The organism is Mesorhizobium waimense (assembly GCF_003601975.1).
In the GTDB taxonomy this organism is placed as follows: Bacteria; Pseudomonadota; Alphaproteobacteria; order Rhizobiales; family Rhizobiaceae; genus Mesorhizobium; species Mesorhizobium waimense.
Genome location: NZ_QZWZ01000012.1, coordinates 1 through 55,001, shown reverse-complemented (window position 1 = coordinate 55,001; position 55,001 = coordinate 1). Strand labels below are relative to the sequence as shown.

At 62.0% G+C, this 55,001-nt stretch carries 60 protein-coding genes and 1 tRNA gene (1 of these 61 running past the window's edge); 29 read left to right on the top strand and 32 right to left on the bottom strand.

Annotated elements, in window-relative coordinates:
- Positions 1–100 carry the 3' end of an HTH-type transcriptional regulator BhcR gene (bhcR, locus tag D3227_RS16765; RefSeq protein WP_120015346.1) on the top strand. 785 nt of this gene lie to the left of the window's left edge, so the window shows 100 of its 885 coding nt (coding positions 786–885); its start codon lies beyond the left edge, outside the window; it ends in the stop codon at positions 98–100.
- 65 nt (positions 101–165) lie between these two features.
- Positions 166–651, top strand: coding sequence for a YbaK/EbsC family protein (locus D3227_RS16760; protein ID WP_120015210.1), 486 nt, complete (start codon positions 166–168; stop codon positions 649–651).
- On the opposite strand, the gene D3227_RS16755 is transcribed toward D3227_RS16760, so the two are convergent.
- From D3227_RS16755 to D3227_RS16745, 3 genes are all read right to left on the bottom strand, one after another.
- On the bottom strand, positions 648–1,004 hold the full coding sequence (locus tag D3227_RS16755) for a hypothetical protein (RefSeq protein WP_120015209.1): 357 nt from the start codon (positions 1,002–1,004) through the stop codon (positions 648–650). The two genes, D3227_RS16760 and D3227_RS16755, sit on opposite strands and share 4 nt — an antisense overlap.
- A 189-nt stretch (positions 1,005–1,193) precedes the next feature.
- The gene (locus tag D3227_RS16750) at positions 1,194–1,532 is read right to left on the bottom strand and encodes a BA14K family protein (RefSeq protein ID WP_245451785.1); all 339 of its coding nucleotides are present in this window, start codon (positions 1,530–1,532) and stop codon (positions 1,194–1,196) included.
- Between the two features lie 173 nt (positions 1,533–1,705).
- Positions 1,706–1,873: a hypothetical protein gene (locus D3227_RS16745; RefSeq protein ID WP_120015208.1), complete on the bottom strand. Its 168-nt coding sequence runs from the start codon at positions 1,871–1,873 to the stop codon at positions 1,706–1,708.
- Between the two features lie 157 nt (positions 1,874–2,030).
- Between D3227_RS16745 and D3227_RS16740 the strand changes: the two genes are divergently transcribed.
- From D3227_RS16740 to D3227_RS41130, 3 genes are all read left to right on the top strand, one after another.
- A tRNA-Thr gene (locus D3227_RS16740) sits at positions 2,031–2,106 on the top strand.
- A 97-nt stretch (positions 2,107–2,203) separates the two neighbouring features.
- Positions 2,204–2,803: a cupin domain-containing protein gene (locus D3227_RS16735; RefSeq protein WP_245451779.1), complete on the top strand. Its 600-nt coding sequence runs from the start codon at positions 2,204–2,206 to the stop codon at positions 2,801–2,803.
- Positions 2,804–2,845: 42 nt separating this feature from the next.
- Positions 2,846–3,130 (top strand): hypothetical protein, encoded by a 285-nt coding sequence (locus tag D3227_RS41130; protein WP_147377614.1) that lies wholly within the window; start codon positions 2,846–2,848, stop codon positions 3,128–3,130.
- 522 nt (positions 3,131–3,652) lie between these two features.
- Here the strand turns inward: D3227_RS41130 and D3227_RS16730 are convergent.
- Positions 3,653–4,267 (bottom strand): TetR/AcrR family transcriptional regulator, encoded by a 615-nt coding sequence (locus D3227_RS16730; protein ID WP_120015206.1) that lies wholly within the window; start codon positions 4,265–4,267, stop codon positions 3,653–3,655.
- A 91-nt stretch (positions 4,268–4,358) separates the two neighbouring features.
- Between D3227_RS16730 and D3227_RS16725 the strand changes: the two genes are divergently transcribed.
- Genes D3227_RS16725 through D3227_RS16705 form a run of 5 tightly spaced genes read left to right on the top strand, consistent with a single transcriptional unit; the run spans position 4,359 to position 8,931 of the window.
- Positions 4,359–5,441, top strand: a complete 1,083-nt coding sequence (locus D3227_RS16725; RefSeq protein ID WP_120015205.1) for a polyamine ABC transporter substrate-binding protein — start codon at positions 4,359–4,361, stop codon at positions 5,439–5,441.
- Positions 5,442–5,454: 13 nt separating this feature from the next.
- Positions 5,455–6,321: an ABC transporter permease gene (locus tag D3227_RS16720; protein ID WP_120015204.1), complete on the top strand. Its 867-nt coding sequence runs from the start codon at positions 5,455–5,457 to the stop codon at positions 6,319–6,321.
- A 1-nt stretch (position 6,322) separates the two neighbouring features.
- Positions 6,323–7,105: an ABC transporter permease gene (locus D3227_RS16715; protein WP_120015203.1), complete on the top strand. Its 783-nt coding sequence runs from the start codon at positions 6,323–6,325 to the stop codon at positions 7,103–7,105.
- Entirely contained in the window at positions 7,102–8,166 is a 1,065-nt protein-coding gene (locus D3227_RS16710) for an ABC transporter ATP-binding protein (protein ID WP_120015202.1), read from the top strand. The genes D3227_RS16715 and D3227_RS16710 overlap by 4 nt, the downstream gene beginning before the upstream one ends.
- A gap of 3 nt (positions 8,167–8,169) precedes the next feature.
- Positions 8,170–8,931: an MBL fold metallo-hydrolase gene (locus tag D3227_RS16705; protein WP_120015345.1), complete on the top strand. Its 762-nt coding sequence runs from the start codon at positions 8,170–8,172 to the stop codon at positions 8,929–8,931.
- A gap of 19 nt (positions 8,932–8,950) precedes the next feature.
- On the opposite strand, the gene D3227_RS16700 is transcribed toward D3227_RS16705, so the two are convergent.
- The 6 genes from D3227_RS16700 to D3227_RS16675 form a co-directional block, all read right to left on the bottom strand.
- Positions 8,951–9,643 carry a TetR/AcrR family transcriptional regulator gene (locus tag D3227_RS16700; protein ID WP_120015343.1) on the bottom strand — a complete coding sequence of 231 codons (693 nt, stop codon included), beginning with the start codon at positions 9,641–9,643 and terminating at the stop codon, positions 8,951–8,953.
- A 41-nt stretch (positions 9,644–9,684) separates the two neighbouring features.
- Complete coding sequence (locus D3227_RS16695) at positions 9,685–11,112, bottom strand: amidase (protein WP_120015201.1); 1,428 nt, start codon at positions 11,110–11,112, stop codon at positions 9,685–9,687.
- Positions 11,113–11,206: 94 nt separating this feature from the next.
- On the bottom strand, positions 11,207–12,241 hold the full coding sequence (locus D3227_RS16690; protein ID WP_120015200.1) for an ABC transporter substrate-binding protein: 1,035 nt from the start codon (positions 12,239–12,241) through the stop codon (positions 11,207–11,209).
- Positions 12,242–12,281: 40 nt separating this feature from the next.
- Entirely contained in the window at positions 12,282–13,082 is an 801-nt protein-coding gene (locus tag D3227_RS16685) for an ABC transporter permease (RefSeq protein ID WP_120015342.1), read from the bottom strand.
- The gene (locus D3227_RS16680; protein WP_120015199.1) at positions 13,075–13,995 is read right to left on the bottom strand and encodes an ABC transporter permease; all 921 of its coding nucleotides are present in this window, start codon (positions 13,993–13,995) and stop codon (positions 13,075–13,077) included. The genes D3227_RS16685 and D3227_RS16680 overlap by 8 nt, the downstream gene beginning before the upstream one ends.
- Before the next feature lie 5 nt (positions 13,996–14,000).
- Complete coding sequence (locus D3227_RS16675; RefSeq protein WP_167480729.1) at positions 14,001–15,092, bottom strand: ABC transporter ATP-binding protein; 1,092 nt, start codon at positions 15,090–15,092, stop codon at positions 14,001–14,003.
- Positions 15,093–15,412: 320 nt separating this feature from the next.
- Between D3227_RS16675 and D3227_RS16670 the strand changes: the two genes are divergently transcribed.
- A complete protein-coding gene (locus tag D3227_RS16670; protein WP_120015197.1) occupies positions 15,413–16,351 on the top strand; it encodes a hypothetical protein in 939 nt (312 codons plus the stop codon).
- 74 nt (positions 16,352–16,425) lie between these two features.
- Entirely contained in the window at positions 16,426–17,160 is a 735-nt protein-coding gene (locus D3227_RS16665) for a glycosyltransferase family 25 protein (protein ID WP_120015196.1), read from the top strand.
- Between the two features lie 10 nt (positions 17,161–17,170).
- Here D3227_RS16665 and D3227_RS16660 read toward each other — a convergent pair whose 3' ends face one another.
- The 4 genes from D3227_RS16660 to D3227_RS41605 all read right to left on the bottom strand — a co-directional run bounded on the left by D3227_RS16660 (position 17,171) and on the right by D3227_RS41605 (position 20,137).
- Positions 17,171–17,917 carry a hypothetical protein gene (locus D3227_RS16660; RefSeq protein WP_208646382.1) on the bottom strand — a complete coding sequence of 249 codons (747 nt, stop codon included), beginning with the start codon at positions 17,915–17,917 and terminating at the stop codon, positions 17,171–17,173.
- Between the two features lie 44 nt (positions 17,918–17,961).
- Positions 17,962–18,693, bottom strand: coding sequence for an O-methyltransferase (locus tag D3227_RS16655; RefSeq protein ID WP_120015194.1), 732 nt, complete (start codon positions 18,691–18,693; stop codon positions 17,962–17,964).
- A gap of 4 nt (positions 18,694–18,697) precedes the next feature.
- Complete coding sequence (locus D3227_RS16650; protein ID WP_147377613.1) at positions 18,698–19,774, bottom strand: class I SAM-dependent methyltransferase; 1,077 nt, start codon at positions 19,772–19,774, stop codon at positions 18,698–18,700.
- Between the two features lie 213 nt (positions 19,775–19,987).
- Positions 19,988–20,137, bottom strand: coding sequence for a hypothetical protein (locus D3227_RS41605; RefSeq protein ID WP_167480724.1), 150 nt, complete (start codon positions 20,135–20,137; stop codon positions 19,988–19,990).
- A 270-nt stretch (positions 20,138–20,407) separates the two neighbouring features.
- On the opposite strand from D3227_RS41605, the gene D3227_RS16645 reads away from it, so the two are divergent.
- Both D3227_RS16645 and D3227_RS16640 read left to right on the top strand, forming a co-directional pair.
- Entirely contained in the window at positions 20,408–21,181 is a 774-nt protein-coding gene (locus D3227_RS16645) for an NAD kinase (RefSeq protein WP_120015192.1), read from the top strand.
- Positions 21,182–21,373: 192 nt separating this feature from the next.
- Positions 21,374–22,951 (top strand): DEAD/DEAH box helicase, encoded by a 1,578-nt coding sequence (locus D3227_RS16640; protein ID WP_167480728.1) that lies wholly within the window; start codon positions 21,374–21,376, stop codon positions 22,949–22,951.
- A 90-nt stretch (positions 22,952–23,041) separates the two neighbouring features.
- Here the strand turns inward: D3227_RS16640 and D3227_RS16635 are convergent, their stop codons facing one another.
- From D3227_RS16635 to D3227_RS16605, 7 genes are all read right to left on the bottom strand, one after another.
- The gene (locus tag D3227_RS16635) at positions 23,042–23,692 is read right to left on the bottom strand and encodes a YiaD family glycine zipper/OmpA-like lipoprotein (RefSeq protein WP_120015341.1); all 651 of its coding nucleotides are present in this window, start codon (positions 23,690–23,692) and stop codon (positions 23,042–23,044) included.
- Between the two features lie 160 nt (positions 23,693–23,852).
- Positions 23,853–24,221, bottom strand: a complete 369-nt coding sequence (locus D3227_RS16630; RefSeq protein ID WP_120015190.1) for a GFA family protein — start codon at positions 24,219–24,221, stop codon at positions 23,853–23,855.
- Positions 24,222–24,371: 150 nt separating this feature from the next.
- The gene (locus D3227_RS16625; protein WP_120015189.1) at positions 24,372–24,749 is read right to left on the bottom strand and encodes a hypothetical protein; all 378 of its coding nucleotides are present in this window, start codon (positions 24,747–24,749) and stop codon (positions 24,372–24,374) included.
- Positions 24,750–25,125: 376 nt separating this feature from the next.
- Positions 25,126–25,536 carry a GFA family protein gene (locus tag D3227_RS16620; protein ID WP_245451778.1) on the bottom strand — a complete coding sequence of 137 codons (411 nt, stop codon included), beginning with the start codon at positions 25,534–25,536 and terminating at the stop codon, positions 25,126–25,128.
- Positions 25,537–25,721: 185 nt separating this feature from the next.
- A protein-coding gene (gene prfB, locus D3227_RS16615) for a peptide chain release factor 2 (protein ID WP_120015187.1) occupies positions 25,722–26,853 on the bottom strand; the annotation gives its coding sequence in 2 pieces (ribosomal slippage) (positions 25,722–26,786 and positions 26,788–26,853; 1,131 coding nt in all).
- A gap of 123 nt (positions 26,854–26,976) precedes the next feature.
- Complete coding sequence (locus D3227_RS16610) at positions 26,977–29,433, bottom strand: penicillin-binding protein 1A (protein ID WP_120015186.1); 2,457 nt, start codon at positions 29,431–29,433, stop codon at positions 26,977–26,979.
- Between the two features lie 214 nt (positions 29,434–29,647).
- Positions 29,648–30,907: an N-acetylmuramoyl-L-alanine amidase gene (locus tag D3227_RS16605; RefSeq protein ID WP_120015185.1), complete on the bottom strand. Its 1,260-nt coding sequence runs from the start codon at positions 30,905–30,907 to the stop codon at positions 29,648–29,650.
- Between the two features lie 650 nt (positions 30,908–31,557).
- On the opposite strand from D3227_RS16605, the gene D3227_RS16600 reads away from it, so the two are divergent.
- Positions 31,558–34,488, top strand: a complete 2,931-nt coding sequence (locus tag D3227_RS16600) for an Rne/Rng family ribonuclease (protein WP_120015184.1) — start codon at positions 31,558–31,560, stop codon at positions 34,486–34,488.
- Positions 34,489–34,720: 232 nt separating this feature from the next.
- Here the strand turns inward: D3227_RS16600 and D3227_RS16595 are convergent, their stop codons facing one another.
- Entirely contained in the window at positions 34,721–35,650 is a 930-nt protein-coding gene (locus D3227_RS16595; RefSeq protein WP_120015183.1) for a glutaminase, read from the bottom strand.
- 10 nt (positions 35,651–35,660) lie between these two features.
- Complete coding sequence (locus tag D3227_RS16590; protein WP_120015339.1) at positions 35,661–36,809, bottom strand: pyridoxal phosphate-dependent aminotransferase; 1,149 nt, start codon at positions 36,807–36,809, stop codon at positions 35,661–35,663.
- A 151-nt stretch (positions 36,810–36,960) separates the two neighbouring features.
- On the opposite strand from D3227_RS16590, the gene D3227_RS16585 reads away from it, so the two are divergent.
- From D3227_RS16585 to aat, 6 genes are all read left to right on the top strand, one after another.
- Positions 36,961–38,373, top strand: coding sequence for a M48 family metalloprotease (locus D3227_RS16585; protein WP_120015182.1), 1,413 nt, complete (start codon positions 36,961–36,963; stop codon positions 38,371–38,373).
- Positions 38,374–38,432: 59 nt separating this feature from the next.
- Positions 38,433–39,236, top strand: coding sequence for a DsbA family protein (locus D3227_RS16580; RefSeq protein WP_120015338.1), 804 nt, complete (start codon positions 38,433–38,435; stop codon positions 39,234–39,236).
- Positions 39,237–39,371: 135 nt separating this feature from the next.
- Positions 39,372–39,806: a type II 3-dehydroquinate dehydratase gene (aroQ, locus tag D3227_RS16575; protein ID WP_120015181.1), complete on the top strand. Its 435-nt coding sequence runs from the start codon at positions 39,372–39,374 to the stop codon at positions 39,804–39,806.
- A gap of 26 nt (positions 39,807–39,832) precedes the next feature.
- Positions 39,833–40,294, top strand: a complete 462-nt coding sequence (accB, locus tag D3227_RS16570) for an acetyl-CoA carboxylase biotin carboxyl carrier protein (protein WP_120015336.1) — start codon at positions 39,833–39,835, stop codon at positions 40,292–40,294.
- Positions 40,295–40,312: 18 nt separating this feature from the next.
- On the top strand, positions 40,313–41,671 hold the full coding sequence (gene accC / locus D3227_RS16565; protein ID WP_120015180.1) for an acetyl-CoA carboxylase biotin carboxylase subunit: 1,359 nt from the start codon (positions 40,313–40,315) through the stop codon (positions 41,669–41,671).
- 14 nt (positions 41,672–41,685) lie between these two features.
- The gene (gene aat / locus D3227_RS16560; RefSeq protein ID WP_120015179.1) at positions 41,686–42,303 is read left to right on the top strand and encodes a leucyl/phenylalanyl-tRNA--protein transferase; all 618 of its coding nucleotides are present in this window, start codon (positions 41,686–41,688) and stop codon (positions 42,301–42,303) included.
- Positions 42,304–42,314: 11 nt separating this feature from the next.
- Here aat and D3227_RS16555 read toward each other — a convergent pair whose 3' ends face one another.
- The 3 genes from D3227_RS16555 to D3227_RS16545 form a co-directional block, all read right to left on the bottom strand.
- Positions 42,315–42,713: a hypothetical protein gene (locus tag D3227_RS16555; RefSeq protein ID WP_425374514.1), complete on the bottom strand. Its 399-nt coding sequence runs from the start codon at positions 42,711–42,713 to the stop codon at positions 42,315–42,317.
- 75 nt (positions 42,714–42,788) lie between these two features.
- A complete protein-coding gene (locus D3227_RS16550) occupies positions 42,789–43,328 on the bottom strand; it encodes a DUF2155 domain-containing protein (protein ID WP_120015178.1) in 540 nt (179 codons plus the stop codon).
- 127 nt (positions 43,329–43,455) lie between these two features.
- A complete protein-coding gene (locus tag D3227_RS16545) occupies positions 43,456–43,854 on the bottom strand; it encodes an NADH:ubiquinone oxidoreductase subunit NDUFA12 (RefSeq protein WP_120015177.1) in 399 nt (132 codons plus the stop codon).
- Positions 43,855–44,092: 238 nt separating this feature from the next.
- On the opposite strand from D3227_RS16545, the gene panB reads away from it, so the two are divergent.
- Together panB and panC are read left to right on the top strand one after the other, a co-directional pair.
- The gene (gene panB, locus D3227_RS16540) at positions 44,093–44,920 is read left to right on the top strand and encodes a 3-methyl-2-oxobutanoate hydroxymethyltransferase (protein WP_245451777.1); all 828 of its coding nucleotides are present in this window, start codon (positions 44,093–44,095) and stop codon (positions 44,918–44,920) included.
- Positions 44,917–45,768, top strand: coding sequence for a pantoate--beta-alanine ligase (gene panC, locus D3227_RS16535; RefSeq protein WP_120015175.1), 852 nt, complete (start codon positions 44,917–44,919; stop codon positions 45,766–45,768). The genes panB and panC overlap by 4 nt, the downstream gene beginning before the upstream one ends.
- Positions 45,769–45,807: 39 nt before the next feature.
- Here the strand turns inward: panC and D3227_RS16530 are convergent, their stop codons facing one another.
- Both D3227_RS16530 and gatB read right to left on the bottom strand, forming a co-directional pair.
- Positions 45,808–46,296, bottom strand: coding sequence for a GNAT family N-acetyltransferase (locus D3227_RS16530; protein ID WP_120015174.1), 489 nt, complete (start codon positions 46,294–46,296; stop codon positions 45,808–45,810).
- Between the two features lie 4 nt (positions 46,297–46,300).
- Positions 46,301–47,800, bottom strand: coding sequence for an Asp-tRNA(Asn)/Glu-tRNA(Gln) amidotransferase subunit GatB (gatB, locus tag D3227_RS16525; protein WP_120015173.1), 1,500 nt, complete (start codon positions 47,798–47,800; stop codon positions 46,301–46,303).
- 301 nt (positions 47,801–48,101) lie between these two features.
- Between gatB and D3227_RS16520 the strand changes: the two genes are divergently transcribed.
- Positions 48,102–48,350 carry a YjhX family toxin gene (locus tag D3227_RS16520; RefSeq protein ID WP_120015334.1) on the top strand — a complete coding sequence of 83 codons (249 nt, stop codon included), beginning with the start codon at positions 48,102–48,104 and terminating at the stop codon, positions 48,348–48,350.
- Between the two features lie 50 nt (positions 48,351–48,400).
- On the opposite strand, the gene D3227_RS16515 is transcribed toward D3227_RS16520, so the two are convergent.
- The 4 genes from D3227_RS16515 to D3227_RS16500 all read right to left on the bottom strand — a co-directional run bounded on the left by D3227_RS16515 (position 48,401) and on the right by D3227_RS16500 (position 51,801).
- Positions 48,401–48,832 (bottom strand): CBS domain-containing protein, encoded by a 432-nt coding sequence (locus tag D3227_RS16515; protein WP_006200834.1) that lies wholly within the window; start codon positions 48,830–48,832, stop codon positions 48,401–48,403.
- An 88-nt stretch (positions 48,833–48,920) separates the two neighbouring features.
- A complete protein-coding gene (locus D3227_RS16510; protein ID WP_120015172.1) occupies positions 48,921–49,679 on the bottom strand; it encodes a rhomboid family intramembrane serine protease in 759 nt (252 codons plus the stop codon).
- A gap of 195 nt (positions 49,680–49,874) precedes the next feature.
- Positions 49,875–50,225 carry a hypothetical protein gene (locus D3227_RS16505; RefSeq protein WP_147377612.1) on the bottom strand — a complete coding sequence of 117 codons (351 nt, stop codon included), beginning with the start codon at positions 50,223–50,225 and terminating at the stop codon, positions 49,875–49,877.
- Between the two features lie 172 nt (positions 50,226–50,397).
- Positions 50,398–51,801: a S8 family peptidase gene (locus D3227_RS16500; protein ID WP_120015170.1), complete on the bottom strand. Its 1,404-nt coding sequence runs from the start codon at positions 51,799–51,801 to the stop codon at positions 50,398–50,400.
- A gap of 58 nt (positions 51,802–51,859) precedes the next feature.
- On the opposite strand from D3227_RS16500, the gene D3227_RS41125 reads away from it, so the two are divergent.
- From D3227_RS41125 to D3227_RS16480, 5 genes are all read left to right on the top strand, one after another.
- Positions 51,860–52,069, top strand: a complete 210-nt coding sequence (locus D3227_RS41125) for a hypothetical protein (protein ID WP_147377611.1) — start codon at positions 51,860–51,862, stop codon at positions 52,067–52,069.
- A gap of 31 nt (positions 52,070–52,100) precedes the next feature.
- Positions 52,101–52,340 carry a copper chaperone gene (locus tag D3227_RS44300; protein ID WP_167480726.1) on the top strand — a complete coding sequence of 80 codons (240 nt, stop codon included), beginning with the start codon at positions 52,101–52,103 and terminating at the stop codon, positions 52,338–52,340.
- A gap of 359 nt (positions 52,341–52,699) precedes the next feature.
- Positions 52,700–53,338 carry a PAS domain-containing protein gene (locus D3227_RS16490; protein ID WP_120015168.1) on the top strand — a complete coding sequence of 213 codons (639 nt, stop codon included), beginning with the start codon at positions 52,700–52,702 and terminating at the stop codon, positions 53,336–53,338.
- 127 nt (positions 53,339–53,465) lie between these two features.
- A complete protein-coding gene (locus D3227_RS16485) occupies positions 53,466–54,083 on the top strand; it encodes a PilZ domain-containing protein (RefSeq protein WP_120015167.1) in 618 nt (205 codons plus the stop codon).
- 280 nt (positions 54,084–54,363) lie between these two features.
- On the top strand, positions 54,364–54,969 hold the full coding sequence (locus D3227_RS16480; protein ID WP_120015166.1) for a transglutaminase-like cysteine peptidase: 606 nt from the start codon (positions 54,364–54,366) through the stop codon (positions 54,967–54,969).
- The last annotated feature ends 32 nt before the right edge of the window (positions 54,970–55,001 follow it).

Here is a 55,001-nt window from a genome sequence, read left to right as displayed (position 1 = left end):
AATCACCAGGATGATCGGCGGCCTTTCGAACCCTTCTTCGCAAGGCAGCGCCGATGCATCGGGATCACTCTTTGACATCACCGCCGCGCGCTCGCCTTGACACGCGGCCGGTGACGGCCAAGTCTGCACCAACCTTCCAAAATCTACAGTCCCCGCCTGAAGAGAATGAGCCTCCAGTCCGTCAAAGCCTTCTTCGCCGAACATGCCCCCGACATCGAGGTCATCGAAACGCCGACAAGCTCGGCGACCGTGGCCCTCGCGGCCGAGGCGCATGGCGTCGAGCCGGGGCAAATCGCCAAGACCATCTGCATGCGCGTCGGCGACCGGGTTCTGCTGGTCATCGCGCGCGGTGATGCGCGCATAGACAACCGCAAGACGCGCGATGCCTTCGGCGGCAAGCCGCGCATGCTCGATGCCGAACAGGTGGCGGATATCACCGGCCACCCGGTCGGCGGCGTCTGCCCCTTCGGCCTCGCCTCGCCGCTGCCGGTCTATTGCGACGTGTCGCTGCGCGCCTTTGACGAGGTCGTGCCGGCGGCCGGCGCAACCAATGCTGCGGTGAGAATAGGCGTCGAGCGCATGGCGAGCCTGGTCGGCGCCGAATGGTGCGACATCTGCCAGGACAGCCAAGGGGCAGTAGCGGCTCACTAGCCGCTCGGCAGCGCGCTCTTGCCCGCAACCTCGAAGACATCGAGCAGGATCGCGAGCCCGACGCCGCTTGCGGTGAAGATGAGGCCCGCGATGAAGATGCGGTTGGCGCGCTCGTAGATGCGCCTTTGCAGCGACTGGACATCGAGCAGCATGGACAGCGCCCGCATCTGCAACGCGATGCCGATCAGGATCGGCACCACGGCGAGCAAATGGTGGAACTGCCAAGGGATCGGGTTGGCGGCCCAATGGGTGATGAAGCCCAGCGAAAACGCCAGCAGGATGCCGACGGTGGTGACCGTGCCGTTGCGAAAAACGGGCTCGATCTGGTCTTCCTTCGGATCCTGTTCGTCCAAGGACCCCTCCTCTCCGTTGGCCGTGGAGGGGAGATTAAACGTTCGGAAAATCGCTGTACACCGCCAGTCGCAGGCGGCGCCGACATTGGCAGTCGACCAATCCAACAAGAGCCGAGCCCCGCAGCCAGCGGAAAAAAGGGCCACGCAGGAGGCCCCTTCTTCCAGTTGCCTGAAGCGGTTCACCTCCTCTCAGAGCCGGCAGTAATGGCGGTAGCCGTCATAGCCGACATAGGTGTCGGAGTACGGGTCGTAGCTGGCATAGCGGGCGAGGCAGCGGCGGACGTGTCGCGAGTCGCCATAGTCCTCGACATAGACCGGGCGCGGCTCTGGGCGAGCAGGCTGCCAAGGACGAACCCGCCGACGCCGGCGGCGATGCCGATGCCGATTTCGCGGTGGTGACGATGGCTGTGGGCGGCCGAGGGCTGGACGGTGCCGGCCAGCGTGGCGGCGGCGACGGTGGTGGCGATCAGGCCGGAAACGAGTGTGCGCTTGAACATGACGATCTCCTGGTTTCGTAGGAGAGGCGATCCATCCGCCTCTTGATCGTCAGTCGCAGCGAGCCGGGAAGAGGTTCGACGGATTTTGAAGGATTTTTTCGACCGCCTGAAAAACGTCGTTCTGACCCTGGATCTGCAGCAACAGGAAGCAAGCCTGATCGCGGCCGGTAAACCGCGCCGGCCGGCAGCCTGTCAGAACAGGCTTCAGCCCATGCCGGTGATATGGCGCAGCCAGAAGGCCAGAGCGATGAAGGCGATGATGGTGGTGACGCCGGTCCAGTCGATTTTGGCGTTCTTCACATCCTTGATAAGCCTGACCAGGAGAAGAAAGGCCACCACGACAAGCGGAAGAATGATGACGAATCTGATCATGCGACACCCTCGCTAAGGCGATTGCACCTCAATCATATGTAGGAAACGAATTGGCGGTTTTCAGCATGCCTGCCCTGCCGCCTCGACAGGGTCCATTAGCAACCATGAATGGAGTTTTGACTTTACTGGCGCACGAAATATGCTACCGGAGCGCCGTGCCCTTGTAGCTCAGCTGGTAGAGCAGCGGTTTTGTAAACCGAAGGTCGGCGGTTCGATTCCGTCCGGGGGCACCAGTTCGCAGCTAGAACGTCAATCTCTTGTTTTCGATGCCTGCATTCCTGAAATACGAGATGATCCATGTCACGTTGTGGAGACGTCTACGAGAACAAGGTGACCGGCGAATTTGCCGTGATCCTGCGTGGCACCGAAGACCGCGGCCAGGGACCAGGCATCGTTCATTTGACCGCTCGGCCGGGAGCCGCGGTCGTGGGCGAGCACTTCCATCCGAACATGATTGAACGGTTTACCGTCCTGAGCGGCCGGATCGACGCCTCCATTGCCGGGAAGACGTTTTCTCTGGGACCCGGCCAATCCGCGACGGTGGAGGCAGGCGTGGTGCACGATTGGTGGAACAGCTGCAAGACCGACGAGGCACACGTCCTGATCGAAATCGAACGCGCGCACGGCGCGGACCACATCGACCCGAACCGCTTCGAGCTGCTGATCGGCATGCTCTTCGGCCTCGCCAATGCCGGTCGGGTGGATTGGAAAGGAAGACCCTTCCTGCTTCAGGCGGCAGTCATCGCCAGGGAATTTGCCGACGTGATCGTCTTCACGCAGCCTCCACCCGCGATTCAACGGGTGGCGCTCGCAATCCTGGCGCCACTCGCCAGCCTGCTAGGCTATCGGGCGATTGACCCTGCTTTCTGCAGACCGCACGCACATGTCACCCCGGCCCCCGAAATCCTCGCTTTGGTGGCGGAGCGCTGACAGACATGTTGGAATTCACGACCCTGAAGGGAGGGCCTTCCGATGCGCTCGGCAACACTGCGGCTTCGATCGATCCGACAAGTGCTGTTCCCACTGATCCGTATTGAGCGCGCCGCCCGTCTCGATCGCGGCCTGCTGCGAGACGATCTAAAGGGGCAACATGCGTATGACAGAGATTGCGACAGTCGCGGCAGCAATGACGAGCAAGATCGCGGCAATCCGGCCGTTTTCTTCGAAACGGTCGCTTTTTGGGTAGACCCTTTTGGGCTTGGGTTGTGGTCGAAGTATTCCCATTGCGCGCCCTCCCATATTCGAAGAGCATCTTGATCATATTTTACCCCTCCGAAACCGCCGCTCTCAGACACATTCCTAAGCAAAGAGCCGTAGTGCGGCCCGGCAGGAACGTGCGAGCGCTGTTCGGTACCATCGTTCTTCGATCTAGCCGGCAAGCTTGTTGCGCCACTAGTTAGCGAAGACTAATATGCCGGCTTCTTCCCGGTCGAGAGGGCCGCCTGCATGTCGGGTCGACCTGCTTTAGCGCCTGCTACAATCGTGCCAGCTACGATGCCGATGCCTATTTGCCTTAGCGTCCCTGTAGGCCTCTGGGTAGAAGCATTCCAAACCGATCAGGATGTTCGCCAGTATTGGCGGGGCTATGCCCTTGGGGGCGCGGTGTGCGCCGTTTTGCTGATCATCGAGCTTCTGGCAATTCACCTGCTGCTCTGAGTTAGCAGCGCTGCTTTGCAGGCGTTCGCTGAGCCTTGCTGCCCCCACATATTAGCGAAAGCTTGAGTTTCTCCCCGGTGAGAGCATGCTTGGCCACTTGACGCCGATCGTGGTCGACGTGATTCACACCCCAATCGCCGCCACCAAAATCCGGTTCTGCCTCCGTATCGCCGCCCGCAGTTCCGGTATCTTCGCCTCGTCGCGCTTCACGAACTCGATGAACATCATGTTCATGTTGTTGAAGACCAGTTCGCCGAGTGCCGGCCCGTCAATATCACGTCGCACCAGGCCGAGCGCCTGCAGTCGGGCGATCAGTGCGCGGATTTGCTCGGTCAGCGCCCGGTCGAGCCCGGTATAGGCCTGGCCGAACGGACTGTCGGGCAGTTGCGTCGAGATCGCCATCGCCTGCCGCCACATCTCCTTGCTGAGATAATGCAGCGAATGCTCGACATAGATGCCGATCAGTGTATCCAGCGCATCGCCGACATTGGCCGGCGGATTAGCGACCACGCCGCGCCCGGCATTGAGCACCTCGTTGACCTCCATCGAGACGATGGCGCCGAGGATGTCGCCCTTGTTCTGATAGTAATTGTAGATCGTGCCGATCGAGACTTCGGCCTGCGCGGCGATGGCCTCGATCTTGGCGCCCTCATAGCCGGCCTCGCGGAACAGTGCTGCCGCCGCCTCGATGATGCGGCGGTGCCGATCCGCCTTTTGCCTTGCCCGCAATCCGCTCATGAAAGCCTCTTGCCATAAAAACAGAATTGACTCAATTTTAGAATTGGTTCAATTTTTTGCAAGAAGCCACAAAGGCAAGGGAGAACACTCGATGTCCGCACAGACCACGAATCCGCTTTCCATCCTGAAGCGCCATTTGCGCACCGCTTGTGCCGCCACGGCATTGCTGCTCGCTGCCGGCAGCGCTCAGGCCGCCGATCTCAACGCGCTGATCTGGTGCGACCATGCCGACCCGGCGTTGCTGCAGCCTTTCGAGGAGGCCAACGGCGTCAAGGTCAACGTCAAGGAATTCGAAGGCACCGGCGCCGGTCTCGCCATCGTCGAACAATCGCAGCCCGGCGACTGGGACGTGATGGTGATCGATAGCATCGACGTGCCGCGCGGCGTCGAAAAGGGCCTGTTCGAGCCCTTGCCGGAAGACAAGCTGCCGCTGGCCGACCTGTTCCCGCAGGTGAAGATGGACGGCTCGACGGTCGTCGGCGGCAAGCGCTACGGCATCACCGAAAAGTTCGGCTACAACACGATCGGCTTCAACAAGACCAAGGTCGATCCGGCCGACATGCAGTCTCTGGCCGCGCTCACCAGCGACAAATACAAAGGCAAGATAGCCATCTACGACTACTATTTGCCGGTCATCGGCATGGCCGCCTTGGCAATCGGCAAGAAGACGGCCGAACTCACCGAGGCTGACCTGCCCGCCATCAAGGCCGAGCTTCTCAAGATGAAAGCCAATGCCAAGCTGGTCGGTGAAGTCACCGCCAGCCAGACCGCTTTGGCCACCGGCGAGGTCGACATATTGGTCGGCGGCGGCGAATGGGTGACGGCGGGCCTCGCCAAGGAAAACCCGGCGCTGGATTTCTCCATCCCCAAGGAAGGCGCGGTGCTGTGGTCGCAGTCGCTCACCATGTTCAAGGATTCCAAGAACAAGGACATGGCGCTGAAGTTCATCCAGTACATTATGAGCCCGGAAGGCCAGGCGCGCCTTGCCACCTCCTCATGCTATTGGGGCATGCCGTCGAACACCAAGGCAGCACTGACCGACGACCAGAAGAAGACCCTGCGCTTTGACGAGCAGCCGGACTTCCTCGCCCGCGCCCAGTCCTATCCGGCGCCGAATGCCGATCTCGACAAGAAGATGCAGGACGTCTGGACCGAAATGCTGCAGGCGCAGTGATCGGCTGGCGGAGATGAGCACTGTCACCAACAGCGGGCGTGCCCTGCCCAGGGCGGGTCGTGCCCTGCCCTGGGCGCTGGTCACGCCGGCGCTCGGCTGGACATTGCTGTTCTTCGTCCTGCCCTTCATAGCCATGGGGTTTTCGAGCCTCACGGCGCATGACGGCGGCGGCTTCACTTTGGCCAACTACAGCCAGTTCTTCACCGATCCGTCCTATTGGCGGGCGATGGTGAACTCGCTGCAGGTGACGGCCATCGTCACCGTGGTCTCGGTGCTGCTCGCCTACCCCTTCGCCTGGATCCTCGCCGAACAAGTGCCCGAACGCTGGCAGCGGCTGGCGCTGATGCTGGCCGTGCTGCCGTTCTGGACCTCCTATGTCGTGCGTTCCTACTCCTGGCTGCTGGTGCTGGCGCAGAATGGCGTTATCAACCGGACGCTGACCGGCCTCGGCCTGGTCGGCGAGCCGCTGCAGCTCGCCAACACGCGTTTCGCCACCGTCACCGGCTTCGTGCATTTCTTCGTCATGCTTTTGACGCTGACGATCTTCGCCAATCTGAAGCAGCTCAGCCCAAGCTATCGCAAGGCCGCAGCCGATCTCGGCGCCGGGCCGGTGCGAACCTTCCTGCATGTCGTGCTGCCGCTGACGCTGCCCGGCATCATGGTCGGCGCCTTCCTCACCTTCGTGCTCTGCATCGGCGACTACATCACGCCGCAGATTCTTGGCGGCAACAACGAGCTTTTGATGCCGCAGCTCGTGATGATGCAGATCGGTCGGCGCGGCGATTTCCCGCTGGCGTCGGCGCTGTCGATCATCCTGATGGCTGTCGTCACCGTCGCCTATCTCGCCTGCGCGCGCTGGCTGAAGATCGAGCGGGCCTGAGATGCGCCGGATTGTCCGCATCGCCGCCTGGCTCTATGCCCTCGCCGTCTACGGCTTCATCTTCCTGCCGGTCATCGTGCTGGTGTTGTTTTCGCTGCAGGCGACATCGTTTCCGATCCCGCCTTTCACCGGCCCGTCACTGCGCTGGTATCAGGCCGTCCTCTCCGACACGCGGCTGACCTCGGCGCTGGTGAATTCGCTTGCTGTGGCAATCCTCTCCTCAGCTGCCGCCGTCACGCTGGGCTTCCTCTCCGCCTGGGGGTTCGCGCGCTTCACTTTGCCGTCCTCGACGCTGCTGCGCGGGCTGATCACTCTGCCGCTCACCGTCAGCTATCTCATCATCGGCATGGGGCTGTTGGTGCTGTTCAACTGGGCCGGCTTGCCGAAATCGCTGCTGGCGGCCGGCATCGGCCATGTCGTGATCAACCTGCCGCTCTGCTTTGCCATCATCTACAGCCAGATGGGCGATCACCAGATCAACATCGAGCGTGCCGCGCGCGACCTCGGCGCGCCCGAGTGGAAGGTGCTGTTGCTGATCACCGTGCCGGTCATGGCGCCGGCGATCTTCGCCGGCTTCTTCCTGTCGATGACCTTCTCCTGGGACGAATTCGTCATCTCCTTCCTGCTGACCCGCTTCGACACGACGCTGCCGGTGGAAATCTGGAACCTGCTGCGCTCCGGTCTCAATCCCAAGACCAACGCCGTCGGTTCACTGGTCTTCGCCGTCTCCATCGTGCTGGTGGTGCTGTTCGAACTGACATTGCTGCGGAGAACGCCGGCATGAGCGCATCCCTGGTCGATATAAGCTCTGTCTCGCATCGCTTCGGCCAGCAAGTGGTGCTGAAGAACGTCTCGCTGCAGATCGAGCCCGGCAGCTACACCATCCTGCTCGGACCCTCCGGCTCCGGCAAGACGACGTTGCTCTCCATCCTCGGCGGCTTCGTCACACCCAGCGAAGGCAAGGTGTTCATCCGCGGCGAGGACTGCACATCGGTGCCGCCGGCGAAGCGGCCGACGACGACGGTGTTCCAGGACTATGCGCTGTTTCCGCATATGACCGTCGGCGCCAATGTCGGCTTCGGCCTGCGCATGCAAGGCGTCGACGGCGCGAGACGCGCGGCCAAGGCGCGCGAAGCGCTGGCGCTGGTCGGGCTGGCGGCCGCCTTCGACAAGAAGCCGCATCAGCTTTCCGGCGGCCAGCGGCAGCGCGTGGCATTGGCGCGTGCGCTGGTGATCGAACCGGCCGTGCTTCTGCTCGACGAGCCGCTCGGCGCGCTCGACCTGAAGCTGCGCCGGCAGATGCAGGATGAACTGAAAGCGATCCAGAAGCGCGTCGGCACCGCCTTCATCCATGTCACCCACGACCAGGAAGAGGCGATGGCGCTGGCCGACCACTGCGTGGTCATGAATGACGGTCGCATCGAGGATGAAGGTCCGCCCGAGCGCGTCTATGCGCGGCCGGCGACGCGCTTTTCCGCTACCTTCATGGGCGAAAGCACGATCCTGTCCGGAACCGTGACGGAGGCGAAGAGCGGGACGGTGACGGTCGCAACATCAGCAGGTCCGATTTCGCTGCCCGGCGCCCCGCAGCCCGGCGCGAAAGTCGCTCTCGCCATCCGGCCGGAGCATTTGGTCCTTGGCGCAACTGGAGGTGCGGTTGCGCTCGGCTCAGCAAAGGTGCGCGATGTTGTCTTCCAGGGCAGTTTCAAACGGATCCTGGCCTCTTCAGTCGAAGACCCAACGCTGCAGTTCATCGCCAAGGCTCCGGCTTCGGCGGCCGTCCAGCCGGGCGACACCATCGCGGTTTCGTGCAACGCTGGCGACATCATCCTGCTGACGGACTGAATGATGGGCACGCTTCCGGTCATCGACGCCCCCGACTGGTACGAAACCGTCCGCATGGGCGACGGCATCACGCTGATCCATGAACCCTGGATCAAACCGTTCTTCCGCTGCAACATCTGGCACGTGCGCGGCCGCGATCGCGACCTTCTGTTCGACACCGGCCTCGGCCATTTCAGCCTCAGGCGCCATGTGCCGCTGGTGACGGAGAGAAAGCTGACCTGCGTCGCCAGCCACACGCATTTCGACCATATCGGCTGCCACCATGAGTTTCCCGACCGCTGCGTGCATCGGGCCGAAGCAGAAATCCTCGCCGATCCGCGCAACGAATGGACCGTGGCCGACCGCTATGCCACCGACGAGATGTTCGATGGCATGCCACAAGGCTGGGACACGGCACGCTACAAAATCCTGCCGGCGCCGGCCGGTCGCCTGCTCGAACAAGGCGATGTCGTCGATCTCGGCGACCGTGCCTTCGAGGTGATCCACACGCCCGGCCATTCGCCCGGCGGCATCGCGCTCTACGAGAAGAAGACCGGCATCCTGCTGTCCGGCGACATCATCTATGACGGCCCGCTGATCGACGACGTCTATCATTCGCTGGTCGACGACTATGTCGAAACACTGCTCGGCATGCGTGACCTCGACGCCTCGGTTGTCCATGGCGGTCATTTCCCGAGCTTCGGCAAGGTCCGCTACCGCCAACTGATCGACGAATATCTCGCTCAAAAGCGCCAAGCCGGCTGCCACCTGTTGCAGGCCCGATAGGCGGCCGCAACCCGATCCGTCACGCCAAATCGAAATGGCGCGGAAACGCCTGATGCAGCAGCATCAGCATCGTCTTGCGCAGCACATCGGATTGGCCCGCCGGCGGGTTGAGGTGATCCCAGAACCATGCGCCATGGACGAGATAGTTGAGGCTTTCAGCCAGCGTGTTCGGGTCGACATCGGTGTAGCCGCCACTGTGCTTGATTTCGATCAGCAGATCGCGTGCCTCGGCATTGTAGCTGAGATCGCTGGGCAGGCCGATCTCGTTGTAGATCTGCATGCTCTTGCGGTCGCTGGAGAAGACGACAAAGACCGAAACCCATTTCGGATGCTGTCGCGCAAATCGCTGCGCGCATTCTACCGCGCCCATCAGCCGCTCGACCGGCGACAGGCCGGGCGCGCGCACCAGCGTCGCCCACAATTCGTCGTACCGGTCGCTGAGATACTGCAGCACGGCCCGGAACAGGTTCTCCTTGCTGCGAAAGTGGAACACCACCAGCGCGTTGGAGGAGCCCACATGCTCGGCGATGCGCTGCATGGTGACGCTCGCCAGGCCTTCCTCGGCGATGAGGTCGATCGTGGCGTCGATGATGCGCTGAACGCTCGCCTCGCCGCGCTCACGCCGGCGGTCCTTGGGAGCGGCATCGTTCGCCGACCCCCTGCCCTCAACCTTGCGCTTCTCCGCTATCGCGGTTGCCTTGCGTTCTGCCATTCTCATCCGGCCTTTTCGACCTTGCGGCCCGCGTCCAGATATCAAAGCGACGGGCGTGTCCCGGCACTCTCATACCATTGTCCCCGAGCCGTTTCATAGGCGAGCGCCGCCCGGAACACATCTGCGTCGCAATAGGTACGACCGACAATCTGGATGCCCGTCGGCACGCCATTCGCCGCCCTGCCCGTTGGCATGGACAGAACCGGACAGCGGCTCATCATGTTGAACGGCGTCGTCATGACCCAGCCAAGCGACGGGTTGACCTGTTTCCCATTGATCTCGACACTGTCCCTGGTGTGGTCGAACTCCGCCGGCACCGCGGGAAGAGCGTTCGTCGGGCAGATCAACACATCGTACTTTTCCAGCAACGGGCCTAATGTCTGGTACATCCGGGCAGCCACCTCCAGGGTTCCGACATAGTCCGTCGCCTTCGACCTTTGACCGTCCTCGGCGAACTGCCGCGCATAGCTCGTCATGTCTTCGCCGTGCTCCTCGAGCAGCTGCGCCAGCGAGGCGCCGAAGAGATGCTCGAGATAGGCGATGCCGGCCTTAAGCACCTCGTCGCCCCAGCCCAGGTCGACTTCCTCGACGGTGGCGCCGAGCGACTGGAACACATCGCATGCGGCAAGCGTGTTCCTGTGCACATCGGCATCGACCTCGAAAGAGCCGAGGTCCATCGAGAAACCGATCTTCCAGCCCTTGATCGGCTTGTAGTCGAGCGGTAGCCGCAGTTTCGGACGAAGCGTTGCGATATCAAGCGGGCTCGGCCCAGCCATGACATTCTGCAGCAGGATTGCGTCTTTCACGTTCCGTGCCAGCGGCCCCGTATGGCAGTAGAAATCAAGATTGAACGGCGGCTCGTCGGGATTGCGCCCGTAGGGCGGCTTGAAGCCGACGAGACCGCAGGCCGATGCCGGAATGCGGATCGACCCGGCAATGTCCGACCCGGTGGCGATCGACGATGTGCCCGAGGCCAGCGTTGCCGCAGCACCGCCGGACGAACCGCCCGGCGTGAAATCCGGATTCCACGGATTGCGCGTGACGCCCCATCGTCTCGACCAGGTAACTCCGGCGCAGCTGAATTCGGGCGTCGCCGTGCGTGCATGCACGATTCCGCCCGCCTTGATGACGCGCTCGTTCATCGTCGACGTATGCTCGCCGATGGCGTCCTTGGTCAGCAGCGAGCCATGCGATGTCGGCTTGCCCTTGATGTAGCTCTCGTCCTTGATGCCGATCGGCAGGCCTTCGAGCGCTCCGGTCCGGGCGCCCTTGGCGTATTTGGCCTCGGCCTTTTTGGCCAGATCTATCGCCTCGTCGAAATGCGTGAAGGTAAAACAGTTGATCGTCGCCTTCGTCGCCTCGGCGCGATCGATGGTCGCCTGCATCAGTTCGACGGGCGAAAGCGTCTTCGCCTTGAACTGCCGCAACGCCTCGCTGGCCGGCATGTAGCAAAGGTCGAGATCGGTCATGGAAGTCTCCTGCGATCGCCGGGATCGCCTTTTGGCTTGATGGTCGAGAGATGGCCGCGCCGCATCTCGCGGCGCGGGAAAACCCCGGATCGGGCTACTTCTGCAGATCGGTCCAGATTTTCGTGTAGAGCGCCTGCACATCCGGCGAACAGGTCGGCATGAACTTGCCCTTGGCGGCGAATTCGGCCGGAACATCCACCTCCGGCGCGCCCTTCATGTCGGCCGGCATAAAGGCTTCAGACCCCTTGATACCATTGGCATAGCGGGCGAAGGCCGAGATCAAGGCCGCGTTCTCGGGATCCATGATGAAGTTCTGGAACAGCTTTGCGTTCTCGACATTCTTGGCGTCCTTGAGGACCGCGACATTGTCCATCCAGATTGGATAGCCTTCCTTCGGATAGCCGTAGACGATCTTGTCGTTCTGCAGCCGCTGGCGCAACGAAATGCCGTTCCAGTTGACGCCGGCCGCGATGTCGCCCTTGCCCAACCCGTCGACGGCGCCATAGTCGAAGGACAGCCACTTCGCCTTGGCCTCGACCAGCTTGTCGCGCACTTTCTTCAGCACCTGCTTGTCGTCGGTGCAGTACTCGCCGCCCTCATAGGAGATGGCGAGGTACATGATGTCACCCATCTCGGGCACGACATTGATCTTGCCGACCAGTTCGGCCGGCGGATCGAGGAAGATCGCCGACGTGTTAGGATCGCCGGAATAGACCGATTTGTTCACCGACATGCCGGTCGTGCCCCACTGCCATGGCACGGTGTATTTGCGGCCCGGGTCGAACGGCACATCGACCCACTTCGGATCGACGTTCTTGAAGTTCTCCATTGTGTTGGGATCGGTCTCCAGCAGCAGCCCTTCGCTGATCCAGATCGGAACGACACTTGCCGACGGCACGACGATGTCGAAGCCGGCGCCACCCTGGCGGATCTTGGCAAGTGCTGTGTCGTTGGAATCGAAGTCGGTGACGGTGACTTTGACCTTGTAGGTCGCCTCGAATTTCTTGATCAGGTCGGGGCTTGTGTAGTTGCCCCAATTGTAGATGTTGAGCTCGCCGTCGGCGCGGGCCGCGCCCGTGGCAGTCAGCAGCGACAGCCCGACGGCCGTCGCGGTCAGTTTCCAGTTCATGCTTCTTGCTCCCATTGTTGGGACCGTCGGCGATGCGGCCTCAGGTCCGTTTCCTGCTGATGAAGAAGAATGCCGTGACGATGCCGATCGACAGCGCCAGGAAGACCGTCGAGATCGCGTTGATCTCGGGTGTAACGCCGCGGCGGATCTGGCCGAGCATGAAGGTCGGCAGCGTGTCCTGGCCGCCCGATTTGACGAATTCGGTGATGACGACGTCGTCCAGCGAGACGACGAAGGCGAGCATCAGCCCCGCCAGGATGCCCGGCCAAAGCAGCGGCAAGGTCACGTGCCGGAAGGTCTGCCATTTGGTCGCATAGAGATCGGCGGCCGCGGTCTCGAGCGACAGATCCATGCTTTCGAGCCGCGCCCGGATCGGCAGATAGGCGAACGGCACGCAGAAAGCGGTGTGGGCCAAGATCAGGTAGCCGAGGCCCGAATAGCCGGTCCAGATCTTGATGCGCGAAAACACGATCAGCAGCGCCACCGCGGTGACGATCTCCGGCACCATCAGCGGCTGGTTGATGAAGGCGTATTTGAAAGTCAGTCCCCGGTAAGGCTTGGTCCGGGTCGTCGCCAGCGCCGCCATCGTTGCCGAGATCGTCGCCAGGATTGCCGCGATTGCAGCGATCTCGAACGAGCGGATCGAGGATTCGATCACCAGCGAATTGTTCCAGGCGGCGTGGAACCAGCGCAGCGAAAAGCCCTTCCAGATCGCGAGCGACTCGTTGTCGTTGAAGGCGTAGACGACAAGCGTGGCGATCGGCAGATAGAGCAGGAAGAAACACAGCATCGCCATCGAGGCGAAGCCAGTCTGCCGCCGGACGTCGAAGCGGTCAGCCATGGCTGCCATCCGATCTGGTTGTGTTGCGGACGTAGAACAGCAGCGCGATCATGACGATCGCCATCAGCGCGATCGACAGCGCCGCACCGAGCGGCCAGTTCCGGCCCTGGCCGAATTGCAGCTCGATCAGATTGCCGATCATCAGACTGGTGCCGCCGCCCAGCACGCGTGGCGTCACATAGGCGCCGAGCGAGGGAATGAAGACGAGGATCGAGCCAGCGACGATGCCCGGCGTGACCAGCGGCACGATGATGCGCCGCAGCACCTGCAGCCGCGTCGCATAGAGGTCGTAGCCCGCCTCGACCAGGCGGAAGTCGATCTTTTCCATGCTGGCATAGAGCGGCAGCACCATCAGCGGCAGGAATACATAGACCATGCCGGCGAGCACGGCGAAGTTGGTGTACATGAGCTGGACCGGATGGCCGGTGATGCCAAGCGCTTGCAACACCCAATTGATGAGGCCGTCATTGCGCAGCACCTCCTGCATAGCGAAGGTGCGGATCAGAAGGTTCGTCCAGAACGGGATGGTGATCAGGAACAGCCAGATATCGCGGCGGTGTTCGGGCCGCGTTGCGATGAAATAGGCGGTCGGAAAGCCGAAGATCAGCGTCAGGACCGTGGTCATGGCCGAAAGCGATACCGAGCGCCAGAAGATCGACAGATGCGCGCTGGCGAGCGACAGCGTGTCGTCGAAGACGTCACGCTCGAGCAGCACGCTCACCCAGGCGTCGGTCGAGAACTGCCACTTCACGTCGCCGTAATTGCCGGGCGTCAGGAAGGAATAGACGACCACGATCAGCAGTGGCCCAAGCGCCGCGAGGAACACGATCAGCAGCGCCGGAGCGGAAAGCAGCCAGCGTGACCTGATATCGTCGCGTTCGGCCTTGTCGGCGATCTCTTTCGCGCTCGCCATCGGCCCTAGTCCTTCAACAGCTGCGCGACTTCATCGCCGATCGAAATGCCGACCTTGTCGCCCCGCTCGAATCCGCAACTGGCGCAGCGCGAGTTCTGCTGGCGCACGATGAAGGCCTCGCCGCCGTCCAGCCGGACATGGATGTGCGTGTCGGTACCGAAATAGACGATGGTCTCGATCGTGCCGGCCAGGTCGCCGGCACCCTTGACGAGCTTGGCATGCTCCGGCCGCACCATCAGCGTCGCCGTGCTACCCGGCTGAAAGTCTTTGGCAGCGGCTGCGTAGACCCTCGCGCCCGAACTCAAGACGATCCGCGCATGGCCGTTCCCTGCACTCTCGATGGTGCCAGTCAAAAAGTTCGTCTCGCCGATGAAGTCAGCGACGAAACGCTCGGCCGGGCGGTCGTAGACATCCCAGGGCGTGCCGACCTGCAGGATGTTGCCCGACGACATCACAGCGATGCGGTCCGACATGGTCAGCGCTTCTTCCTGGTCGTGGGTGACGAAGATGAAGGTGATGCCGGTTTCGTGCTGCAGCCGCTTCAACTCGATCTGCATTTCCTTGCGTAGCTTGTAGTCGAGCGCCGACAGCGGTTCGTCGAGCAGCAGCACTTTCGGTTGCGGCGCCAAGGCCCGCGCCAGCGCAACGCGCTGCTGCTGGCCGCCGGAGATCTGGCTGGTGCGGCGGTTCCTCTGCTCCTGCATGTGGACGAGTTTGAGCATCGCATCGACACGGGCAGCAATCTCGGCCTTCGGCTTGCCCAGCATCTTGAGGCCGAAGCCAATGTTCTCGGCCACTGTCATGTGCGGGAACAAGGCATAGGACTGGAACACTGTGTTGACCGGCCGCTTGAATGGCGGCAGCGGTGCGATGTCCTGGCCGTGCAACAGGATTTCGCCGTCGGTCGGATAGTCGAAGCCGGCGATCAGCCTGAGCAGCGTGGTCTTTCCGCAGCCTGAGGGACCGAGCAAGGTGAAGAATTCATTCTCGCGGATCGAAACGGAGACACTGTCGAGCGCTCTGACCGCGTCCTGGCCGGCTCCCTGAAAAATCCTGCTGACGCCCTTCGCCTCCACGGCGGGCCGGATGGCTGTCAAGATGTTCCCCTTTTTTGGTGGCCATTCACCGGCGAACGCCGGCTGACCAACTCAGTTCTCGCCATCAGAGATAATCATGACTAAACATACAGTCAATATCTTTTTGAACGAGAGTCTGTCGGGCGACGATGCGGATCCGTGGGGCGAGCGACCATTGGCACCTTGTAGCCGCAGCGCGCGCATGAAAGACCGTGGGACACAAGCACGCTCTCCCAACCGAAAGACGCTTGTTAGGCCCGGCATAGGTGCTAGACGCTATGTCAGGAACTCGGCCGGCCAAAGCCCTGCGCGCGCGTCCGCTTCGGAAATGAGAATAGGCGATGGCACGCAAAATTCTGAAGAGAACCGTCGATGCGATCAATGCCAGCAGCTTCGTCGGCAAGGCGAAATCCATCCGCGACAAGCTGTCGTATCAATTCTATCAGGCCAAGGGAGCCAGCCGCGGACGGGAATTCTCGCGCCGTTTGCAAGAATCCGGATTGTCCAGGTTTTGCTTCACCATCGCCTTCAACACGCCTTGGGTCATCGATGCCTTGACCAGGGCATGGCAGATCCATTCGCCAGGATTATCGCTCGTGGTCATAGACAATTCGTCCGACGAAGCGGCGAGAAAATCGATTGAACGCATCTGCTCGGCAAGAGGCGTACCTTATCTCGGCTTGCCCAACCGCCGCGAGCGCCATTGGTCGCGTTCGCATGGGACGGCATTGACCTGGGTGTTTGACAATATCGTCAGGCACCTTCGGCCAGAATTGTTTGGATACATCGATCACGATTGCTTCCCGGTCGCACCCTTCGACATTCCCGCGCGGATGGAAGGAAAGGTCGTTTATGGTCTCAAGCTGCCTGCCAACGAGAATTTCCGCTACAAGCCAAGCAAAGACGATCCCAAATGGCATCTTTGGGGAGGCTTCTGCTTCTTCCGCTTCGCGGCCGTCGAGGGACTGGATCTGGATTTCGGGCCGCGTATGGAACTCGGCTTGGACACCGGCGGCGGCAACTGGCTGCCGCTCTATTCGCATCTGACGGAAGCAGACATTTCAGCTGCGGTCGAAGAACCCGCTGCTGTCGTGCTGGCTGGCGAACGCAGTGAGCATCATCAGATGTTTGACGCCGCTTTCTTTCATGTCGGAGGCTCTTCCTACGCCGACCAAAAGACCAGGCACCACCGCACACCGCAGCATCGTGAACTGTTGCGCGACTATGTCTGGGAAACCTACCTCGGTGGCGCTCAGAACAGGATCGCCAGCGATTCCTGATCCACTGTCGGTATCGACTGCCGATGAATGGCGCGCCTATGGATTTTCGAGGCCTGCAACACTACAGACGCACAATGCAAGAGTTTCCATCCGATCAGGTCTTTGTCCGCGTATGCCATGTCAAGCGAGGTTACGAAGACCGGGAGCGCCATATTCTGAAGGAGTTTGGCCGGCGCGGCGTGCCAGTCCATTTCTTTCTCGATTGGGACGTTGCGGATATCACGGAGGAAACCAGGACATCCTTTGTTGGATCGGACAAATTGCTGCCGTCCGAAGTCTCGCTTGCACTGAAGCAGGTCGGCATATGGCGGGAGTTTCTCGAAACGGACAAGCCGTTTTGCCTGGTGTTTGAGGATGATGTGTTTCTCGACGCCGACTTCGTAGGCAAGCTAGGCGAGTGCATTGCCGAGTTCGGCAGCCCGGACCGAAAGGCTGTCGTCTATCTCGGTAGCGGCAGCAATTATTATGTACCTCGATGGAAGTTGCGGAAGGGCCAGAGACTCTACCCGGGGCTGCATGCGCGCTGCGCCGATTCATATCTGATCACGCGCTCGGTCGCCAAAGCCCGGCTCGATTGGTTGGCCGAGCACAAGCTGTCAAAGCCGATCGATCATCAGATTGAACATATCGATGAGAAGCTGGGCATTGAAATGCTCTGGTTCGAGCGGCCGATCGTTGAACAGGGAAGCCAGAACGGCGCGTTCCAAAGCTCCGTCGCGGGCTCGGCTCGTCACTTGTGGCTGAAACGGATCAGCTGGAGTTGGAAAAAAGCCAGCCGGCGCTTCTTCGGCCACAACGCGCGCGGCTAAGCGCCTGTACTCACGCGAGTGGTCGCATCCCGCGCCAGACCCTCTTTAGCCCGCCCTTCGGAATGTTCCGATGGACGTAGCTCTGGCTCCGATGGGTCAGCCGTTTGGCACCGTGATTGCGCATGTAGGCGTCGACGCGCTTTTCGAACAGCTCATCGGCATAGTCTGGGTAGCGTTCCGAAGCAGGGTTGCGCTCGCCATAGATCGTCGCCCTGAACACGGAGAGCTTCGCCAGATAGCATTGATCGGAAAAACCAAAGCCGATCAGGAAGTCGCCGGCCGTATCGAAGCTCTCGGCTTTGGCCTCCTTGTATCTATCGTTCCAACACAGGTTGGCCGTAACGAGATCGTCACGTGACTGCATGAGGTCGATGGCCGGTTCGATCCAATTGTGTCGGCGCTTTGGATAGGAGTCGCTGGCGAAGTGAAGCAGATAGTCGGCATTGCTGGCATATAGCCCAACCAATTCGCAGATCGAGTAGACGTAGCCCCGACCGAATGACGCCTTGTCGATGTCGAAGAACGACAGTGCCGCATCCGCATGGTCTTCTGCGAACAGATATTCATCCAGCGCGCCGGCTTCGATCGTTGCTCTGGCCGCGGCTTCGACGGCCGCGCGGTCAGAGACGTTGTTGATGATCACGCGCCTCTTTGAAAATGGATAAACGCAGCGATCCACCACAGCGCGAAGATAGGCCGGTTTGAGGACGATCTCCCAGTCATTCTCGTAGCATTTCGTCTCAAAATCGACTGTCACAGCACTTCCTCTACTCGCCGCCCTAGGTGGTGTGCGGGTGTCAATCATTTGGCTGAACGGTGACCGCGAAAGCTTTGAAGAACCTTCCGGAGCGATTTCACCCTGACCGGCTGCACGAGTGCCATTGAGGATGTGATGGCAGCCTGCCGGCGACCCTGCGGTTTCTTCTCAAAAACAACAATGCTGTCATAAATGGCAATACAGTCGGTGGATCGGGTAAAGTCGCTGACCGGCACCCCGCCACCAGTATATGTCGCATTCAGGTCGTCGATCTTGTCTTTGACGAACTCGATGAATGTTCCAGCGCGCTTTAGACCTCCCTCATACTCGCCCTCATAGGCGGTGTGAAGATCCTCTACCAGATAGACGCCATGGGGCTTTACCTTATCGTAGAGGAGTTCGAAGCTCTTCATGACGTGGCGCATGATATGACTGCCGTCATCGATCACAATGTCGAAATCTGTGTATTTGGCGACAACATGATCGATCAGTGCCGGGTCATCCTGGCTGCCGATGAAGATGTCTATGCCGTCTCCCTCGTGTTTCTTGCACTCGGGGTCGATATCAATGCCGACAATCTGTGCGCCTTGGCCAAAATACGCCTTCCACATCTGAAGCGAGCCACCCCCAGAAACGCCAATCTCAAGAACCTTTGGCGACATGTCTCTGAAGCGTTCGAAATGACGTTCGTAAACGTCAAAGTAATGAAACCATTTGTGGAGCACTTTACCGCCATTGCTTAAATAATACCTCTGTAAAAATCCGTCACCAGCCACGTAACTATCCCCCGATAAGTCTCTTCAAATACTTCAAAGGCTTGATGGATTTCCGACGCGTAAGGCGGTCATGCTGCCTTCTTACCGTCATCAATTGGTTCTTGTAACGCTGTACCGCCTCCTGAACGCCGGCCAATTGCGTCCTCGTATCTCCTCCAGCCGAAGGATTTGACCTGAGCTCAAATTCCGAATCTTGGAAGGCAACGCGAACTGACAGCAAATCTGCCACCTGGGTAACTGTCGACCGGTAGGCATCGAACAGGGACCGGTCCTCGACAAGCTTTTTGAGGTAAGGGTCCGTCAGGCTGTTGGCCCCGACAAAGAGCACACCTAAGCCGTGCGAGTGAATAAATTCCAACGAAGGAAATCTTGGTTTCAGTTCCTCCCAGAGGCGCCAGACACCAAAGCCCCGATCGCGTCCGGCGGTGTCATGAAACAGGATTACTCCTCTATCGCTCATGACCGGCAGCCAGTTTTCGTAATCGTGTTTGACCCCCTCATATGTATGCAGTCCGTCAATATGAAGCATATCCACGGGCCTCTCGGTAAACTTCTCTCTCGCCTGATCGAACGTTGACCGAAGCAAATGGACGCCATCGAAACATCCGTCTACGAACGCCAGAAGGTCGGCGTATATTTGGTCGCCTTCATAATCGCCGGCATGGGCGTCACCTTGCCAGGTGTCCACTCCCCATAGTTCTGTTTTAAGATCATAGGTTTGCGCGGCAGTGGCGGCAGCAATCAGACTGGCACCATAGTGGACACCAAGGTCAACGTAGCTGGAAGGCTTCAAATTTTTGAATAGTACGAACAAGAAGGGAATATGGCCTTGCCATGCCGTAGCCGGCAGCTTTCGAGGCAGCGAAAAGAGAGGGGTTATGTATCTCTCTTGCACCGTGATGGGTTCGAGGGAACGGGGGTGGATATCGTCAAGCTTTTCTGCCTTGGGCTCAGATCTACGCTGCATCAAATTGAGATCCCCTATTGCCGCCGTGGAGAAACGCTCGCTGAAATCACAGTCGATCGTTCGCTGACTGGTCTTAGCGACCTTTTTGCGTACTACAACCCACGTGGCTCCCATAGCCTCTGCCAACGGCAGCCAGCAAGAGGACGGCACGCAGATAACGATCGGAAGCGATAACGCTGGGCGAGCTCATCGGCCAGCGGATCGACCAATTTCACAAATCAGAAATGGCGCAGCAAAATTCTGCCCTGGGAGTGAGAACGACGGACAAATCGAGACTGCCCATCGCTTCCTTCGTCTCCGGCGCCAATGATCACCGGATTTGCGAACCTACAGCGCCTTTTGCGGACAGGGCGTGCCAACTGCATCGCCGCAGCGCGAGGCGGCGGGCTGAGGCCGGATGCTCATTTCTTCGGACTGGCGCACCAGTTCGGAAAACACGAGCGCGAAGCTTCCCAGCATCAGGAAGACGATGATCATTCGGGTCACCGGCAATAGACAGGTCTCGACTTGCTGGCCCCCACGCCGCCCATCCACTGCCGGCTAACATGAACGATCCGGCTTTACGAGAGCTTAAGTCCCGTCTTAACCATCACATTCCCTTGTTCCGCGACACGAAGCGCGAGCGGTGATCTCCCGGTGCCGCATCGAGGCCCGGCCTCCCTTTGCAGATGCGGGTGGCCCATGCTACCCCGGCGCAGGCGCGGCCCGGCAAACCGGTCGCCGCCAATCGGTCGTCATCGGGGAACCATGAGCAAAGCCGCCAGCCGTCTCGCCTTCGTTTCCTCCGACACAGCCGACGCCAAGGCGGCGCTGGAAAACCTGTCGGCTCGCTATGGCCAGTCTTCAGTCGAAGACGCCGAGATTGTCGTGGCACTCGGCGGCGACGGCTTCCTGCTGCAGACCCTGCGCGACACGATGAGCACGGGAAAGAAAGTCTACGGCATGAACCGTGGCACCATCGGCTTCCTGATGAACGAGTACCGCGCTGGCGGCCTCGTCGAGCGCATCGCGGCGGCCGTCGCCGAAACGATCCGTCCGCTGGAGATGCTGGCGCTCACCCATGCGGGCGAAACGGTTTCGGCTCTCGCCATCAACGAGGTTGCCCTGTGGCGGCAATCCTACCAGACGGCCAAAATCCGCATCACCGTCGACGAGCAGGTTCGGCTGGAGGAATTGAACTGCGACGGCGTCATGATCGCCACGCCCGCCGGCTCGACCGCCTACAATCTGTCCGCGCACGGGCCGATCCTGCCGCTCGACGCGCCGCTTCTGGCGCTGACCCCGGTCAGCCCGTTCCGCCCGCGTCGCTGGCGTGGCGCGCTGCTCTCCAACAAGGCGACGGTTCGCTTCGACATTCTGGAGCCCGAAAAGCGGCCGGTGAACGCCGCCGCCGACCATACCGAGGTGAAGGCAGTGGCGTCGGTCACGGTGCGGGAATCGCCGACGGCGACAGCAACATTGCTGTTTGATCCCAATCATTCGTGGAACGAGCGCATCCTGGCGGAGCAGTTCCGCTATTGAGCCGGCGCAACGATGGCGACCTCGATTAAGCATCGCGATTAAGGTTACAACTTCACAATCGTAGCATTCCCGCCCGTTTCTGTTGACAAATCGCGGGCTTGCGCCTAATCGCATTACCAATCTTGCAGGCGCGCAGCGCTTGCCGCGACGGATGCCGTTGCGCTTCCCCGAACCAGCCAAAGACAGCAAGACTTGTCCTCAGACACCCAGACCGCTCAAGAAGCGTTGACTTTTTCGGACCTCGGCCTGTCGCCGAAGGTCCTTTCCGCAGTCACCGATGCCGGCTACACGCAGCCGACTCCGATCCAGGCCGGCGCTATCCCGCATGCCTTGCTCGGCAAGGATATTTTGGGCATCGCCCAGACAGGCACCGGCAAGACGGCATCCTTCGTGTTGCCGATGCTGACCCGCCTCGAAAAAGGCCGCGCCCGCGCCCGCATGCCGCGCACGTTGATCCTCGAACCGACGCGCGAACTCGCCGCGCAGGTGGAGGAGAATTTCATCAGATACGGCAAGAACCACAAGCTCAACATCGCGCTCTTGATCGGCGGCGTCTCCTTCGACGAACAGGACAAGAAGCTGGAGCGCGGCGCCGACGTGCTGATCGCGACGCCCGGCCGTCTGCTCGACCATCGCGAGCGCGGCAAGCTCTTGCTCAACGGCGTCGAGATCCTCGTCATCGACGAGGCCGACCGCATGCTCGACATGGGCTTCATCCCCGACATCGAGCGCATTTGCGAGATGATCCCGTTCACCCGGCAGACGCTGTTCTTCTCGGCGACGATGCCGCCTGAGATCACCAAGCTCACCGAAAAATTCCTACATGCGCCGGTGCGAGTCGAGGTTTCCAAGGCAGCCTCAACCGCCACCAGCATTATCCAGCGCCTGGTGAAGTCCGGCTCAAAGCCCTGGGACAAGCGCGAGACGTTGCGCAATTTGATGAAGGCCGAAGACGCCGAACTGAAGAACGCCATCATCTTCTGCAACCGCAAGGTCGAGGTGTCGGAACTGTTCCGCTCGCTGTTGAAGTATGATTTCGACGCCGGCGCCCTCCATGGCGACATGGACCAGCGGGCCCGCATGCAGATGTTGGCCAATTTCCGTGACGGCAAGCTGCGCTACCTCGTCGCTTCGGACGTCGCCGCGCGCGGCCTCGACATTCCCGACGTCAGCCACGTCTTCAACTACGACGTGCCGATCCATGCCGAGGACTATGTCCACCGTATCGGCCGCACCGGCCGCGCCGGGCGCTCGGGCAAATCCTTCACCATCGCCACCAAGTCGGACACCAAATACATCGACGCCATCGAACGGCTGATCGGCAACAAGATCGAGTGGCATGACGGCGACCTGTCGACAGTCGTCGCCAGCGAGGGCGAGGACGAAGCACCCCGCCGTGGCCGTGGCGCGCCACGCCGCGCTGGCCGCAAGGACGAAGACCGCAAGGACAAGGGCGAACGCAAACCACGCGAGCGCCATGCCAAGCCCAGCGAAGCAGCGCCACCAGAAGCGGCGCACGATGAACAGCCAGTCGCGGCCGAGGCTACGGTCGCCGACATCGGCGAGCGGCGCGCGCGCAAGGAAGCGATCCGTTCGGAAAACACCGAGCGCAAGGCCGACCGAAACGAGAGCCGCACGCCGGAACGTGGCGATTCGAGGCCGCAGCGCGACACCAACCGCCCTGCCCGCCACCGCCAGGAAGACAATGACGCCACCGTCGGCTTCGGCGACGACATGCCGGCCTTCATGCGGATCGTCGCCAAGGTCTGATCGTCCACGTTCGATCCCAGCCAACGGTACCAGCACGACAAACAAAAACGGCCCCTTGCGGGGCCGTTTTCATGTTCAAAATCGCTCTGCTCAAGTGAGCGGCGAGAGCTGGATCTCGACGCGCCGGTTCTGGGCGCGGCCGGCCGTTGTCGCGTTGGACGCGATCGGGCGGGTCTTGCCGAAGCCGGTGACGGCGAAACGGCGCGAATCGACGCCCTGCCCGGACAGATAGTTGGCGACCGCCAGCGCGCGGCGCTGCGACAGATCGAAATTGTGTTCGTCGCCACCGGTGGAATCGGTGTGGCCGAACACGTCGACCGTGGTCTGGCGGAACTTGTTCAGCACCAGCGCCACCGAATTCAGCACCTGATAGAAGCCCGGCTTCACGGCATCCTGGTCGACGTTGAAGGTGATGTCGGACGGCATGTTGAGGATGATCTGGTCACCGGTGCGGGTGACGCTGACGCCGGTGCCCTGGAGCTGGCGGCGCAGCTCCGCCTCGTTCTGGTCCATGGTGGCGCCGACGGCGCCGCCGGCAAGCGCGCCGATGCCGGCACCGATCAGCGCGTTGCGGCGGTCATTGCCGCCGGCAAGCAGGCCGATGCCCGCACCGGCCAGCGCGCCAAGGCCGGCGCCGGCTGCCGTGTTGGAGACCTTCTGCTCCCCGGTGTACGGATCGGTTGTGGTGCAAGCGCTCACGAGCACAGCCGTCGCCACGACGACGAGCACAGTCTTTCTCATAGGATCGTCCCTCTTCAAACCGCAGCCGTTGCAGCCGCGCATACAAGCCCTTCGCCCGGACTTGTAACATGAAATACGGCGAAAAGCGGAACGGGGAAAGCGCCGGCCAAGGCTTTTCCAGGCGCGATTGCGCGCCGCCGCGCAAGCTGTTCGAGACCGTTTACCAGAGGTTCCTGCCGTCGATGACGACCACCTCGACCTTGTCGAGGTCGAACTCGTCAAACAGGCGCGAATTCACACTGATCTTCGGATTGTCGAAATCCGGCTCGCCGCTCGACCAGTCCGGCGTCTCGGTGAAGGTGCCGCAACCGCAAATTGCGCAAAACCCGTGCTTTATGGTTTTCGATCCCCAGCGGTAGAACGAGACGTTTTCAGGCAGGCTGGTGAGCTTGAATTGCGAGGGAACATAGTAGGCCCAGAGCGAGCCGCGCTTGGAGCAGAAGGAGCATGTGCATTGCGTTACGGTCTCAGGCGCTTGCGAAACCTCGAATGTCGTAGCTTTGCAGTGGCAGCTTCCCTTGATGATCATGAACGAGTTCCTCTCCGTTGCCCGCCGTCCCCGCGAAGGCAACATAAAGAAGCGTTCCTGACAACCGCCTGTCGGCAGGCTTGCACTACCTGCCGCACCCAAGCCAAACCCAAAGGCACGTCCTCGCGCCGATCCGGGGCGCGACTTACATCAGTAAGAGCGTGGCGGCACGAACAGGCAGATCGTCTTGCCGGCGTCGAGCCCAGCCTGGTGCGCACACCAGTGGAAATCGCCGTCAGGACTGTCCTTGACGCGCTTGTCGCTCATGGGAACAACCTCGCCCGTGCCGGCGATCACGTAGCCCTCGGGCCTTTCCAACACTTCGCCCGAATGCGTGGTACGGCAATCGTAGTTCGCACAGCAGGCGAACGGATAGCTCCAGCCTTGCGGCAGCGCCGCGGTGGGCTTGGCATCGTGCGCGAAAGCAGGCGCCGTCAGCACTGCGATCGCGCCGGTCGCGAACAGGGAACACAGAAGTCGGCCAGCCGGTTGAACGGCAGCGGCCGATCGAATTGTGGCAGCAGACATGGAAATGTTCCTTTCAAACGAGCCCCAAGCGTTTCGCTTGCCCGTTCCCAGAACGTGTCTTCCCAGTGGCCGGATCGTCAGGTCGCAGATATGCCGCGTCCGGCCATAAATGCTTTTGGTCCCTCAGCCCGAATGCTGGGCTGATTCCTTGGTCGGCGCAAGGAATTGCTGAGCGCACAGTGCCGCAGCCCAGCGCCGACATCTGCCATCCGAAATGGTGCGCCGGCTTGGTTAACGAGCGGTTAACGCGACCTGCGGCCAGCACTCAACGAAATACGCAGCCGCTGGTTCCACTACGCGCCGGCCGTCGCGAAGCTATCCGCCTGCGGAGACCGAGCTATCCGCCTCGGAAGCCTAGCTATCCGTTTGCGGATGCTTAGGTCACATGCCCCTTATACTGCGGCAGGTCGTCGGTGACTGTGAACCATTTCGCCTTGGAACCGACGAAGATGTGGGCCGTCGGGCGGATGCTCGGATCGTCCACCAGAGTTCCCATGGCGACATGGACGTAAGCGCCTTCGCGCACCACCGAATAGAGCAGCGAGCCGCAGTGCCCGCAATGTGCATCGTGGCCGCTCTCCTCGCCGAAGATCAGCAGCCTGTCGTCGCCTGTTGTCAGGCGGAACTTCTCGCGCTCGATGCCGGCGAAAGGCTTGAAGGCCGAGCCCGTGGTACGCCGGCAGTTCGAGCAATGGCAGTTCGCGGCATAGACGAACTCATCCGCCACCTCGTAGCGAACGGCGCCGCAAAAGCATTTTCCGACAAGCTTACGGCTCGGCTTCGTCACCGGCTCCTCCTCTCTCCAACTTGATCTCGATCGCGCCCAGGGCGTGTTGAGATTCAGGTCAGGCCGAGTCGAGAACGGTGGATTCCGAGAACCGGAACGGAGCGTACTTTTGGGTACTTGAGTACCGGAAGCGCAGGAACCCATCGTTCGCAGGCCCGCATCACCTGAATCTCAGCATGCCCTACCTAATCCAGGTCCGCCACCGCTTCGCCCGCCCCGCCCTCGATGCGCTGGGACAGCGAAGCTTCCATGAAATCGTCGAGATCGCCGTCGAGCACGCTCGACGGGCTGGTGCTCTCGACGCCGGTGCGCAGATCCTTCACCAGTTGGTAGGGCTGCAGCACATAGGAGCGGATCTGGTGGCCCCAGCCGATGTCGCTCTTCGACGCCTCCGTGGCATTAGCCACCGCTTCGCGCTTCTTCAGCTCTTCCTCGTAGAGGCGCGAGCGCAGCATCTCCCAGGCCTTGGCCTTGTTCTTGTGCTGCGAGCGCTCCGCCTGGCAGGCCACCGCGATGCCGGTAGCGATATGGGTGATGCGAACCGCGGAATCGGTCGTGTTGACGTGCTGGCCGCCCGAGCCGGACGAACGATAGGTGTCGATGCGGACATCGGATTCCGAAACATCGATCTCGATCGTGTCGTCGATGACCGGATAGACCCAGACGCTGGCGAAGGAGGTGTGGCGGCGCGCATTGCTGTCGTAGGGCGAAATGCGCACCAGGCGGTGGACGCCGGATTCCGTCTTCATCCAGCCATAGGCGTTGTGGCCTTTGATCAGCAGCGTGGCGGATTTGATGCCGGCCTCTTCGCCGTCGTGCACTTCCAGCACTTCGACCTTGAAGCGGCGCCGTTCCGCCCAGCGCGTGTACATGCGCAGGAGCATCGAGGCCCAGTCCTGGCTCTCGGTGCCGCCGGCGCCGGCATGGATTTCGAGATAGGTGTCGTTGGCGTCCGCCTCGCCCGACAGCAGCGTCTCGACCTGGCGGGCCTTCGCCTCGCCTTGCATCGAGCGCAATGACGCTTCGGCCTCGGCGATGACGCCCTCGTCGCCCTCTTCCTCGCCAAGCTCGATCAGCCCGATATTGTCTTCCAGCGCCTGGGTCAGTCCCTTGACCGCCGCGATGCCTTCCTCGAGGCCCTGACGCTCCCGCATCAGCTTCTGTGCTTCCAGCGGCTCGTTCCAGAGGCTGGAATCTTCGGCCCGCACATTCAGGTACTCAAGCCGCTTTATGGCTTGGTCCCAGTCAAAGATGCCTCCTCAGCAGGGTTATCGCCTGCCTGATCTCGTCGACAATGTTCTGCGTTTCCGCGCGCATGCTGGCTGTTCGATCCTGTTGCTGAAAATGGCTTTAGTCGGCGCGATACATAGGGACGGCACCGACGCCTGTAAAGGAAAATGGGCTGGCTCGAACGCCAGCCCGCTTCGATGTCAAAATCGTTCAGTAAAGGCCGCCGCCGCCCGACTGGATGGCCTGCGTGGCTTGCGGCGACAGCGCGCCGCCGGCGCCGTTGGAACCGTCGGCACCCATGCCGATCACCCAATAGCTGTCGGCCGGACCAGTGCCGGGCTTGAAGGCTTCGATGATGGTGCCCGCTTCGCCTTCACCTGCCTTCATGCCGGTCTTGCGGTTGATGGCGATCAGCTTCATGCCATCCGGTACCTGGAAGTCGACATTGGGTGTGCCGTCCAGCGCCACGCGCATGAAGTCCTTGAAGATCGGCGCCGCCAGACCGCCACCGGTCGCGCCTTTGCCAAGGCCGCGCGGCGTGTCGTAGCCCATATAGAGGCCGACAACGAGGTTCGGCGTATAGCCGATGAACCAGGCGTCCTTCTCGTCGTTCGTCGTGCCGGTCTTGCCGGCGATATGACGGCCAAGCTCAGCGATGGTGGCGCCGGTGCCGCGCTGCACGACGCCTTCCATCATCGAGGTGATCTGATAGGCGGTCATTGGATCGAGCACCTGCTCGGCATTGTCGACCAGTTCCGGCTCGGGCTGGTTCTTCCATTCGTTGGCGTTGCAGCCTTCGCAGCCGCGCTCATCCTGCTTGAACACGGTCTTGCCGTAGCGGTCCTGGATGCGGTCGATGAGCGAGGGTTTGATCGACTTGCCGCCATTGGCCATGATCGAATAGGCCGACACCATGCGCATCACCGTCGTCTCGCCGGAGCCCAGCGCCATCGGCAGATACGCCGCCAGATGATCATAAACACCGAAGCGCTCGGCATATTCCACGACCAGTTTCATGCCCATGTCGTTGGCGAGCCGCACCGTCATCAGGTTGCGCGATTTTTCGATGCCGGAACGCAAGGTCGCCGGACCGGCCGCGGTGCCGTCATAGTTCTTCGGCGTCCATGTCGTGTTGCCGCTCTGGATGGTGATCGGACCGTCCATGATCACCGAGGCCGGCGTGTAACCATTGTCGAGCGCCGCCGAATAGACGATCGGCTTGAATGAAGAGCCCGGCTGGCGCATCGCCTGGGTGGCCCGGTTGAATTCAGACTGCGCATAGGAGAAGCCGCCGACCATTGCCAGCACTCGGCCGGTGTGCGGATCCATGGCGACCAGGCCGCCTTCCACTTCCGGAACCTGGCGCAGGCTGTAGGCGCTGTCGGATCCTTCGTTCTTTTGCACGTAAATGACGTCGCCGGGCTTGAGCACGTCGGCCGGTGACTTGGCCTTGACGGTCTTGCCGTCGACCACATGGCGCATGGCAAAGCCCATGTCGTCCTTGCTGACCGTGCCTTCGACGCGTTCCTTGACGATGTCGCCGGAAACCTGGCGCGCCGGTTGCATGCCGATGGTGAGGCCGGTCTCGGAACTGTCGAGCACGACGGCCAAAGACCATTCCGGCACGTCTTCCAGCCCCTTGACGTTACCGAGCGGCACGCCCCAGTCGCCGGAGACGTCGATATTCTTCACCGGCCCGCGATAGCCGCGCAGCGTATCGTACTTCAGCAACCCGTTCTGCATTGCCTTGCGGGCGATGAGCTGGATCTTCGGATCGAGCGTCGTGCGGACGGACAGGCCGCCTTCGTAGAGCGCATTCTCGCCATAGCGGGAGATGATCTGGCGGCGCACTTCCTCGGTGAAATACTCGCCGGCGAACAGATAGGTGCCGTTGCGGCGCGGCGTGACGCCGAGCGGCTCGGCCTTGGCCTTGTCGCCCTCTTCGCGCGTCACGTAGCCGTTCTCGACCATCTGGTCGATGACCCAGTTGCGGCGCTCGAGCGCGCGGTCGGCATGTTTGAAGGGATGGTAGTTGTTGGGACCCTTCGGCAGCGAGGCCAGATAGGCCGCTTCCGCAACCGTCAGCTCATTCACCGATTTGTCGAAATAGGTGAGTGCGGCACCGGCAACGCCATAGGCGCCAAAACCGAAAAAGATCTCGTTGAGATAGAGTTCGAGAATGCGGTCTTTCGAATAGGCCTGCTCGATGCGGAAGGCCAGGATCATCTCCTTGATCTTGCGCTCGTAGGTCTGGTCCGAGGTGAGCAGGAAGTTCTTCGCCACCTGCTGGGTGATCGTCGAGGCACCGACCTGGCGCCTGCCCGAGCCGGCATTCTGCAAGTTGACGATGATCGCGCGGCCGAGGCCGGTCACGTCGATACCCGGATGGTTGTAGAAATTCTTGTCCTCGGCCGACAGGAAAGCCGCCTTGACGCGATCCGGAACCGCCTGGATCGGCAGATAGAGGCGCCGTTCGCGTGCATATTCGGCCATCAGCGATCCGTCGGACGCATGGATGCGCGTCGTCACCGGCGGCTCGTATTTGGCCAGCACTTCGTAGTCGGGCAGGTCCTTCGACAGATGGCCGATATAGATCGCCACGCCCGCCGCCACCAGAAGGGCCAGCGTCGTGCCGATGCCAAAGAAATAGCCGATGAGACGAATCATGCCCGCTCCAGTCCGTGGTCCGGGAATTTCCTAAACGAAGCCGCCTTCCGCGCAAGCTTCCGGGATGGTCCCAATCCGCAATGGAAAACCCATGTCGCCATCATGTGGACAAAATACGGCAACGCTGGGACTTCGGCTTCCCGTGCGGGAAATAATAGCGCTGGGTGTTGTCGTCGTGCAACGCTGCCTCTGGTTGCAGGCGGCAGCGGTCATATCAGCCCCCGGCTCCCGTCCCCATCTTGGCCGAGGCGAACAATGCGACGGCGTTGGTAATGCTCTGCGCTGCCTTGCTGCGCCAGTCGGCATCCAGCAGTTGCGCCTCGTCCTTCGCGTTCGACAGATAGCCGAGTTCGACCAGCACCGAAGGCACGTCGGGCGCCTTCAGCACCTTGAAGCCGGCTGAACGCTGCGGATTGTTGATGAGGCCGACACTGGTCGAGAGCTGGCCGACGAGCGTGTGGGCAAAGCTCATCGAGAAGTTGTGCGTCTCGCGGCGGATCAGGTCGATCAGGATGTCGGTGACTTCCTTGTTGTCGTCCTTGATCTCCATGCCGGCAAACTGGTCGGAGAGGTTTTCACGATCGGCCAGCGCCTGCGCCTCTGGGTCGGAGGCCTTGTCCGACACGGTGTATACGGTAGCACCGCGAATGCCCTTGACGCTGATCGTGTCGGCATGGATCGAGATCAGCAGGTCGGCCTCGTGCTGGCGGGCGATGCGCACCCGGTCGTCCAGCCGCAGGAATTCGTCCTTGTCGCGCGTCATGAACACGTCGTAGCTGCCGACCGCAGCGAGCCTTTCGCGCAATTCGGTGGCGAAAGCCAGCGTGACGGTCTTTTCGATGGTGCCGTGGAGGCCCTCGGCGCCGCCGTCGATGCCGCCATGGCCGGGATCGATGACGACCGTGAAGCGGTGGCCCGGATTGGAGATCGGCCCAGTGCCGACCCTGGAGCCCTTGTCGGTCGAAACCGTCGAACCGGTGGTCAGCGCCTGGTTGGCTAAAGCGGCGTCGAACTCCCGCGCCGAGGCCGCCGACATGTCGATGGCGATTCGGTAGCCCTTGCCGTCGTCGTTCTTGAGCACGTCGAGCTTGTCGACCGAAAACGGCCCCTTGCCGGTGAGGATCAGCCGCGATCCCTGGCCGAGATCGCCGTAGCGCACGGCCTTGACCAGGCCGCGGGCCTTCACGTCCCTGGCATTGATGGCGAACCTGGTGCGCGGCAGATCGACGACCAGGCGATTGGGACCGCGTAGCAGGAACCATTTGATGTCGGGCTCGCGGTCGAAATTCATGACGATGCGCATCTTGGTGGCATCGCCCGCCATCTTGTAGCCGGTGGCGCCGAGCGGCGCCTCAGTGGCATGGGAAACGGCAGAGAAAGCAAGGAAAGCCGCCATCAGCAAAAGGGCGCAGACGGAATGCAGCAAAGGCCCCGCAGCGCCGTGACCCTTGTTTGCTGTGCCTGCCAGTCCCATTTCTTTCCAGTCGCTCCCGGTTTGGCGCCAGGCGCCGGGTCGTTTCGTCGAAGTGCCGGTTAGGCTGCGGACTCGATTAACGATTGGTATCCAGAGAAGGTTAACCAAGCCTTTGCGGACAAGGAATTGGAGCCTGTGCTTCCCCAAGGGAACCGCTTTTTGCCGGCATCCTAAATCGGGGTTGCCTTCCATGCCGCCAAATCATAAAAGCGATGGTGGATCACTGCAATCCTGGAACCGCTTCCTCCGCAGCTTCCTGCTACAGGTCAGATGAAAAGCGGCTCCTTTCGCTTCCAGCGAAAAGGCTTCAGGTGATCGCGATGAATTTCGCAGGTGCGCGCCCGTGGCGGGGGAAACGCCTGCGTGAGGAAAACGGCCGGGTTTGTCCCGCGCCGGCTCTGTATGAGCAAACAAGCTGGTCCGGTCTTTCCGGGCTTTGGTTCAAAAAGTTCTGCTGGTGACGATGGCTTCAAGCGCAATCATGGAAAGGTCCGCATCAAACCGCGCCATTATGGCTGCGGGCGGCACCGCCATGGCGCTCAAGCGGCGGCCGGCGGACGTTCAATTATCCGGCACCCACACTCCAGACACGCAGCAGCAGGCCTTGCCTCGCAAGCTGCGGCTGACGGCTGCCGGGGGGAAACGAAATAATGCCCAACAAAATGCTGATAGACGCCTCCCACCCGGAGGAAACACGCGTTGTCGTCGTTCGCGGTAACCGTATCGAAGAATTCGACTTTGAATCACAGGACAAGAAGCAGCTCAAAGGAAACATCTATCTCGCCCGCGTAACGCGCGTCGAACCCTCCCTTCAGGCAGCCTTCGTCGAATACGGCGGCAACCGTCACGGTTTCCTTGCCTTCAGTGAAATACACCCCGACTACTACCAGATCCCGGTCGCCGATCGTCAGGCCCTGCTGCGCGCCGAAGCGCAGGAAGCCCAGGACGAAGAGGACGAGGACAATGAAGGCGAAGACCGCCAGAGCCGCGATCGCGGCCGACGCGGACGCCGGCGCGGCGGCAAAGGCCGCGAGCGCGGTGAACCCAAGCGCGACGCCGGTGCTGCCGATTCCGATGACAGTGGCGAACATGGCGACACGGTCGGCGATGCAATTGCCGAAGACGCCGCTGACGAAGCCCTTTCCACGCCTGAAAATGCCGACACCTCGCCGGAAACGGCCGGGCACGACGACGAAGCCGCCGATCACGGCGATAGCGAAGTGTCCGAAGACACTTCCGGAAGCGGCCCAACATCGATCGCCGCAAGTGTCGAAGCCGATGTGATTTCCGAAGCTGCCCCGCAGCCGGAAACGACCTCCTCTGACGCAACTGGCGAAGCCTCGTCCAGCGACAACGATCGTGGCATGCTGGAAGAGGTGCAGTCCTCGCATCCAGACGATCACGAAGTCGAATCGGTCGGCGCCGAGGATGCGCTGGAAGAAGTGCGCAACCGCCGCAAGCCGGTGCGCCGCCAGTACAAGATCCAGGAAGTCATCAAGCGCCGCCAGATTCTGCTGGTGCAGGTCGTCAAGGAAGAGCGCGGCAACAAGGGCGCGGCTCTCACCACCTATCTGTCGCTTGCCGGCCGCTATTCGGTGCTGATGCCCAATACGGCGCGCGGCGGCGGCATTTCGCGCAAGATCACCAACGCGCAGGACCGCAAGCGGCTGAAGGAAGTCGTCGCCGATCTCGAAGTGCCGCAAGGCATGGGCGTCATCCTGCGCACGGCCGGCGAGAGCCGCACCAAGGCCGAGATCAAGCGCGACTACGAATATCTGATGCGGCTGTGGGAAAACGTCCGCAATCTGACGCTGCAGTCCACGGCCCCTGCCCTGGTCTACGAGGAAGGCAGCCTGATCAAGCGCTCGGTGCGCGACCTCTACAACAAGGACATCGACGAGATCCTGGTCTCCGGCGAGGAAGGTTATCGCGAGGCCAAGGACTTCATGCGCATGCTGATGCCGAGCCACGCCAAGGTGGTCCAGCCGTTCCGCGACACGACGCCGATCTTCGTACGCAACGGCATCGAGGCGCAGCTCGACCGCATGCTGCAGCCGCAGGTAACACTGAAGAGCGGCGGCTACATCATCATCAACCAGACCGAAGCGCTGGTTGCCATCGACGTCAATTCGGGCCGCTCCACCAAGGAGCACTCGATCGAGGACACGGCACTTCACACCAATCTTGAAGCGGCCGAGGAAGTCGCCCGCCAACTCAGGCTGCGCGACCTGGCCGGCCTGATCGTCATCGACTTCATCGACATGGAGGAGAACCGCAACAACCGCTCCGTCGAGAAGCGTCTGAAGGATCACCTCAAGAACGACCGCGCCCGCATCCAGGTCGGCCGCATCTCGCATTTCGGCCTGATGGAGATGTCGCGCCAGCGCATCCGCGCCAGCGTGCTGGAATCGACCATGAAGCCCTGCTCGCATTGCGGCGGCACCGGCCATGTCCGCTCCGATTCCTCGGTGGCGCTGATGGTGGTTCGGGCGATCGAGGAGTTCCTGCTCAAGGATTCGCGCAGCCACATCACGGTGCGGACCCCGGCGGCGACCGCGCTCTACGTGCTCAACCACAAGCGTGGCACGCTGGTCGAGCTCGAAAGCCGCTTCGGCCTGACCATCACGATCGAAGCTGACGACGCGGTCGGCGCGCAGCATTATGCGATCTTCCGCGGCGCACTGGCCGAAAAGCCGGAGGGCTTCGTCGAAGTGCGTACCCTGCCGACCTATGTCGAGCCGGAGGAGCCCGAAGACGAAATCGTCGTCGAGGAGGAGGACGAGGTTTCGGTCCAGGCGGAGCAGCCGCGCCAACCCCAGCAGCAACAGCCGAGATCAGTCGAGGACGGCGAAGGCCGCGACCGCAAGCGCCGCAAGCGCCGCAGACGGCGTGGCGGCAAGGATCGCGATCGCGAACACGGTGATCGCGAGCACGGCGCTCCCGCGGAAGGTGCAATCGTCTCGGCGCCGGCGGATACCGACGCCGCTGTCGCAGCGGATGAAACGACCTCCGAGGGCGGCGAAGCGCCGGTCGGCGCCGTCGCAGTGGACGCATCGGACGACGGTCAGGGCAAGAAGCGTCGGCGCGGCAAGCGCGGCGGCAAGCGCAATCGCCGCGAGGACGGCGAGGACGGAGCCGAGGCGGGCGAGACCGCCGATGGCGTCGAAGCCGATGTGCCGGCAAGCGAAGCCGCGGCAATCGAGTCCGTGGCCGAGACTGTCGCGGCGGTAGCGGCGGAGGAGCTTCCCTCTGCCGCCAATGACGACGTGCCGAGCGCCGAGAAGCCGAAGAAGAAGCGCGCATCAAGGTCCAAGAAGGCAGCAGCAGAGGTTACCGCCGAGACGGTAGCCGAGGAACCTGCCGAGGATGCTGCACCGGCCGAGGCGGCGACGCCTGCGCCTGTACCGGGCGCCCCGGCTGCCGAGGAGGAAACGCCTGCCAACGCCCGCCCGACCCGGCGCAAGCCCGTCGCGATCGATGCCCCGGTGGTGCCGGTGGTCTCGTCGACCGTCGCCGAAGAGGCAAAGGTCGAGGAAAAGCCGAAGCGCGCTGGCTGGTGGCAACGGAAAGGCTTTTTCTAAGCTTTTCAGCCGATTAAGATAGGCTTCTGACAAAATCCCGCGCCGTTCAGAGACGGCGCGGGATTTTTTTGCCAATGCCGCCGCGGCGTAAGGACTTGCTGAGATTCAGGTCAGGCCGAGCCGAGAATGATGGTTTCCGAGAACCGGAGCGGAGCGTACTTAAAGTACATGAGCACCGGAAGCGCAGGAAGCCGCCATTCGCAGGCCGGCCTCACCTGAATATCAGTAAGTCCTATGGCGCAAAGATCGACCAGTTCATCATCTTCGCCAGCCTCTCCAGCGCGATCGATCCCAGCTTGGAATTGCCATTGGCGTTGAGGCCCGGCGACCAGACGGCGAGCGATGCGACGCCCGGCACGATCCCTAATATGCCGCCGCCCACGCCGCTTTTGCCCGGAATACCGACACGGAAAGCAAAGTCGCCGGATCCGTCATAATGGCCGCAGGTCAGCATCATCGCGCCGATGCGGCGCGCCCGCTCGGCCGACACCACCGAATGCCCGGTCGCCGGGTTCTTGCCGCCATTGGCAAGGAAGCGGCCGGCCATCGCCAGTTGCCGACAGCTCATGGCGATGGCGCAATGGTGGAAATAGACGCCCAGCGCCAGCTCCGGCGCATGGTGAAGATTGCCGAAGGATTTCATGTAGTTGGCCAAAGCGAAGTTGCGAAAGCCGGTGGCGCGCTCGGAGGCTGCGACCTCGCGATCGATGATGATGGTTTCGTCATCCGCCAGAAACTGGATGAAGCGCAGGATCTCGCCGATCGCCTCGCGCGGCTGGTGGCCGGCGAGCAGGATGTCGGAGACGACGATGGCGCCCGCATTGATGAACGGATTGCGCGGAATGCCGTTCTCATGCTCGAGCTGGACGATCGAGTTGAACGGATTGCCCGACGGCTCGCGCCCGACGCGCTGCCACAGCGCATCGCCGACATTGCCGAGCGCCAGCGTCAGCGTGAACACCTTGGAAATGCTCTGGATGGAAAACGCTTGATCGGCATCGCCGGCCACCAGCACACGGCCGCCATTGGTGACGGCGGCAATGCCGAATTTCTTCGGATCGACCTTGCCGAGCTGCGGGATATAGCTGGCGACATCGCCGCGATCCGTGCGCTCCGCCATTTCGGCGGCGACTTCCGCAAGCGCCCGTTCGAGTTCCGGCATGATGTCCCCGTTACTTCAGCCAGCGCTCGATGCGCGCCAACGCCTCGATCATTTCGTCATGGCTGCCGGCATAGGAAAAGCGCATGGTCCGGTGTCCGGCGAGCGGATCGAAGTCGCGGCCGGGCGTTGCCGCCACATGCGCCTCGGCCAGCATTTTTCGCGCAAAGGCCATGCTGTCATTGGTATGCCTGGTGACATCGCAGAAGGCGTAGAAGGCGCCGTCCATGGGTGCAGCCAGCGGAAAACCGAGTTCCGGCAGGCGCTTCATCAGAAGTTCGCGGTTCCAGGCATAGCGCGCCTTCACCGCCTCCAGCTCCTGCGTCGCCTTGAACGCCTCGATGGCCGCTATCTGCGACAGCTCCGGCGGCGAGATGTAGAGGCTCTGGGCAATACGCTCGACCGGCCGCACCAGCTCTTCCGGCAGCACCATCCAGCCGATGCGCCAGCCAGTCATGCAATAGTATTTCGAAAACGAGTTTATGACCGTCACGCCTGAGCCGTAGGCCAGCGCCGTCGTGTCGGGCGCCGCATAGGCCAGCCGGTGATAGATCTCGTCGGAAATCACCGCGATATCAAGCTCTTCGGCCGTTCTCACCAGCGCCGACAGCTCGTCGGCGGGAATGACCGCGCCGGTCGGATTGGCCGGGCTGGCGAACAGCACACCCTTCAGCGGCTTTTCGGCATGCGCGATCATCAGGTGCTCGGCATGCAGATAGGCGTCAGTGCCGAGCTCGATCTCGACGATTTCGATGCCAAGCGCGGCCATGATGTTGCGGTAAGCGGGATAGCCGGGCGCCGCGATGGCGACGCGGTCGCCCGGGTCGAACATCGCCAGGAAGGCCAGGTTGAAGGCGGCCGAGGACCCGGTGGTAACGGCGATGCGGCCGGGCGGGATATCGATCCCGTAGTGGTCGCCATAGTGCCCGGCGATCGCCTTGCGCAGGTCGGCAAGGCCCAGCGCATCAGTATAGCCGATGCGGCCGAGCTTCAGCGCTTTCGCTGCAGCTTCCCTTACCCCCACAGGCGCCGGGTCGGATGGCTGCCCGACCGCCATCGACACCACCGGCACGCCCGTCGCCTTCAGCCGGTTGGCCTCGGCCAATATGTCCATCGCATGGAACGGCTCGACCTCGCCGCGGCGCGAAAGTGAAACGACCATCTTCAAATCCATCACACCGGGATCGGTCCCGGTCAAAGCTGCAGGCCCTTTTGGCCGCACAAATGCCCGATTGGTGTGGGGATCACAAGCGCAGGAAGTTTTCGGTGCCGACTTTTCATCTTTCGCCCGCTCGTCTACCAGTGGACCTGTCATGTTGAGCCGACCCAGATCGACGTTTTCCATATCTTCCCTTGGGAGGACCGCGCGCGGCTTCGCGACGCTTTTGCTTGCCGCCGCCATCGCGGTCTCCGGCTCGGTCAGCGCCTTCGCGCAGAACGTGCCGGTGGTGCGCGATGCCGAGATCGAGGCGTTGGTGCGCGACTATGCGCGGCCGATCTTCAAGGCGGCCGGTCTCGCCAATGACGGCGTCAACATCATCCTGGTCAACGATCAGAGTTTCAACGCCTTCGTCACCGGGCGCCGGCTGTTCATCAATACCGGCGCGCTGATGATGGCCGAAACGCCCAACGAGATCATCGGCGTCATCGCCCATGAGGCCGGCCATATCGCCGGGGGCCACCAGCAGAAATTGCGCGAGCAGCTTGAGCGCGCCAAGACGATGGCGATCATCGCCACCCTGCTTGGCGCCGGCGCCATCGTTGCCGGTGCCACCACCAACAGCCGCGGCCTTGCCGGCGCCGGCATGGGTGTCGCGGCCGGCGGCGGCGAGATGGCGCAGCGCAGCATCCTTGCCTATCAGCGCACCGAAGAGACGACCGCCGACCGCTCGGCGATCACCTATCTCAACGCCACCGGCCAGTCCGGTATGGGCATGCTGAAGACCTTCGGCCGCTTCCAGAGCGCGCTGTCCCTGTCTGGCGCGCAGGTCGATCCCTACCGGATCAGCCATCCGATGCCGCAGGAGCGCATTGCCAATCTCGAAGTGCTGGTCAAGCAGAGCCCCTATGTCGACAAGGTCGATCCGCCGGCGCTGCAGCAGCGCCACGACATGATGCGCGTCAAGATCGCCGCCTATATGGGCGGTCAGGCCGCCGCGACGCGGCTGATGCGCAAGAGTCCAGGCAGCCTTGCCTCACGCTATGGCGAGGCGCAACTGGCCTATCTCTACGGCAATCTGGCCGCAAGCCTCGCCAAGACCAATGCGCTGATCAAGGAACAGCCGAAAAACCCCTATTTCCAGGAACTGCGCGGCGACATCCTGATGAAGGCGAACAAGCCGAAGGATGCAGCGGACGCCTACGCCAAGGCAGTCAGCCTCGATCCGGCGCGGTCCGGGCTGCTGCCGGTCTCCTATGGCCAGGCGCTGATGGCGGTCGGCACACCCAAATCGCTGAAGAAGGCTGTGGTGCAGATCAACAATGGTCTTGGACGCGACCGGGAAAACGCCGAGGGCTATCGCTATCTGGCCCAGGCCTATGGCGAGCTCGGCAACATTCCGGCGGCCGAACTCGCGACCGCCGAAGGTCGTTTCTATTCCGGCGACTACAAAAATGCGAAAATCTTCGCCATGCGCGCGCAGCAGAAATTGAAGCGCGGCGAGCCGGGATGGCTTCGCGCTCAGGATATCATAAACTACGCGCCATCAGGCAAAATCAAGAAGTGAACCTTCCGGCAGCATACTGCGACAAAAGCGGACGGAACAAGGCAAGAGGATAAGGGATGATGAACAAGGCAATTCTGCTCGGCACGACGGGAGTGGCGGCCGCTCTTGCCATGCTGGCTTTCGGCTTCGTCGCCGGCAGCCCGCAGGCGGCCAAGGCCGATACGGCGCAGGTCGTGCAGGTAGCGTCCTCGGACACCAAGATCGACCGGGCCGAGGTCGAGGGCATCATCCGCGACTATCTGCTGAAGAATCCTGAGGTACTGCTCGAAGTGCAGGACGCGCTCGAAGCCAAGCAGAAGGAAGAACAGCGGATCGCTGCGCTCGGCGTCATCAAGAACGCCAAGGACGAGATCTTCAACTCCACCTTCGACGGCGTCGTCGGCAATCCGAACGGCAAGGTAACGATCGTCGAGTTCTACGATTACAATTGCGGCTTCTGCAAACGCGCCATCGACGACATGCAGGCGCTGACGAAAGCCGAGCCGGACCTGCGCTTCGTGCTCAAGGAATTCCCGATCCTGGGTCCGGATTCGCAGAAGGCCAGCGTCGTCTCAATGGCCTTCCACCTGATGAAGCCGGAGAAGTACGGCGAATTCCACAACGCCCTGCTCGGCGGCCCGGGTCGCGCCACCGAGGCCACGGCCATCAAGGTTGCGCTGTCGCTCGGCGCCGACGAAGCAGCGCTTCGCGAGAAGATGAAGGACCCAAGCATCCACGAGGCGATTTCCAAGACCTACGATCTCGCCACCAAGCTCGCGATCACCGGGACGCCTTCGTATGTGGTCGGCAACGAGGTTGTGTTCGGGGCGCTCGGGCAAGACGTTCTGGCCGAAAAGATCGAGGCAGCGAAGGCCGCGCTCTGATCTATGGCAGCAGGCGGTTTCCCGCCTGCTGTGGACAGCAAAAGAACGCACTTGCGCTCTTTTCGCAGGCGTCTATGCCCATTATAGAGGGCCCAGCGCGCCGGCTGAGGCCGGCGCCGGGAAAGGTCGGCATTCTTGAAAACGGTTTTCGTTCTGAACGGTCCCAATCTCAACGCGCTCGGCAAGCGCGAGCCGGGGATCTATGGCGGAAAGACGCTTGCCGCCATCGCCGACGACTGCAAGCAGGCGGGTGCAGAACTTGGTCTCGAGATCGATTTCCGTCAGTCGAACCATGAGGGCGACCTCGTCGACTGGATCCAGGAAGCCGGCGACAAGGCAGCCGGCATCGTCATCAATCCGGGCGCCTACAGCCACACCTCGATTGCCATCCACGATGCGATCCGCTCGATAGCGCCGCTGCCCGTCGCCGAAGTGCATCTTTCCAACATCCACGCGCGCGAACCGTTCCGCCACGTCTCCATGGTCTCGCCGGTCGCCGTCGGCATGATCTGCGGATTCGGGCCGCTCGGCTACACGCTCGCGCTGCAGGCGCTGGCGGCACGCCTGTGACCGGCCAACAAACAGAAGGCTCGAAAATGTCAATAAAAAAGACCGGTGTTGACCAGCAGCTGATCCGCGACCTGGCGGGCATACTGAACGACACCAACCTCACCGAGATCGAGGTCGAGCTGGGCGATCTGAAGGTGCGCGTGTCGCGGCAGGCACCCGCCGTGCATGCGATCGCGGCACCCCAGGCCAGCTATGCCCCCGCGGCAGCGCAGCCGGCTGCGGGCGCTGCGGCGCCGGCTACCGCCGACGTGTCCAAGAACGCTGTCCCTTCGCCCATGGTCGGCACCGCCTACCTGGCGCCTTCGCCCGACGCCAAGGCATTCATCGAGATCGGCCAGAAGGTCAAGGAAGGCCAGACGCTTTTGATCATCGAAGCGATGAAGACGATGAACCAGATCCCATCGCCCCGCGCCGGCACGGTGACGGCCATCCTGTTCGAAGATGCCCAGCCGGTCGAATACGGCATGCCGCTCGTCGTGATCGAGTAGAGCCGGGAACAGACAAAAATGTTCCAGAAGATCCTCATCGCCAATCGCGGCGAAATCGCCCTCCGGGTGCTGCGCGCCTGCAAGGAGCTCGGCATCCAGACGGTGGTGGTGCATTCGACCGCCGACGCCGACGCCATGCATGTCAGGCTCGCCGACGAGAGCGTCTGCATCGGCCCGCCGCCATCGCGCGACAGCTATCTCAACATCCACCAGATTGTCGCCGCCTGCGAGATCACCGGCGCCGATGCCGTGCATCCGGGCTATGGCTTCCTGTCGGAGAACGCCAAATTCGCCGACATCCTCGCCGCCCACAACATCACCTTCATCGGCCCGTCGGGCGATCATATCCGCATCATGGGCGACAAGATCGAAGCTAAGCGCACCGCAAAGCGTCTCGGCATCCCGGTCGTGCCCGGCTCCGACGGCGCGGTCACGGAAGAGAAGGAAGCCAAGCGCATTGCCGCGGGGATCGGCTATCCCGTGATCATCAAGGCGTCGGCCGGCGGCGGAGGGCGCGGCATGAAGGTGGCGCGCACCGAGGCCGATCTCGAGGTCGCGCTGCAGACGGCGCGCTCGGAAGCGGGTGCCGCCTTCGGCGACGACGCTGTCTACATCGAGAAGTACCTGGAAAAGCCGCGCCATATCGAATTGCAGGTGTTCGGCGACGGCGCCGGCCGCGGCGTCCATTTCGGCGAGCGCGACTGTTCCTTGCAGCGCCGCCACCAGAAGGTCTGGGAAGAAGCCAATTCCCCGGCACTCAATGCCGAGGAGCGTGCACGCATCGGCGGCATCTGCGCCAGCGCCGTCGCCGATCTCGGCTATTCCGGCGCCGGCACCATCGAATTCCTCTACGAGAACGGCGAGTTCTACTTCATCGAGATGAACACCCGCCTGCAGGTCGAGCACCCGGTGACCGAGGCGATCACCGGTATCGACCTCGTGCATGAGCAGATCCGCGTCGCATCCGGCGGCGGGCTTTCGGTGCGCCAGGAGGACATCAAGTTCAATGGCCACGCCATCGAATGCCGCATCAATGCCGAGGACCCGCGCACCTTCACGCCCTCGCCCGGCACGATCACCCATTTCCACACGCCTGGCGGGCTCGGCATCCGTGTCGATTCCGGCGTCTATTCCGGCTACAAGATCCCGCCCTACTACGACAGCCTGATCGGCAAGCTGATCGTGCACGGCCGCAACCGCGTCGAATGCATGATGCGGCTGCGCCGCGCTCTCGACGAATTCGTCGTCGACGGCATCAAGACGACGCTGCCGCTGTTCCGCGACCTGGTCGGCAATGCCGATATCGCCAATGGCGACTACGACATCCACTGGCTGGAGAAATACCTGGCCAAGGGTGATGAGGTCGCGAACTCGTAAGTTATAATGTCGCGATGACCCGCCCCTACGCGCCCGGCTATCGCATCCCGACCGACCTTTTGCTGAAGGCCTATGCGTCCGGCGTGTTTCCGATGGCCGAAAGCGCCAGCGACCCTGAAGTGTTCTGGGTGCGGCCGGAGACGCGTGGCATCATTCCGCTCGACAGCTTCCACACGCCGAAGAGCCTGAAGAAGACGATCCGCAAACATCCGTTCGACATTCGCTTCGACTTCGATTTCGAGGCGACGATCGACGGCTGCGCCGAAAAGCGCGAGGAGCGCCGCTCGACCTGGATCAACGCGCCGATCCGTGAAGCCTATGTCGAGTTGCATCGGCTGGGCCATTGCCATTCGGTCGAGGCGTGGCGCGAGGAGCGGCTGGTCGGCGGCCTCTACGGCGTCTCGCTGGGCCGCGTGTTCTTCGGCGAGAGCATGTTCGCCAAGGAGACGGACGCGTCCAAGACCTGCCTTTATTTTCTCGTCGAACGGTTGAAGGCGCGCCGCTTCGCGCTGCTTGATACGCAATTCACCACCGATCACCTCAAACGCTTCGGCGCTGTCGACGTGCCGCGCGGCAAGTATGAAAAGATGTTGGCCGACGCACTGAAGGGCGAGGCGATCTTTTTTCCCTGATGGCTGTCTCGTCAGCCTTTCGAAGTCTCCATCGGCGTCTGAGAATGGAACATCATCTCCCAGCCGTCGGCGCGATGCACATAGCCGGTGCTGACCAAGGCCGCATAGGCTTCGCCGTTCTCTCGTGTGGCGTGGGCCTCATAGGTCAGCATGACGATGTCGCTGCCCGGCTCGACCATGCCCTTCACGTCGATCTCGAGATCGCGCCAGCGGTTTGGTTTGCTGGCGGTTTTAGCCAGATCAGCGTTGCTGATCGCTTGCGCCATCTCAGGAAAGGCCACGAGGCATTCGGCATCGGCATTGGCGGCATAATAGGCCGCATCGCCGCTCCAAAACCCCTTTTCAAGGTCCAGCAATACCTTCTTGCTGACCGTCATGTGCTTGGTTGCTGACATCGCAAGATCCTCCATGCGCAACGTTGCGCGGTCGTTCGTTGCCAACGTGTGGCAAGCAAAGCGGTTCCTCCCGGATCTTGCTATGGGGGATCAGTTGGTGCTGTCGGTGTCCGGCTCGGTCGTGGCCGGAGCGGCGGCGGCCTTGGGCTTGGACGTATCGACCTGTGGTGCGCCACTCTTGGCCGCGTCGGGTGGCGGTACGTCCGACTTCTGCTTGCAGGCCTTCAGCCAGACGTCGTAGACGGCGTGCTCCACGGCGTTCAGGCCGGGGCTTTCGGCGAACATCCAGCCGGTGAAGATGCGGCGGATCTTACGGTCCAGCGTGATCTCGTCGACCTCGACGAAGGAATCGGTCTTCGGCTCTTCGGTCTCCGGCCGCGAATAGCAGATGCGCGGCGTCACCTGCAGAGCGCCGAACTGCACAGTCTCGTCGATATAAACATCGAAGGTGATGATGCGGCCAGTGATCTTGTCGATGCCGGCGAATTCGGCGACGGGATTGGTGATGCGCTCGGCCACCGCCGGCGCTACAGGCGCTGCCGGCGTCTGCGCGGCGGCAAACGTCGTCGTGCAGGCGGCAAGAGCGGCTGCCGTCAGTCCGCCCATCGAGATTCGGCTGAAGATGCTCATGCAAGGATACCGGTGGTTGCGCCCGGGTGATTCTTTCGATCGCCAAGGCTAGTCGCCGTTTTCAGATCAGCAAGCAGCTAAACGTCAATTGTGGCGACAAAGGACCGATCGGCGCGGTGATGGCCGATTACGAACCAGGCGTCCAGGCGTCGTAGTCGCCGGTCACTTGCGGGCGATGCTGGTTGGTCAGCACCGAACCCTTCGGCCTGTAGGCAGCCGCACTGCCGGTGAGGTTCGGCTGGTGCGGCTTCTGCCACTCGCGCGGCCGGTAGTCCTCGCTCGGCGGCGCGGTATCGACGCGGTGATGGATCCAGCCGTGCCAGCCCGGCGGGATGGCTGAGGCTTCCGAATAGTCGCGGTAAATGACCCAGCGGCGGGTACGGCCTTCCGAATCGACACCGCCCTCGTAGTAGACGTTGCCGGCTTCGTCCTGCCCGACCTGCTTGCCGTGACGCCAGGTGTGGAAGCGGGTTCCCAGTGTCTGGCTGTTCCACCAGGTGAAAAACTGCAGAAGGAAAGTTTTCATCCAGATCCTCGCGGCGGCAGCGGCGGCGCCTGTTTCCTGCTTATGGCGTCAGGCCTTCGCGAAGGCAAGGGTTTTGCCGCGCGGGCGACGCAAATGGGCCGTGCGCTAAATCGATGCAGCCGCACGGTTGGCGGAAGCTCGGCTTGCCAAGCACTGCTTGTCTTTCTAAAGCTCGGCTCGCCCGGCAGCGGGCGCCCGGCCCGGTGCCGGCTGAGGGAGGTGAGGATTGGCCCCAGAAATGTCCGCCGATGTCCGGATTGGCCCTGACGACATTCGCCGCCGCAAGCGCGGCGTGCCGATCGTCTGCCTGACCGCCTATACCTACCCCGTCGCCCGCCTGCTCGACGACCATGTCGACCTGCTCCTGGTCGGCGACAGCGTCGCCATGGTCCTGCACGGCCACAAGACCACGCTCGGCGCCTCGCTGGAAATGATGATTGCCCACGGGCAAGCGGTGATGCGCGGCTCGGCCAAAGCCTGCGTGGTGGTCGACATGCCGGCCGGCAGCTATGAGACTTCAGCGGCGCAGGCCTTAGCCTCGGCACGGCGGGTCATCGACGAGACCGGCTGTCAGGCGGTCAAGCTGGAAGGCGGCATCGATGTCGCAGAACAGATCGCGGCAATTGTCGCCGCCGGCATCCCAGTCATGGGCCACATCGGCCTGCAGCCGCAATCGGTGGAAAAGGATGGCGGCTACAAGATCAAGGGTCGGACCGAGGAGAATATGGTGGCCCTGTTTCGCGACGGCGAGGCGGTGGAAAAAGCCGGCGCGTTCTCGCTCGTCATCGAGGGTACGGTCGAGACCGTCGCCACCGAGCTCACGCGGCGCCTCTCCATTCCGACCATCGGCATCGGCGCCAGCGCCGACTGCGACGGCCAGATCCTGGTCATCGACGACATGGTCGGCCTGACCGTCGACCGCGTGCCGAAATTCGTCAAGGAATATGCCGAACTGCGCGGTGTCGTCTCCGATGCGGCGGCCCGTTATGCGGCCGAGGTGCGCAGCCGCGCATTTCCCGGCCCGGATCACGTCTTCCCGTCCACCTCAGGCAAGGACAAGGCATGAGCCGGCCGATCGTCGTCGACAATGTCGTCGCCCTGCGCGCACAAATCCGCGCCTGGCGGCAGGACGGCCTGCGCATCGCCATGGTCCCGACCATGGGCGCACTGCATGACGGCCACATCTCGCTGGTCAGGATCGCGCTCGAAAAGGCCGATCGCTGCCTCGTCTCGATCTTCGTCAATCCGACGCAGTTCGCCCCCACCGAAGACCTCGACAAATACCCGCGCCAGTTGGCCCGCGATCTCGAGCGGCTGGCGGAAGCCGGCGCGCATCTGGCTTTCACGCCTGATGTTGCCGGGATGTACCCAACCGGCTTCGCGACAAAAATCTCGGTCGGCGGCCCCTCGTCAGGTCTCGAATCGGACTTCAGGCCGAGCTTCTTCGACGGCGTCGCCACGGTCGTCGCCAAGCTCTTCCTGCAAGCCTTGCCCGACTATGCGATCTTCGGCGAAAAGGATTATCAGCAGCTTTGCGTCGTCAGGCAGCTATGCCGCGACCTCGACCTGCCGGTGCAAATCATCGGCGCGCCGACGGTGCGCGACGCGCATGGCCTCGCCATGTCGTCGCGCAACGCCTATCTCGGCGAAGCCGAGCTGGAAGTCGCGCGAAAACTCAACGCGATCCTGCGCCGGACAGCGACAGCGCTCGCGGCCGGCGCCGATGAAGCCGGCGCGACGGATGAGGCCGGACGCGCCCTTGTCGAAGCGGGCTTCCAGCGGGTCGACTACATTGCCGCGCGCGAAAACCTGACTTTAGCCCCCTGGCGGAGCGGCCGCGACGGTCGCCTGCTCGCCGCCGCCTGGCTCGGCAAGACCAGGCTGATCGACAATGTGGAGATTCCTTCCGCCTGATTCGGAAGGCCTTCGCAACCAGCGCTTTTGCGGTCGGCCCTATCCGATCGTCTTCTCGAAGATCAACGCCGGCAATCCCGAACCGCCGCCGCAATCAGCGGTTTTGCCGACGGACGAAAACCCCTGCGCGCGGTAGAAGGTGATTGCCGCGACGTTTGCTTCCTCCACTTCGAGGCGCAGCGTATGCGCTTCGGGAAAGCTGGCCTCGACCTCGTCGAGCAGCGCCCGGCCAATTCCCTGCCGCTGGCAGGACGGACGCACGTAGAGCTGGTTCAACAGGATGACTTTCGGCTCCGTGGTGGCAGCGGCGAAGGCCATGCCGCCGATACGCTTGCCGTCATCGGCCACCAGGAATTCGGAATTCGGCCGCGTCAGCCGCGCCTTCAGCGACGCGATCGAGTGCCAGTCGTCGGTGATTTCGGTGACCCGTGCGACGCCATAGATGGCGTCGTAGGTGGCATGCCACGTCTCGACCAACAAGGCCCGCACCGCGGCAAGATCGCGCTCGCTGGCGGTGCGGATGAACATTGCCCTACTCGATGCCGAGCTTGGCCTTGACGAGATCGTTGACCGCCTGCGGGTTGGCCTTGCCGCCGGTCGCCTTCATCACCTGGCCGACGAACCAGCCGGCCATGGTAGGCTTGGCCCGCGCCTGCTCGACCTTGTCCGGATTGGCGGCGATGACGTCATCGACCGCCTTCTCGATGGCGCCAGTGTCGGTGACCTGTTTCATGCCGCGGCTTTCGACCAGCTGGCGTGGATCGCCGCCCTCGTTCCAGACGATCTCGAACAGGTCCTTGGCGATCTTGCCGGAGATGGTGCCTTCCTTGATGAGATCAATGACGGCACCCAGCTGATCGGGCGAAACCGGAGCGTTTTCAATATCTTTGCCGGCCTTGTTGAGGGCGCCCAAAAAATCGTTGATGACCCAGTTGGCGGCGAGCTTGCCGTCGCGCCCCGCGGCCACCTGCTCGAAATAGTCGGCAATTGGCTTTTCCGATACCAGGATCGAGGCGTCGTAGGTCGACAGCCCCAGCGAAGCGATCAGCCGCGTCTTCTTGTCGTCGGGCAGTTCCGGCAGGTCTTTCGCCAAGGCGTCGACATAGGCCTGGTCGAATTCCAGTGGCAGCAGGTCGGGATCGGGGAAATAGCGATAGTCATGCGCTTCTTCCTTGGAGCGCATCGAGCGCGTCTCGCCCTTGTTGGGATCGAACAGCCGTGTCTCCTGGTCGATCTTGCCGCCATCCTCGAGGATGGCGATCTGCCGGCGTGCCTCGTAATCGATAGCCTGGCCGATGAAGCGGATCGAGTTGACGTTCTTGATCTCGCAGCGCGTGCCGAATTCGCCGCCGGGCTTGCGCACCGAGACGTTGACGTCGGCGCGCATCGAGCCTTCGTCCATATTGCCGTCGCAGGTGCCGAGATAGCGCACAATGGTGCGCAGCTTGGTGACATAGGCCTTGGCCTCGTCCGCCGAGCGCATGTCGGGCTTGGAGACGATCTCCATCAGCGCCACGCCCGAGCGGTTGAGGTCGACATAGGACATGGTCGGATGCTGGTCGTGCATCGACTTGCCGGCATCCTGCTCCAGGTGCAGGCGCTCGATGCCGACCTCGATGTCCTCGAACTCGCCCTGCCTGTCAGGGCCGACCGAGACGATCACCTTGCCCTCGCCGACGATCGGCTGCTTGAACTGCGAGATCTGGTAGCCCTGCGGCAGGTCCGGGTAGAAATAATTCTTACGGTCGAAGACAGACTTGTGGTTGATCTCGGCCTTGAGGCCCAGGCCTGTGCGGATCGCCTGCTTGACGCATTCCTCGTTGATGACCGGCAGCATGCCCGGCATCGCCGCGTCGACCAGGCTGACATTGGCATTGGGCGCGGCACCGAACACCGTCGAGGCGCCGGAAAACAGTTTTGCCTCCGAAGTGACCTGAGCATGCACCTCGAGGCCGATGATGATTTCCCAGTCGCCGGTGGCGCCGGGGATCAGGCGTTTGGCGTCGGGCGTGCGGGTATCGATGATGGTCATGGGAGCCTGCAATTGGAACTATGGAATATGCGCAAACGCATATTTTGATGTGCAACTTCGCTAGTGCAAACCGCCAAAAGAGACAAGCGCAAAGCCCGCAGGCTGGCCTTTTCAGCCGTTTTCGCCTATAGGCCACTCATCCCAATGGAGAGTGGATGTCCACTTACGCTCAGTCCCGGTAAGGCCCTGACCTCGTAGCGAGGCAGGGCAGAAAACCTGAAACCCCGTGCCGCGACATGCTCGCGGCGGCGGCCTTTTGTGTTTTTCCCGGAAACTCTCACATGGATATTTCGCGCGCCAAATCAAAAAATGCCACAGCGTCCTGCACCTGCTCGCGCAGGGCGGGCGCATCGAAATCCAAAAGAACGAGAAAAGGCGCATCGCCTCCGTCAAATGCCTGACCCGCGACGGCTGGCATTATCCGGGCGTCGGTCTCGACCTGTTTCGAAAATTGAAACGGAAAAAGGCGGTTTCCTCGTCGGGCGGCGGTCCCTACCGCATCACCCGGCGTGGGCTCGAACTCGTCCGCGCCGAACTCGACAACAGGTAGCGTATGGCTCCGCCGGTCGGCTTCTCCGGCCGGCGGTTTCCCTTCACCGCTCAGGCGGTGGCGATATAGGCCCTGATTTCCTCGGCCTCGCGCTCGACGTCCTCGATGCGCCGTTTGACCACGTCGCCGATCGACACGATGCCGTAGAGCAGGCCGTCTCGTTCCACCGGCAGATGACGGAAGCGGCCCTTGGTCATGATTTCCATGACCTCGTTGACGGTGTGGTTCTCATTGCAGATCTTCACCTTGGGCGTCATCGCCGAGCGCACCGGGATTTCAAGTGCTGCCGCTCCTTCCCTGGCGATCACCCGTACGATGTCGCGTTCGGAAAGAATGCCGACGATCTTGTGATCGCCATTGGTGATGACCAGCGCGCCAATCCTGTGTTCGGTCAGGATACGAATAGCTTCGCTCAGCTTTTCGTTCGGCCCGAGCGTCAACACGTCATGGCCTTTCTTCTCGAGAATTGCCTTAACAGTCATGGCGTCCTCCTCAGCTTTTGCTTGCCGGTTCCTGCCCTGACCGGCATTCACGTTCCGGTGAACATGGTGCGCCGTGATTGGTTGCATTTCAAGTGCGGCGGTCATCTTCGTCTACGTGGACGTCCTGCTGGCGCCGATCGAAAAGGCGCACGCCGAAGAAGCCGGCGACAAAGCCGCCAATATGAGCTTCCCAGGCGATCTGGCTGTCAACGCCGGGCGCAAAGCCGATAAGGCCGGTGACGAGATTGATCACCATCCAGACGCCGAGAAAAGTCATGACGCCGCGCGAGCGCAGCACCTCCGCGATCGGCAGCGGCGCACCGGCAAAGGCGGCCTTGCCCGAAGAGCGGTCGATGCGGAACCCAAAGCGCGCCGCGGCCCCCATCATGCCTGAAATGGCGCCCGAAGCGCCAACCAGAGGCGCCTGGCCGAGCGGATGCACGGCCCAAAACAGCACCACCGCCGCCAGTCCGGTCGCGGCGAAGAACAGCGAGAACCAGAACGTGCCGAACCGGTTCGCCAGCGGCGAGCCGAAAGCCGCGAGCCACACCATGTTGATGGCCAGATGCGCGAAGCCGCCATGCAGGAAGGCATAGGTGAAAGGGCTGGTGAACGCGTAGACATCGAGATCGAACTGGCCGGAATAGCGGATCGGCACGAAGGCGGTCCGCACCAGCAGGGCAAAATCCTGGTCGTCGGTGAGCCCGTAGACGCGGATCAGATGGACGGCGACGCAGATGCCGATCACCGCCAGCACCACGGGCGGCAGGTTGAACACCGGCTCGCGGCGCGGCTCCGGGGCCTCGTCCTGCTGTTCGATTTCGGAAGGGCTTGCCGGCTCGCTCATTCACATCTGTTCCAGGGATTCGGATGTAGAGCATTTAGAGCAAAGCGGGTCTGAGTGGGAATTTTTCTCTCCGCAATGCACCCGCAGGACAAACCTCCCTGCCGAGCACCACGAGAACCTCCACTCGGCCAGATGGCCGCGGGCACGCCAGTTTTCACGGGAGGCTTGGGCGCCGCCAGGTTGCTGCTTGAAGCCCTAGCGCAACTCTCGCTTGACCGGTTTCGGCAAGATGTCGTCGACGACATTCGGCAATACGGTCTTGACCTCGGCGCTCTCGAGCATGGCGCCTATGGCGTCGGGATCTCCGCTCACGGATGCGGAGTTGGCCGAAGGACGGACCTTTCCCAATGTCACCGCGCCAGGCTTTCCCACGCTTTTTTCGGCCTGCTCGATCACGCGCGAAACGGTCTCCGGCAATGCTGCGCCGGCGACGTCGTCGTTGAAGAAAACCTGCGCACTCACCGGCTTGCCCGAGCGCGCCTGACGTTGCAACTCGTCTTTGATCGCCGCCGGGCTCCAATCCTGAGATGCCTTTTCATCGGCCATCTTGCCAGCCTCCGGTTTCGCTGCGGCAATATATAGGCCCGATTTCGCAAATGACAGGCGGCAGGTTTCGGCTTCGACGGCTATGAATCCGAAATTCGCAGCCCTTTTTGGATGATGCGAATTTCGGATTACCACACTGCAGCACCGCGCATCATTTGGGACGCGCAAAGGTCTAGATTCTGGCAGCAGCAACTTTCTTGCCGGTCGATTTGGTCGCGTGTCTGGTGACCGGCTTTGCTTTCGAAACCTTCCGCCGCGAAGCCACTGCGACTGCCGGGCCTTTCACTGGCAAAGGCGAACCCGTCAGCAACTGGAAGGCGCGCCGCAAGTCGGGCAGCCCTCGGTTGCCGCGTGCCTTCTGCATGCCCACCGGCAATGTGCAGGAGCCGATGATCGCCTGCTCGATCTGGTCGATGCTCGCTGCCGGCTTTGCCTGCTTGAGCAGCACCGCCAGCCCCGCGACATGCGGCGTCGCCATGGACGTGCCGTCCATTTCGGCAAACTTTCCGCCTGGGATGCAGGACAGGATCCCGACCCCAGGCGCCACCAGATCGGGTACCAGCGGATCCGCCGGCCGGTCGAATTTCTGACTGCTCGAGAACGACGCCACCGCGTCCGCCTGATCCATCGCCCCGACGGAAAGGACATTGTCATAATTGCCCGGGGAACGGCTGGTCAGCGGCCCTTCATTGCCGACCGCGAAAACCGGCAGCACGCCGCCAGCACGCAGCGCATTGATGATCTGCTGGAATGCGGGCGTAAAGCCCCGCAAGCCCAGCGACATGCTGAGAATGGGACACTTCTTTTCGATGATCCAATCCATCCCGGACAAAATACGGTCGATCACCTGGCCGCCTTCGATCACCATGGCGCTGGCGATCTGCGCTCCCGGCGCAACGCCGAAGGCACCCTTCTCTCCCGCCCGTCCGACTATGGTGCCGGCCGTGTGGGTGCCGTGCTCGTCGCTGTCATGCGGCTTGGCGTCGGGAACCTTGTCGCCTGCAAGATCGAACTCGGCGAAATCGAAGATGGCCCCCTTGAGCGACGGATGGTCGCCGTCGATGCCCGTATCGAGATGGCCAACGACGACACCCTTGCCGTCGAACCCTGCATTCCACATATCCTCCACGCCCAGCCGGCGCAGCCCCCAGCTCAGCGTTTTCCTGGGCCGTGCCGGCCTGATGCTCGTCGGCCGGATGAGGCTCAGTTCCGGGGCCTTGACGATGCTCCCCGCAGTCGGGCTCGTCTCGAGGGCAGCCATGCCGGCTGCATCGACAAAGCCCGTGGCGAGGCCCAGATGAGGATAGACGCGCATACGGCGCGTGGCCGGATCCACGGCGCGCCGGAAGCTGCGGCTGGCGGAAGCCCGGGCGTCGAGCGCCAGGCTTTCCTGCTGTGCTTCGCTGGGGACGATAAAGTGATCCTGCAATTGCGCTTCGGCGGCGCGAGACGCTGAACTGTCGACGCCACCTCGCGCCGCGGCAAGACCGAGCCCGAGCCCAGCCGGGGTCAGCATTACGATGACCTTCGCGTAGCCGACCGACGCGATGGTTTCTGCGATGTCCTGATTGGCCATGATGTCCTCCCGTCTATGGTTTCAAGCTGCTTTGCACTGCTAAGGGCGGACGCCAACCATGGCGGACCGGGTCGATTCCGGCCGCCTTGCCGAAGCAGATGCCGGGACCGTGTTCGACGATTGTTTTGTGGAGGCGTCCACTTATTTCGAATTTGAAAATTCGGCGGCATTACAAGCATTTTTCGATGCTTGTCTGGTGTCCGCAGCCATACTAACTGATCGATTCCCTTCGGCCTGTGAAATTACTCACATAGCAAAATATTTCTAAAGCAACGGAGACTTTACTTTTACATCAATGCTTGACGCATGGCGTCTGGTGCGTCGGCTCATGCTGGGCATTGATGCTGCTGCCCTTGCTGGTTTCGCACGGACATGTTGCCACGATGGCTGCCGGGGGGGGCGTTGTGGCCATTCACCGAACGTTTCGACCGGCCGATGCCAGCGCTGGAGCTGGCGCTGCCCGGGCAGGCCATCCGCATAGCGGCCGTACAGGGCAGGAATGCGACCGCGCCGCAGTCAAAGGAGTGATCACGCGGTGATCATTGGGCGGACGGAGCATCAACGGCGAATCGCCGGAACGAATCATCCGGCGCGAATCAAAAAAGAAGCCGTTCAAGGTCCCCCCTTGAACGGCTGGTCGAGTCCCCTGCTCCCCTGAACTCTTGACTGAAGTGCTGCCGATCGTTGCGAAACGACCGTTTTTGGAGTGGTTTTTATGTGCCACAGCGACCGTCGGACAGCAACGTAAACCACTTGTTAACCTTAACGGTCCCGACCCGTGAACAAGTGTTAACGATGCTGGCACGCATCCTGCAACGCAACGCATGTAGTCATCGGAGGGCGCCCTGTCTGTTCGCCGATGGGACATGAAAAGACAGATTGCGCGGAAGAGCACAAAATGAACCAGAACGGATCAATCACGCTGTTCCATTATTGGAACCGGCTGCGTGATGGGCGCCCCGCCCCGAAGCGTTCGGAAGTGGAGCCCGCCGACATCAAATCGCTGCTTGCCGACACGTTCATCCTCGAAAGGGATACGCGCGGCGAAGCGGTGTTCCGGCTTGCCGGCACCAGGCTTTGCGCCGGATATGGCCGCGAACTCAAGGGGTTCTCCTTCCCCTCCCTGTGGCGCGAGAAGGACCAGCGGCTCGTTGCGCGGCTGGTTCACGGCGTCTTCGACCAGAAGTCGGTGGTGCTCATCACCTATGAGGGGTTCAGCCGCAACGGCCGTTCCAACAAATTCGAACTGCTTGCCCTGCCGCTCGACGGCGGCGTCGAAAGTCCGCGCTGCCTGGGCGTCATCAGCGCCGCCGAAAGGCCGTTCTGGCTGGGTGCCGATCCGATCACCGATGCACTGATCGATTCGATCCGAGTCGTCGATCCGGACAAGGAGCCGATGTTCCTGAAGAACCGGCCGGCGATCAGCGTTCCCTCGCTCGTTCCGTCCGAATACGACCCGCCCGAAACGATTTCGGCGCTCGGCCGCGCGCGCCGCATCCGCCATCTCGTGGTGTTCGACGGCGGGCGTGGGGAATAGTTCAAATCTGAAGTCGTATCTTAAGGCTGACGACGGACTTTTCTTCTTTGTTAACCTGCATGGCTGTACTTTTCCGGGTGAAATTCCTCGCATCGACGCGCGGAATGCCAACGGGGTGTAGGCAGTCATGAGGTCAGCGGCGGTCGACTACGCGCCGTCCCGCGCCGAAAGGCGTAACTTTCAGCGCGTCCAGGTCAAGATCTATGGGCGCTTCATGCTGGAAGACCGCACCGAGCACCCGTGCCAGGTGATCGACATGTCGCCTGGCAATGTCGCGTTGCGCACCGAGCGCATCGGCATGCCCGGCGAAAAAGTCATCGCCTATATCGACCACATCGGCCGCATCGAAGGCGTCGTCACCCGCACCTCGCAGGACGGCTTCGCGATGACGGTCATTGCCTCGGAGCGCAAGAAGGACAAGCTCGCCGCGCAGCTGACCTGGCTCGCCAACAAGCACGAGCTCGACCTGCCGGAAGACCGCCGCCACGAGCGCGTCGCGCCGCGCAATCCGATGAGCGTGCTCCAGCTTACCGACGGACGCCAATACCAATGCCGCATCATCGACCTGTCGCTGTCGGGCGCGGCAATCGAGATCGACGTCAAGCCGGCGATCGGCATCCAGGTCATGCTGGGCACGATGCGCGGCCAGGTGGTGCGTCACTTCGAGGACGGCGTCGCCGTCGAATTCGCCGTCATCCAGCGTCCGGAAACCCTGGACTCCGAATTCAACGCGCCACGCTCCTGACGGACGGCGATACGCCAGACCATTGAACCGGCCCATTTGCGGCCGGTTTTTTGTTGTTCGCACTGACGCCCGCGGCCAAAATGACCAGTGCCTGACCCGCACTGAGACACCGCGCCACGCTGACAAAATCTGGCCTCGGAGAAGGTCAGAGCAATTTTAGATCAAGCTAATTCAAATTTTATGTTTATTCTATTGGCGTTTTACTCAATGTCTACTTCGGGTTTTTGCGTCAAATAAATCCGCCTGTGACAATGTCTCCTCAAACGGGGAGACTAAAACAATGAAGAAGACGAGGGGCGAGCTGTTGCTCATGGCAATGGCGATGCAGCTTTCCGCTTTGGCTACAGCCTATGCAGGGCCGGTTTTCATGCACACGGGCGGCCGCACCACGCAGCCGGTCGGCCACTACGAGTTCTGCCAGAAGCTTCCAGGGGAATGCACCGAAAGGACGCCGAAGCAGGCACCGATCGAACTGACCCGCAAGCTCTGGGCGAAGATCGTCAGTATCAACAATTCGGTCAACACCAGGATCACGCCGCGCACCGACATGGAAATGTGGGGCAAGGAAGAGGTCTGGTCCTATCCCGACAGTGGCTTTGGCGACTGCGAGGACTACGCGCTGGAGAAGCGCCGCGAGCTGATGGATGCCGGCGTCCCGGCCGGCGATCTCCTGATGACGGTGGCGCGCCAGCCGAACGGTGACGGCCATGCGGTGCTCACCGTGCGCACCAGCCTCGGCGAGTTCATCCTCGACAATCTGCAGCTCAAGGTGCTGGCCTGGACCGACACCGACTACACCTACCTAAAGCGCCAATCGACGGAGAATTCGGGCGTTTGGGTGACGATCAACGACGGCCGCGAGGACGCGGTCGCCAGCGTCCGCTAGGTCGCGACGAGAAAGCCCGGTCGAGTCCCCAC

Bases quoted from the DNA above. Each gene is read 5' to 3' on its own strand.
- D3227_RS16605 (WP_120015185.1), bottom strand. From the start codon at position 30,907: ATGGGACTGGCAGGCACAGCAAACAAGGGTCACGGCGCTGCGGGGCCT.
- D3227_RS16630 (WP_120015190.1), bottom strand. From the start codon at position 24,221: ATGATCATCAAGGGAAGCTGCCACTGCAAAGCTACGACATTCGAGGTT.
- D3227_RS16550 (WP_120015178.1), bottom strand. From the start codon at position 43,328: ATGAGCATCTTCAGCCGAATCTCGATGGGCGGACTGACGGCAGCCGCT.
- panC (WP_120015175.1), top strand. From the start codon at position 44,917: ATGAGCCGGCCGATCGTCGTCGACAATGTCGTCGCCCTGCGCGCACAA.
- D3227_RS16710 (WP_120015202.1), top strand. From the start codon at position 7,102: ATGAGCGCATCCCTGGTCGATATAAGCTCTGTCTCGCATCGCTTCGGC.
- gatB (WP_120015173.1), bottom strand. From the start codon at position 47,800: ATGACCATCATCGATACCCGCACGCCCGACGCCAAACGCCTGATCCCC.
- D3227_RS16490 (WP_120015168.1), top strand. From the start codon at position 52,700: ATGAACCAGAACGGATCAATCACGCTGTTCCATTATTGGAACCGGCTG.
- D3227_RS16670 (WP_120015197.1), top strand. From the start codon at position 15,413: ATGGCACGCAAAATTCTGAAGAGAACCGTCGATGCGATCAATGCCAGC.
- D3227_RS16725 (WP_120015205.1), top strand. From the start codon at position 4,359: ATGTCCGCACAGACCACGAATCCGCTTTCCATCCTGAAGCGCCATTTG.
- D3227_RS16650 (WP_147377613.1), bottom strand. From the start codon at position 19,774: ATGGGAGCCACGTGGGTTGTAGTACGCAAAAAGGTCGCTAAGACCAGT.
- D3227_RS16515 (WP_006200834.1), bottom strand. From the start codon at position 48,832: ATGACTGTTAAGGCAATTCTCGAGAAGAAAGGCCATGACGTGTTGACG.
- D3227_RS41605 (WP_167480724.1), bottom strand. From the start codon at position 20,137: ATGATCATCGTCTTCCTGATGCTGGGAAGCTTCGCGCTCGTGTTTTCC.
- D3227_RS16585 (WP_120015182.1), top strand. From the start codon at position 36,961: ATGTTGAGCCGACCCAGATCGACGTTTTCCATATCTTCCCTTGGGAGG.
- D3227_RS16690 (WP_120015200.1), bottom strand. From the start codon at position 12,241: ATGAACTGGAAACTGACCGCGACGGCCGTCGGGCTGTCGCTGCTGACT.
- D3227_RS16695 (WP_120015201.1), bottom strand. From the start codon at position 11,112: ATGACCGATCTCGACCTTTGCTACATGCCGGCCAGCGAGGCGTTGCGG.
- D3227_RS16685 (WP_120015342.1), bottom strand. From the start codon at position 13,082: ATGGCTGACCGCTTCGACGTCCGGCGGCAGACTGGCTTCGCCTCGATG.
- D3227_RS16500 (WP_120015170.1), bottom strand. From the start codon at position 51,801: ATGGCCAATCAGGACATCGCAGAAACCATCGCGTCGGTCGGCTACGCG.
- D3227_RS16760 (WP_120015210.1), top strand. From the start codon at position 166: ATGAGCCTCCAGTCCGTCAAAGCCTTCTTCGCCGAACATGCCCCCGAC.
- D3227_RS16480 (WP_120015166.1), top strand. From the start codon at position 54,364: ATGAAGAAGACGAGGGGCGAGCTGTTGCTCATGGCAATGGCGATGCAG.
- D3227_RS16505 (WP_147377612.1), bottom strand. From the start codon at position 50,225: ATGGCCGATGAAAAGGCATCTCAGGATTGGAGCCCGGCGGCGATCAAA.
- D3227_RS16720 (WP_120015204.1), top strand. From the start codon at position 5,455: ATGAGCACTGTCACCAACAGCGGGCGTGCCCTGCCCAGGGCGGGTCGT.
- D3227_RS16645 (WP_120015192.1), top strand. From the start codon at position 20,408: ATGAGCAAAGCCGCCAGCCGTCTCGCCTTCGTTTCCTCCGACACAGCC.
- D3227_RS16730 (WP_120015206.1), bottom strand. From the start codon at position 4,267: ATGAGCGGATTGCGGGCAAGGCAAAAGGCGGATCGGCACCGCCGCATC.
- D3227_RS16635 (WP_120015341.1), bottom strand. From the start codon at position 23,692: ATGAGAAAGACTGTGCTCGTCGTCGTGGCGACGGCTGTGCTCGTGAGC.
- D3227_RS16595 (WP_120015183.1), bottom strand. From the start codon at position 35,650: ATGCCGGAACTCGAACGGGCGCTTGCGGAAGTCGCCGCCGAAATGGCG.
- D3227_RS16600 (WP_120015184.1), top strand. From the start codon at position 31,558: ATGCCCAACAAAATGCTGATAGACGCCTCCCACCCGGAGGAAACACGC.
- D3227_RS41125 (WP_147377611.1), top strand. From the start codon at position 51,860: ATGGCGGACCGGGTCGATTCCGGCCGCCTTGCCGAAGCAGATGCCGGG.
- D3227_RS16510 (WP_120015172.1), bottom strand. From the start codon at position 49,679: ATGAGCGAGCCGGCAAGCCCTTCCGAAATCGAACAGCAGGACGAGGCC.
- D3227_RS16665 (WP_120015196.1), top strand. From the start codon at position 16,426: ATGCAAGAGTTTCCATCCGATCAGGTCTTTGTCCGCGTATGCCATGTC.
- D3227_RS16485 (WP_120015167.1), top strand. From the start codon at position 53,466: ATGAGGTCAGCGGCGGTCGACTACGCGCCGTCCCGCGCCGAAAGGCGT.
- accB (WP_120015336.1), top strand. From the start codon at position 39,833: ATGTCAATAAAAAAGACCGGTGTTGACCAGCAGCTGATCCGCGACCTG.
- D3227_RS16745 (WP_120015208.1), bottom strand. From the start codon at position 1,873: ATGATCAGATTCGTCATCATTCTTCCGCTTGTCGTGGTGGCCTTTCTT.
- accC (WP_120015180.1), top strand. From the start codon at position 40,313: ATGTTCCAGAAGATCCTCATCGCCAATCGCGGCGAAATCGCCCTCCGG.
- D3227_RS16705 (WP_120015345.1), top strand. From the start codon at position 8,170: ATGGGCACGCTTCCGGTCATCGACGCCCCCGACTGGTACGAAACCGTC.
- panB (WP_245451777.1), top strand. From the start codon at position 44,093: ATGTCCGCCGATGTCCGGATTGGCCCTGACGACATTCGCCGCCGCAAG.
- D3227_RS41130 (WP_147377614.1), top strand. From the start codon at position 2,846: ATGCGCTCGGCAACACTGCGGCTTCGATCGATCCGACAAGTGCTGTTC.
- D3227_RS16530 (WP_120015174.1), bottom strand. From the start codon at position 46,296: ATGTTCATCCGCACCGCCAGCGAGCGCGATCTTGCCGCGGTGCGGGCC.
- D3227_RS16555 (WP_425374514.1), bottom strand. From the start codon at position 42,713: ATGGAGGATCTTGCGATGTCAGCAACCAAGCACATGACGGTCAGCAAG.
- D3227_RS16610 (WP_120015186.1), bottom strand. From the start codon at position 29,433: ATGATTCGTCTCATCGGCTATTTCTTTGGCATCGGCACGACGCTGGCC.
- D3227_RS16700 (WP_120015343.1), bottom strand. From the start codon at position 9,643: ATGGCAGAACGCAAGGCAACCGCGATAGCGGAGAAGCGCAAGGTTGAG.
- D3227_RS16545 (WP_120015177.1), bottom strand. From the start codon at position 43,854: ATGAAAACTTTCCTTCTGCAGTTTTTCACCTGGTGGAACAGCCAGACA.
- D3227_RS16680 (WP_120015199.1), bottom strand. From the start codon at position 13,995: ATGGCGAGCGCGAAAGAGATCGCCGACAAGGCCGAACGCGACGATATC.
- D3227_RS16715 (WP_120015203.1), top strand. From the start codon at position 6,323: ATGCGCCGGATTGTCCGCATCGCCGCCTGGCTCTATGCCCTCGCCGTC.
- aat (WP_120015179.1), top strand. From the start codon at position 41,686: ATGACCCGCCCCTACGCGCCCGGCTATCGCATCCCGACCGACCTTTTG.
- D3227_RS16625 (WP_120015189.1), bottom strand. From the start codon at position 24,749: ATGTCTGCTGCCACAATTCGATCGGCCGCTGCCGTTCAACCGGCTGGC.
- D3227_RS16590 (WP_120015339.1), bottom strand. From the start codon at position 36,809: ATGGTCGTTTCACTTTCGCGCCGCGGCGAGGTCGAGCCGTTCCATGCG.
- D3227_RS16580 (WP_120015338.1), top strand. From the start codon at position 38,433: ATGAACAAGGCAATTCTGCTCGGCACGACGGGAGTGGCGGCCGCTCTT.